Origin of the sequence: Kribbella koreensis (assembly GCF_039525325.1) — a bacterium.
Lineage (GTDB): Bacteria > Actinomycetota > Actinomycetes > Propionibacteriales > Kribbellaceae > Kribbella > Kribbella koreensis.
The window spans coordinates 682,322-737,153 of the sequence record NZ_BAAAHK010000017.1 but is presented as its reverse complement, the minus strand read 5'-3'; the positions used below and the strand labels follow the sequence as shown (position 1 = coordinate 737,153).

Here is a 54,832-nt window from a genome sequence, read left to right as displayed (position 1 = left end):
GACGCCGCCAAGGCCACGGCGCAGGGCGCCGCGGTGCAGGCGGTCGCCACCCGCGCCAAGGTCGACGGCTCGACCCTGACCGCCAAGCTGGTCGGCCCGCGCTGGTTCGACCTGAGCCTGGTCACCCGTCAGCCCGGCTCGGTCGCCATCCCGGTCTACCTGTACGAGGTGACCGGCCAGGGTGACGTCCGCTGGCAGGCGATGGTGCACGCGTCGGCGGGCAAGGCGCTGCTGGCCTGGGACCTGGCCGAGCACATCAACCGCGTCGTCTGCGACGCGAACCACACCAACATCGTCACCGGTAACGAGGACGCCCGCTGCGGTGGCGGCGTCTTCGCGCCGACCCGGGTCGAGGGCGGCCCGGTCTCCTCGGTCGGCGACGTCAACCAGGTCTTCGACTTCTTCGGTGACACCTCGAACCTGTACGCTGGGCTCGGCACCGACCTGACGAACCTGATCGGCGCCGACTACGGCGACGGACTCGGCAAGGCCATCCGTGGCACCGTCCGGGTCTGCGTCAGCGGCTCCTGCCCGTTCGCCAACGCGTTCTGGAACGGCGAGCAGATGGCCTTCGGCGAAGGCGTCAGCACCGACGACATCACCGGTCACGAGCTGACCCACGGTGTCACCCAGCACACGGCCGGCCTGGCCTACCTGTGGGAGTCCGGCGCGATCAACGAGTCGCTGTCCGACATCATGGGCGAGTTCGTCGACCTGACCAACGGGTCCGCCGACGACACCCCGGCCAACCGCTGGCTGATGGGCGAGGGCTCGAGCCTCGGCGCGATCCGCTCGATGAAGAACCCGCCGCAGTTCGGCGACCCGGACAAGATGTCCAGCCCGAACTTCTTCGACGACACGTTCTTCCAGGACAACGGCGGCGTGCACTTCAACTCCGGCGTCGGCAACAAGACCGCGTTCCTGATCGCCGACGGCGGCTCGTTCAACGGTCAGACCCCGGCCGGCATCGGCTTGCCGAAGTCCGAGTCGCTGTGGCACGAGACCCAGAAGGTACTGACCAGCGGAGCTGACTACAGCGACCTGGCCGAGGCCCTTCGCGCCACCTGCAACGTGCTGCAGAAGCACCATGTCGCGAACATGACGAACGCGGACTGCGCCGAGGTCAACAAGGCGATCCTGGCCACCGAGCTGGACCAGGCGCCGGGCATCGGCAAGCCGGCCAAGGCTCCGGTCTGCGACACCGCCGCGGAGAAGGTCAAGAACCTGATCACGACCTCCTTCAAACAAGACCCGGACGGCGTCGTCACGCACAGCCCGGGCTGGGTGCTCGGCAAGCAGCAGGGTGACCCGACCGCCCAGGTCGACACCTCGTACTCCTCCGACGGCGACGACTCGCTGTACGGTCAGATCACCGACCCGGCGTCGTCGATCACCGTGCAGACCAAGAGCGCGATGAAGATCAAGAACGACAAGACGTACCTGCGCTTCACGCACGCGTACAACTTCTACAACGTCTTCTTCATCTTCTGGCTGCCGACCGGCACCGGATCGCTGGACTACTCCGACGACAACGGCGCCACCTGGCACGACACCTCGGCCCTGCCGTGGAAGAACGGTCCGACCGTGGACCCGAACTTCCCGGACCAGCCGGCTTCGTGGCACGCCAACTCGGGCGGCTGGGAGACCAGCCGGCTGGACGTGTCGCAGTTCAGCGGCAAGCTGCTGAAGTTCCGCTGGAACGGCCACGGCGGAGACTTCTCCGACCTGGTCCCCGGCAACTGGTGGCTCGACAACGCCACCATCTACACCTGCAGCTAGTCAGCTGCTGAAGGGGCCCGGCGGATTCGTCCGCCGGGCCCGTTCGCGTTTACACGTCGACGGTTGCCGGCGCACCGACGTACAGGCGGAGGTGTTCTGCGGTCAGCGAGGCGCTGCTTTCGATCAGGTCGGCAGGGATGCCGGTGAAGACGATCTGGCCGCCGTCGTGGCCGGCGCCTGGGCCCAGGTCGATCAGCCAGTCGGCGTGGGCCATGACTGCCTGGTGGTGCTCGATGACGATAACGGTGTTGCCTTCGTCGACCAGTCGGTCGAGGAGCGTCAGGAGTTGATCGACGTCGGCCAGGTGCAGGCCGGTCGTTGGCTCGTCGAGGATGTACGTCGTGCCGTTGCGGCCCATGTGGATCGCCAGCTTGAGGCGCTGGCGTTCGCCACCGGACAGGGTCGTGAGTGGTTGCCCTAGGCCTAGATAGCCGAGGCCGACGGCTACCAGACGGTCGAGGATCGCTCGGGCAGGACCCTTGTCGAAGAAGGAGCGGGCCTCGGTCGCGGACATGTTGAGGACCTGGCTGATGTTCTTGCCACGCAACAGATAGCCGAGTACCTCTGGGGTGAAGCGGGCGCCGTTGCAGTCCTCGCAGAGTGACGCGACCTCGGCCATCATCGCCAGGTCGGTGTAGACGACGCCGAGTCCCTTGCAGGTCGGGCAGGCGCCGACCGAGTTGGCGCTGAACAGCCCCGGCTTCACCTTGTTCGCCTTCGCGAACTCTGCCCGGATGGGATCCAGCAGACCCGTGTACGTCGCCGGGTTGCTCCTTCGCGACCCCCTGATCGGATCCTGCCCGGCGACGATCACCCCATCGCGCCCGGCCAGCGACCCGTGGATCAGCGAGCTCTTCCCCGATCCGGCCACCCCGGTGACAACGGTCAGCACGCCGAGCGGGATGTCGACGCTCACGTTCTGCAGGTTGTGCAGCGATGCGCCCTCGATCCGCAGTTGCCCGGTCGCCTGCCGGACCTGATCGCGCAGGCCGACCCGGTGATCGAGGTACCGCCCGGTCAGCGTCCCGGACTTCTTCAGCCCCTTCAGATCACCGGCGTAGCAAAGCCGCCCACCGGCCTGGCCGGCGCCCGGCCCGAGATCGACCACGTAGTCGGCGATCTGGATCGTCTCCGGCTTGTGCTCGACGACCAGCACCGTGTTGCCCTTGCCGCGCAGCTGGAGCAGCAACTCGTTCATCCGCTGGATGTCATGCGGATGCAGGCCGACCGTCGGCTCGTCGAAGACATAGGTGACATCGGTGAGCGACGACCCGAGATGCCGGACCAGCTTCACCCGCTGCGCCTCGCCACCCGACAGCGTCGACGACTCCCGATCCAGGCTGAGATACCCGAGTCCGATGTCGGCCATCGACTCCAGCGTCCCGCGCAGCCCTTCGAGCATCGGCCCGACCGTCGGGTCCTTGATCCCGCCGACGAACTGCGCCAGCTCGCTGATCTGCATCCGCGAGCAGTCGGCGATCCCGACCCCGTCGATCCGCACCGCGAGGGCTGCCGCGTTCAGCCGCGCACCGTCGCAGGACGGACAGCGGACCAGCTTCACCGCCCGGTCCGCGAACACCCGGACGTGGTTCTGCATCGACTCGCGGTCCTTGGCGAGCAGGTTGCGTTTCACCTTGCTGACCAGGCCTTCGAAGGTCAGATTGCTGGTCCCGATCTTCACCTTCGTGGCCGGCTGGTACAGGAACTGCTCCCACCCCTCGGCCGGATAGTCCTTCAGCGGCAGGTCCGGATCGAACAGCCCGGACTTGGCCATCAGCTGCCAGTACCAGGTGCCGACGCCGTACCCGGGCACCTTCACCGCGCCCTGGTTCAGGCTCAGCGACCGGTCGACGAACTCGTCCAGGTCGATCTCGGACGCCTTGCCGAGTCCTTCGCAGGTCGGGCACATCCCTTCGGCCCGGTTGAAGCTGAACGCCGACGGCGGTCCGGCGTACGGCGTGCCGAGGCGGCTGAACAGGATCCGCAGCATCGTGTGCGCGTCGGTCGCGGTGCCGACCGTCGAGCGGGCGTTGGCGCCGATCCGTTCCTGGTCGACGATGATCGCGGCGCTCAGGTTGCGCAGCGCGTCGACGTCCGGGCGGGCCAGGCTCGGCATGAAGTTCTGCACGAAGGCCGTGTAGGTCTCGTTGATCAGCCGCTGGGACTCGGCGGCGATGGTGTCGAAGACGAGGGAGGACTTGCCGGAGCCGGAGACTCCGGTGAAGACGGTCAGCCGGCGCTTCGGGATGTCGACGGAGACCCCGCCGAGGTTGTTCTCCCGGGCTCCGCGGACCTGGATGACGTCGTGGCTGTCGGCGGCTTCGAGAGCTGAAATGTCAGGCGAAATCGTGGCAGGCATGCATTCCAGTCTCTCATTGAGCCGCCTGTAGAGACTTTTCCCGTACTACGCTCCGCCGCCGAGCGCACGCGTTGCCCGCAAGGTGCTATCGGCGGTTGAAGGTACTAGTGCCGGGTTAGCTCGTCACCGGTGCGGTCCACAGGCCGACCAGGGCGTCGATCAGCCCGGCCGCCGTCTCCTGCCAGGACGCCCGCGCGACCGGCGTACCGGCGTCGAGATCGCGTTCGTACTCGGCCAGCAGGTGCACCATCAGGAGCCGGGCCATGTCGCCGCGCTCACGGCGTACCGGGGGAGGGAGGTCGGGCAGGCCGCCCCGGAGCCCGTCGATGATCTGTTGCAGCGACGGTGAGGTCAGCGACTCCTCGACCATGATCTGGCGCAGCGCGGGATCCGTCATTAGCTGCGCGCTGAACCGCGCGAACCAGGTCGGCGGGCCGATCTCGGCGAGGTGCTCAGCTTGTGGGCGGATCAGCACCCCGAGCCAGTCGCGGACGTCCGGCTCAGGGCCGAGCTCGGCCAGCATCCGCACCCGGAGCTGCTCGATCTGGTCGGTGTGCCGGCGCACGATCGCGCGGACCAGGTCCGTCTTGGTGCCGAAGTGGTAGCCGACCGCGGCGTTGTTGCCCTGCCCGGCCGCCTCGCTGATCTGCCGGTTGGACACCCCGAACACGCCGTGCTCGGCGAACAGCCGCTCGGCGGTCGCCAGGATCACGTCACGGGTGGCGCCGGCCCGGTCGGCCCGCGCGGTCTTCTCGGCCGCCGTCATGGATGCACCTCTCGTCTCGTCCTCCGGTCCAGTCTGTCAGCTCACTTGCTTAAGTCAACTGACTGACTTAACGTCGTCAACGTTGTTCCCGTCGTTTCGCCCAACCGGAGGCCCTCGTGCCCATTGCCCCTGCCGATCCGGCCGAGGTGTCCCGTCCGCCGAAGCCCGCAGCCGTCGTGGCGGTGCTCGCCTTCGGCGGCATCGTGGTCTCGCTCATGCAGACCCTCGTCATTCCGCTGATCCCCGAGCTCCCCAAGCTGCTGCACGCCAAGGCGTCCGGTACGGCGTGGGTCATCACCGCCACGCTGCTCGCCGCCGCAGTCGCAGTACCGGTGGTCGGCCGCTTGGGCGATATGTACGGCAAGCGCCGCATGCTGCTGGTCAGCCTCGGCCTGCTCATCACCGGCTCGGTCATCGCCGCCTTGAGCGACTCGCTCACACCGATGCTCATCGGCCGCGTCATGCAGGGGATGGCCTCCGCGGTGATCCCGCTCGGCATCAGCATCATGCGTGACGAGTTGCCGGCCGACCGGCTCGGCTCAGCGACGGCGCAGATGAGCGCCTCGCTCGGCGTCGGCGGTGCGCTCGGTCTCCCGGCCGCGGCTTTCATTGCCGATCGGGCGGACTGGCATGTGCTCTTCTGGACCTCGGCAGGGCTCGGTGTCATCGTGCTTGCGCTGGTGCTGACGTTCGTACCTGAGTCCGCGGTCCGTACCGGCGGTCGCTTCGACCTGGTGGGCGCGGCCGGGCTCTCAGCCGGACTGATCTGCCTGCTGCTCGCGATCTCCAAGGGTGCCGACTGGGGCTGGGGCTCTGCCTCGACGCTCGGCCTGCTCGGCGCGGCCGTTGTGGTGTTCCTGGTCTGGGGCTGGTTCGAGCTGCGCTCGCCGCAGCCACTCGTCGACCTGCGGACGACCGCCCGGCCGCAAGTGCTGCTGACCAACGTCGCGTCGGCGGTCTTCGGCTTCGCGATGTTCGCCATGTCGCTGGTCCTGCCGACCCTCCTGCAGTTGCCCAAGGCAACCGGCTACGGCCTCGGCCAGTCGATGCTGACCGCCGGCCTGGTGATGGGTCCGTCCGGTCTGGTGATGATGGCGACCGCCCCGATCTCGGCATCGGTCTCGAAGGCCCGTGGACCGAAGGTGACGCTGATGATCGGCGCGCTCATTGTCGCGGCCGGCTACGGACTCGGCATCGTCGCGATGGGCGCCGTCTGGCACCTGATCATCGTCTCGGCCGTGATCGGCGCCGGTATCGGGTTCGCGTACGGCGCGATGCCGGCCCTCATCATGGGCGCCGTCCCGGTCTCGGAGACGGCCGCCGCGAACAGCCTCAACACGCTCAGCCGCTCGATCGGTACGTCGATCTCGAGCGCCGTCGCCGGCGTCATCCTGGCTCACCTCACGATCAGCCTCGGCCCGGTCACCGTCCCCTCCAAGGACGGCTTCCGGGTCATCCTCGCCATCGGTTCGGCCGCGGCTCTGGTCGCCTTCTTCATCGCCGCCCTCATCCCCACCCGCCGTTCCGGTGCCGCCCCCGAAATCGCCCCCACGGAGGCCGCCACCGTCGGCTGACCCTCACTGCGCGGGCAACCGACGCAACCGGATGACCGGTGACAGCAACAGCGCCGGTACCACCGCAGCCGACCCGATCGCGGCAGCGATCAACGCACCCCGAGCACCGATCGCTGCCGCGAGCAACCCAGCAGTCAGCCCGCCGAGTGCCCCGCCACCGAACAAGAGGGTGCGGAAGACAGCCGTCATCCGGCCCATCATCGCCTGCGGGGTCGTGCTCTGCCGGAGGCTGACGATGATGACCCCGGCGACGCCGAGACCGAGATAGCTGACGAAGAACGACAGCACGAACAGGGCCACCTGTGGACCGGGCGTGATCACGATCAGGCCCGGCCCGAGCAGCAACAACGACTGGGCGACCAGATAGACGCGCCCGACCGGGAAGCGGGCGACGATCCGCCGAGCGAGGCTCGCGCCGATCAGTCCACCGGCCGAGGCGGTCGCGAAGATCAGGCCGAGGGTGGTGGATCCGAGTCCCAGGTCGTTCGTCGCGTAGAGCAGGAACATCGTCCAGACGGTGATCATCGAGAAGTTGCAGCACAAGCCGGCGACGGCGAGCGCACGCAGGACCGGCGTACCGAGGACCCAGCGCAATCCGTCGCGGAGTTCGACGCTCAGCCGCCGGCGGGCCGCTGGATCCGGGCGCGGTTCGGGACGGCGGATGAGGAGCAGCGAGACGATGGAGAGTGCGTAGGAGACGGCGTCGACGATCAGGGCGACCGGTGCGGTGAGCCACCCGATCAAGAGGCCGGCGAGTCCCGGACCGGCGACGTCCGACGCGGATGAGCTGATCGCCAGCTTGGAGCTTGCGTCGACGTACTGGCGCGGATCTTCCACCAAGGCTGGGACGTAGGCCATCCAGCTCACGTCGTACAGCACGGACGCGACGCCGATCGCGCACGCCATCGCCAGCAGGGACGGCAGGGTGAGCAGGTCGAGCCAGTGCAGGATCGGGATCAGTGCCAGCAGGACCATCCGGATCAGGTTCGCGCCGAGCATCACGCGCCGGCGCCGGGCGCGATCGACCCAGACGCCGAAGACCAGCGCGAAGCCGAGGTACGGCGCCAACTGGAGGAAGCGGAGTACGCCGACCTGGCTGTCGGTCGCGCCGAAGGCGTGGATTGCCGTCAGCGGGAGGGCCAGCGTGGTGACCTGCGTGCCGAGCAACGAGATGCTCTCGCCGAACCAGAACCGGACGAAGTCCCCGTTGCGCCACAACGTCGGCGGTTCGGCAAGCGTCGTCATCGGCCCGCTCGGAGGTCGGCGACGGCAGCCACCACGCGGGCGACCTCGTCCTCGGTGTTGTAGTAGTGCGGCGACAACCGCAGACACCAGTCGACGTCCTTGTCGCCGAAGTCGAACTGGGCGAGCCGCCGGTAGCTCAGCGCCGAGTTGATGCCCCGGGCATCCATCGCCGCCTTGAACTCCACGGCTTCCCATCCCTCGACCTCGATGGTGACCAAGGCCCCCAGCTGTTCGCCCTGATCAAGCGCCCGTACGCCGGAAAGCTCATCCAACCCATCCCGCAACAACCCGGCCAGGTAAGGCGTCCGTCGTGAGATCAGCTCCAGGCCAACGCCACGGGCGTACCGAACGGCGGCCGCACAACCGAGGACGGTGGCGTAGGGAAACTCCCATTCCTCGAACCGGGACGCGGTCTCACTCGGCCGGTACTCGCCGGCCGCACTCCAGTCGGCTCCGTGCATGTCGATGAACAACGGCTCGTAGCCGGCGCGCAGGACCCGGTCCGAGACGAAGAGGAAACCCGACCCACGCGGACCCCGCAGGAACTTGCGGCAGGTCCCGGTGAGCAGGTCGCAGCCGATCTCCTCGACATCGATCGGGTACTGACCGACCGACTGGCAGGCGTCGACGAGGTAGAGCAGGTCGAGCTCGCGACAGTGTCGCCCGATCTCGGCGACCGGCTGGACCAGCCCTGAGTTGGTCGGGATGTGGGTGGCCGCGACCAACCGGGGCCGGTGTTCCTTCATCAAGCGCGCCATCGCCTCCACGTCGACGCCGCCGGTGGGCAGGTCTGGTGCGTGCATGATCTCGACGCCGAAGCGCCGGCGCAGGGACAGGAACGCGATCTGGTTGGAGACGAAGTCGTTGCGGGTGGTCAGGATGATGTCGCCCGGCCCGAACGGGATCGCCGACAGCGCCGTCGCATAGGCGTGGGTCGCGCTGCCGGAGAACGCGATGTTGTCCGGGCCGGCGCCGATCAGGGCAGCCAGCCCGGTGTAGAACTCGCGGACCTGGACGGACCGGACGGCGGACGCCTCGTAGCCGCCGATCTGCGCCTCGAGGTCGAGGTGGTCGTGCATCGCCTGGAGGACGGGCCGGGGGAGCAGTCCGCAGCCGGCGTTGTTGAAGTGGATCACGTTCCCGGCGCCGGGGGTGTCCGCTCGCAGGGCGGGTAGTGATTCCCAGTTCGGGTCAGTAGCGCTACTCTGTGCCTTCATGAACGACAGTAGCACTTCCGAAGAGCTCGTTGGAGTGCTCCGGACGGTGGTCCAGCAGTTGGCGCCGGGGGACAAGTTGCCGAGCAGCCGCGAGCTGATCGAGCGCCATCACGTCGGCCCGGGGACGGTGTCCCGGGCCATCGCCCAGCTCGCGGCCGAAGGCGTCGTCGTCACCCGCCCCGGCAGCGGAACGTACGTCGCGCCCAGGCCGCAGCAGCCCGAGGTCGCCATCGACACCGGCTGGCAGACCGTCACGCTCGCCGACCGCAGCGTCGACGCCCGAGCGCTTGGCGACTCGTCAGGCCCGATCCCGGACAGCGCGATCCGCCTCGACGGCGGCTACCTGCATCCATCTCTCCAGCCCACCCGCGCGCTGAGTGCCGCCCTGGCTCGAGCGGCCCGCCGCCCGGACGCGTGGGATCGCGCGCCCGCCAACGGGCTGACCCCACTGCGCACGGTCTTCGCCCGGATGGCCGGCGCCGGGGTGACCGCGGACGACGTACTGATCACTGCCGGCGGTCAGAGCGCGCTCTCCATCGCATTCCGCGCGATCGCCGGGCCGGGCAGCCCTGTCCTGGTCGAGTCGCCGAGCTATCCAGGCGCGCTGGCAGCCGCGCGCGCGGCCGGTCTCAGCCCGATGCCGGTACCGATCGACCAGCACGGCCTCCGCCCCGACCTGCTCGAAGAGGCGTTCGCACGGTCGGGCGCCCGGCTGCTGTACTGCCAGCCGACGTACCAGAACCCAACCGGCACAGTGCTCGCCGCAGACCGCCGGCGACGCGTCGTGGAGGTAGCCCGCGCTGCGGGCGCATTCATCCTGGAAGACGACTTCGCCCGGCTGCTGGGTCATGGCGCGTCAACACCGAAGCCGCTGCTGGCCGACGACCGTGACGGCACGGTCGTCTACCTCACCTCCCTGACCAAGCCCGCCGCACCGAGTCTCCGCATCGGCGCGCTGGTTGCCCGCGGCCCTGTCCTCGAACGCCTACGGGCGATCCGCCAGGTCGACGACTTCTTCGTCCCCCGACCTCTGCAGGAGGCAGCCCTCGAACTTGTCGGCTCGCCCGGCTGGGATCGCCATCTGCGCGGCCTGGCCATCGCGCTCCGATTGCGGTCCCGCGCCCTCGTCACGGCGCTCGCCGAGGCACAACCAGAGTGGTCGGTAGTCAGCCCGCCGACTGGCGGGCTCCATCTGTGGGTACGGCTGCCATCGGACCTCGACGAGACGGCCGCCGCGGCAGAGGCCCAGCGGCTCGGGGTCGTGGTCAGCGGCGGTCGCCGTTACTTCGCCACCGAGAAGGCGGGCTCGTGGCTGCGTTTCAACTTCGCCGCGGCCGCGGATGCGGCCGAGCTGTCAACGGCCGCCCGCCGTCTTGCCCGGATCTGACTTCACTCGGCCAGTCACGTCGTCGAGCAGCGACTGGAGTTTGCCGGCCAAGAGGTCTCGTTCGGCTGCGGTGAGGGATGAGATCAGCTCGGACTCGCGGGTGAGAACCTGCTCGACGGTCTGCTCGACGAGGGCGTGACCGGCGGCGGTGAGGGAGACGACGACGGCTCGGGAGCCGTCGGTCGCCGTGCGGCGCTCAACGAGTCCTGAGCGCTCGGCCCGGCCGACGCGCTGGGAGATCGCGCCGGCCGTCACGAGGGTGCGCTCGGTGAGTTGGCGGGTGGTGAGCTCGTACGGCGTACCGGCGCGGCGCAGCACGCTGAGCAGGTCGAGGGTGGCTCCGTCGACCCCGAGGTCGGCGAGCAGCCGGCGCCGGTCGTCGGCGAAGAGCTTGGCCAGCCGCCACAGGGGAGTGACGATGCCGATCGAATCGGTCGGGGTGCCCGGCCGCTCGCGCTGCCAGGCCGCGGCGATGGCGGCCGGCGGGTAAGGGCTCGGCGTATCGAGAGGGTAGGCGTCCACGCACCCATGCTACGTTTAGGTCTAAACATTTAGACCTAAACGATGGAGCGTGGCGTGGCCAGGACGATCGTGGTGACCGGCGGCGGGACCGGAATCGGCAAGGCGGCGGCGGAGCGGTTCCGCGCGGACGGCGATCAGGTGGTGATCACGGGGCGGCGGGCCGGCGTACTGGAGAAGGCCGCGGCGGAGCTCGGCGCGCAGGCGTTCGTCTGCGACGGAACCGATCCGGAGCAGGTACGCCGGCTGGTCCTCGAGCTGCCGGGGGAGGTGGATGTGCTCGTCAACAATGCCGGCGGCAACACCGACTTCGGTGCGCCCGGCGACGAGCAGGATCTCGCGGTCCTGAAGAGCAACTGGATCGCCAACTTCGACGCCAACGTGCTGACCGCCGTCTTGATGACGACTGCGCTCACGCCCCGGCTGGCCGACGGGGGAGCGGTCGTCCACCTCGGCTCGATCGCCGGTACTCGTGGCGCGGGTTCGTACGGCGCGGCGAAGTCGGCGCTGGCAACCTGGAACCAGGACGTCGCCGCCGAGCTGGGTCCGCGCGGAATCACCTCGAACGTGGTCGCGCCGGGCTTCACCGCCGGCACCGAGTTCTTCCAGGACCGGCTCACCCCCCAGCGGCGCGAACGGTTGCTCACGGCAACGATGATGAAGCGGCAGGGTGAGGTCACCGACATCGCGGCCGTGATCCACTTCCTCGCCTCGCCGGCCGCGCGATACATCACCGGCCAGACCCTGCACAGCAACGGCGGCGCGCTCACGACGCGCTGAGCCGCGCCACCCCGGCGTACTGACAACGTAGGCATCGCACGGAATCGCGGGACGTCGGTGACAATGGGGCCATGCGTGCCACGGTCAAGGATGTCGCCAAGCTGGCCGGGGTCTCACCCAAGACGGTGTCGAACGTGATCAACGGTGTCGTGTTCGTCCGGCCGGAGACGCGCGAGCGGGTCGAGCAGGCGCTGGTCGAGCTCGACTACGTGCCCAACATGAGCGCCCGCGGATTGCGGAACGGCCGGTCCGGGATGATCGGGCTGGCACTGCCGGACCTCCTCCGGCCGTACTCCGCGGAAGTCACCCACCTGGTCGTCGAGCTGGCCCACCGGCGCGGCTGGGGTGTGCAGATCGAGGAAACGGCCGCCGAACCGAAGCGCGAGTTCGAACTGCTCTCCAAGGCACGCGCGCATCTGGTCGACGGGCTGATCCTCAACCCGGTCAACCTCGACGACAGCGCGGTGATGACGGCCGGTCCGCTGCCGGCGGTCGTCCTGATCGGTGATGTCGATCAGGACATGGTCAGCCAAGTTGCGATCGACAACGTTGCTGCCGCGCGCGACATGACCCGCCATCTGCTCGACCAGGGCTTCCGGCGGATCGCGGCCGTCGGCACCCCCGAGATCCCCAGCGGTTCCAGTGGTACCGGCCGGATCGGCGGCTCGACCGATGCTCCCGGTACGGCGGCCGCGCGCCTGCGGACCCAGGGCTATCGCGAGATCCTCGCCGAAGCCGGCATCGGGCCGGACCGTGAGCTCGAGATCGGTCTCGACCGCTGGAGCCCGGAGGGTGCTGCCGCGGTCGTCGGGCGCTACATCGACAGTCATGAATTGCCGGACGCATTCTTCTGCTTCACCGACACGATCGCGGTCGGCGCATTGTCGGCACTGTGGACGGCGGGCGTCGCCGTACCGGGTGACTGTGCGGTCGCCGGTTTCGACAACATCGGCGAAAGCCGGTACACGGTTCCACCGCTCACGACGGTCGATTTCGACCGCCGGCTGTTCGTCGAATCGGCGCTGGACCTGCTCGCCGAACGGATGTCGGACAAGGACGCAACCCCTCGGCGGGTGATGATTCCGCACCGGATCATCACCCGCGCGAGTACGGCGCGCTGACCTGCTTTCCCCTTTTTTCCAAGGCGATCGCCGTTGGAATCGTTGTCAGTGGTTTCAGTGGGCCCTGGTTCGCGAGACAACAGTTCCGGCAGGCGGGATTCGCCGCGCCATCCCTTGAAAAGACCGTCACTGTGAGCAAGGCTTCCGGGATCACTTCCGTGCCCCGTCAGGCCCGGAATTGTGGCAACTGCTGCTCCGTCATCAGCGGCAGAAACCGCAGGACTGCAGTTGTCCCGTCAACAACTGTTCCTCGGGGGAACAATGAGAGGGGGATGTGTGTCAGCGTTGAAAGAGCTCGCCGAGCAGTGCCGTGGTGTGAGGAGTCACGGTACTTCGCAACTCGGCCGGGCTGCGGTTCAACCGGCGGTCTGTACCGGCGTCCACGAGGTGAACTCGTCGATCCTGTCCGGGCAACCGCGCCGCGTGGCGGTGCTGAGGCTCAGTAACGGTCTCACCACCACCCTGCGTCTCGACGAGGGTGCTCCGGCGCCCAAGCCGGGCGCGACACTGTTCGTCCGGGGTGGCCGGGGGATGGGTGATCAACCCGCCTCAGGTGGGGTCACCCTCGCGCCGAGCCACCCCAGCTGAACGAGCTGGGCTGACAAGACCGGATGAACCCCAGCCTGCGGCTGGGGACGCCGGCCGCATCAGTGGCTCGCCGGTCTCAGGTCAACGCCGAGCTGAGACCGGCAAGTCGCTGGAACGCCGGCAGCTATTCCTTGATCGGTTCCGTCAGCGCGCGGACCTCGATCGGGGAGTAGCGGGCTTCCGGAAGCCTCGCGGCGAGTTCCGTCGCGCGCTCGAGCGTGCAGTCGAGCAGGTAGTAGCCGGCCAGCACCTCCTTGGCCTCCGTGAACGGCCCGTCGGTGACCGCCGCCATGCCGTCCGTGACCCGGACCACTCGCGCATGGTCACTGGTCAGCCCGTCGGAGGCCAGCAGTTCGCCGCTGGCCCGGGTCTCGGCCAGGATCGCGCGATGTACGTCGTACACCGCCTCGATCCCGTCCGCGTCCAGCGCGTCCCAGGTCTCGGTGTTCCCATAGATCAACAGCATGTACTTCATGAGGACATGATGGCCTCTCGCCAGATCAGCTTGGCCACGTTCGGCTTCACCGCGGTCGTGATGACGGCCATCGCGCGCCCGACGTACGCGTCGCTGTCCACCTGGGCGAGCAGACTCGCCGCGAGATCCTCACGCGCGGTGAACAGCCCGTCGGCCTGGTCTTCCTGTACTTCGTACGCCGTCACCTCACCGTTGCCGAACAACCCGCTCGGCCGCGCGATCGTCCAGTCCAGCCCGCTGTCCCGGATGATCCGCTCCATCCGGCGCATGTCCTCGTGCGTCGTCCGCGCCACCACGCGATTCACCAGCGGGTCGAGAACGTTGTTGAAGAAGAAGGCATTGCTCGGTCGCCACCCCGGTTCGAGCACCACCGAGCTGATCACGAACAGCCGCTTCACACCGGTCTCGTGCATCGCGGCCACGAGGTTCCGCGCCGCCGTCGAGTAGAGCTCCACCGGCTTCCGCGACGGCTTGCCACCGACGACCGAATAGACCGCGTCGGCCCCCGCGATCGCAGTACGAACCGACGCCGCGTCCGTCACATCAGCTCGTACGACTTCGAGCCCAGCCCTGGGTGGGACCGACTCCGGCCGTCTGACCGCGGCGACGACTTCATGACCGGCCGCCAGTGCCTGCCCGACCAGGATCCGGCCGGTCGATCCTGCTGCCCCGAAAACGACGATGCGCATGCTGCTCCCTCACTGTCGCCGGGCGATCCGGTGACGTGCTTGACAGTGCGCCTGACGGGCAGGGATATTCAACGCTGATGAATAAATCGCGTGGGCGGCCGCGGGGCAACCCGGCCACCAAGGACCGGATCAGCTCTGTTGCCTACGACCTGTTCCTCGAGCACGGCTATCGCGGCACGACGGTCCGCAAGGTCGCTGCGGCGGCCGAGGTGGATTCGGCGCTGATCAGCTATCACTTCGGTTCGAAACAAGGCCTGTTCGGCGAGGCGATGCAGTTCCGGTGCGGGAAGTCCGCCGCGATGGTGCGCGCGCTCGAAGGCGACCAGCCGGGCTTTGCCGACCGGTTGCTGGAGGCCGTACTGGAGATGTGGGCCGACGCCGAGCCGCTGGCCGAGCTGACCCGGATGGCGCCGCAGGACGCGGACGTGATGCAGGTCCTGCAGGAATTCCTCGAACGGGAGATCCACGGCCGGATTGCTGAATTTCTCCGCGGCCCCGACGCCACCGATCGCGCCACTGCCGCCGTCGCAGTGATCGGCGGCCTGATCTTCACTCGCTACCTCAACCCGCTGCGCCCGGCGGCAACCATGTCGGACGCGGACGTCCGCCGGATCATCGCCCCCGCCCTGCGGGCCGCACTGCAGCCGACCCGCAGGTCCAGGGCATCGGTGTAGTCGCCAGGCTCAAGGCCCGTGCGGTTCTCAGGCGGCGCCTGGGTGGACGTCAGCTCCAGGTGGCTCCGGCCTGCGCGCGGACGGTGGTGTTGAGCCGGTTGAACAGGTTCGTCAGCCCGATCATCAGTACGATCGCGGCCAACTGCTGCTCGTCGAAGTGGTCGGTCGCGGCGTCCCAGATCTCGTCCGTGACCGCGTCGGGCCGGTCGGCCAGCCGGGTCGCCGCCTCGGTCATCGCCAAGGCGGCGCGCTCAGCGTCGGTGAACAGGTTCGACTCCCTCCAGGCCACCACCTGATGCAACCGCTCATCGGTCTCACCGTGCTTCTTCGCACTGTCGATCCCGCCGAAGATGCAGGCCGAGCACCCGTTGATCTGGCTGGCCCGCAAGTGGACCAGCTCCATCGTCGTGGCGGGGACACCGCCCTTGTACATCGCCTTGTAGATGTTCTGGATCCCGGTCATCGCGTCCGGCAGGATCATCGCCGGGTTCTTCATCCGTTCAGTCATACTCCCCTGACGCAGCGGCCGCGGCAGATGTGACAGCGGTGCGCAGATCGATTCTGAGCCGCTCTTCCACCGGCACGGACGGGTCGGAGTACTGACCGGTGAGGCAGATCGGGCCAGTGAAGTCATGGAGGTTGGCGAAGACGGCTGACCAGTCGGCCAGGCCGTCGCCGGCTTGGCCGAACCACGTCTTCCAGCCTTCGCCGGTCCGGAGGTACTTCGCGTTCTTGAGGTTGACGATGCCGAGGCGGTGCTTGACCAGGGGGAGCGTGATGGCGGGGTCGTCGCCGGCGAGGGCGTCGTGGGCCGCGTCCCACACGACTTTGAACTCGGCGGGCAGGCCGTCCAGCAAGTGCAGGACGCCGAGGGACGAGGTGACGAAGTTGCCGTGGTGTTGCTGCACACCGACCTGTACGCCGTACTGCGTCACGAGGGCCGCCGCGTCCTCGAGTTGTTGGCGGATCCGGCGTACCGAAGCTGCATAACCGTCGGGGCCGACGGGGGCCATGATGCGGATCATGGGGACGCCCGCCTTGGCCGCTGCCGAGAACGCGCCCTCCGAGAGGTCGCTGGCGATGCTGATCGGCTCGACGCCCTCAGCCCGGAGCTGCTCGACGAAGGGTGGCAGGTCGGACTCTGCGGTGGCCGGGGTGACGAAGGCGGTGTCGCGGACGGGGATCTCGGCGCCGGTGAAGCCGAGGCCGGCGACGAGCTTGCCCAGCTCGTCGCCGGGCAGGCCGGACCAGGGTTTGGTGAAGACGGACCAGGTATAGGTCATGGTTTCAGCGGCCTCCAAGCCCGCTCATGGTGATGCCTCGGACGAACCAGCGCTGGGTGAGGAAGAAGAGCACGATCAACGGGACGGTGGTGATGGTTGCGGCCATCAACAGCAGGTTCCACTGCGTGCCGTTGGTGTCCTGGAAGACCTGCAGCCCGACGGCCGCCGTACGGGTGGAGTCGCTGTTGGAGATGACAAGCGGCCACAGGAGGTTGTTCCACTGACCGATGAACTTGAACACCGCGAGCGTCGCGATCGCCGGCACCGCCAGCGGCACGATCACCCGGGTGAACGCCTGCCACCGATTGGCGCCGTCCAGCCGGGCGGCCTCCTCGTAGTCGCGCGGGATGCCGAGGAAGAACTGCCGCAGCAGGAAGACGCCGAGCGCGGTGAACGCGTGCGGCAGGATCATCCCCGGCCAGGTGTCGATGCCGTGCAGCTTCGCGACCAGGATGAACTGCGGGATCAGCGTCACCTGCGACGGGATCATCAGCGTCGCCAGGTAGATCCCGAACAGCCAGTTCCGGCCGGGAAAGTTCAGCCGGGCGAACGCGTACGCCGCCAGCGCGGCCGTCACGGTCTCCAGCAGCGTCGTACCGGCCGCGAAGATGATCGTGTTGAGCAGGTACCGGCCGAGCGGGACCAGCTCGAAGGCCCGCTTCAGGTTCTCCGGATGCCAACTGCTCGGCCAGAACGACGGCTGCGCAGCCATCGACTCCGCATCGGACTGGAACGCGACCAGCACCATCATCACGACCGGTACCAGCGTCAGCGCGGTGACCAGGTAGCAGGCGAACACGACCAGCTTGCGAGTCGCCACCGGGTTCTTGAGCAGCGGGGTCAGGGCGTTAGTTGTCATAGTGGACGAGCCTCCGCTGCAGCACGAACTGTGCCGCGGTGATGACGACGATGAACCCGAACAGGACCAGCGACTGCGCCGCGGCGTACCCCTGGTCGTAGTTCTCGAAGCCGGTCCGGTAGATGTACATGACGAGCGTCGTGGTGCGCGATCCCGGCCCGCCGTTCGTCATGATGAGCGCCTGGTCGAAGACCTGGAACGAGCCGATGATCGAGGTCACGATCACGAAGAACAGCGCCGGCGACAGCATCGGCAGCGTGACGCTGCGGAAGCTCTGCCAGGCCGAACTGCCGTCGACCCTGGCCGCCTCGTAGAGCTGCTGCGGGATCGCCTGCAGGCCGGCCAGGAAGACGACCATGCCGAAGCCGAAGCTCTTCCAGACACTCATCGCGATCAGCGCGGGCATCGCCCAGTGGTCGCTGATCAGCCAGGCCGGCCCGTCGATGCCGAACCATCCCAGCACGGTGTTCACCAGGCCACCGTGGGGGATGTAGAGCCAGATCCAGACGAACGCGACCGCCACCGTGATCGTTGCATACGGCAACAGCAGCAGTGATCGGAAGACGGCGATCCGGCGCAGCCCCTGGTTGAGCAGCAAGGCCAGCCCGAGACTCACCAGGATCGTCAACGGAACGCTCACCAAGGTGAAGTACGCCGTGTTTCCCAGCGCCGACCAGAAGGTCGGGTCAGGGCCGAGCCGGGTGAAGTTCTTCAGGCCGGCCCAGGTCGGGCTGCTGAACAGGTTCCAGTTCAGCAACGAGATCACTCCGGCCGCGACCACCGGCCCGGCGGTGAAGATCAGGAAGCCGATCAGGCTGGGCAGGATGAACAGCCAGGCGGCCAGCGTCTCCTTGTTCCGCCAGCGTGGCGTCGGTCCGGTCGGTGAAGGTTTCGGCTTGCTGGGAAGTCTTGCCGGCAGGGTGTCGACAGCCATCCGGGATCACCCCTTCCGGGCTTCGGCTTGGCGGATGTTGTCCTGGTGCTGCTTCATCAGTACGTCGAGACGCGGCGTCAGCCCGTCGATGGCGTCCGGCACGGACACCTGGCCGAGGAACGTTCGCGGCAGGTCCTGACCGAGCAGCTGCTTGACCTGGTTCCAGTTGGTCGTCACGTCGAACGCGTGCCCGCCGGCCACCTTGCCGGCGAGGATGTCCTGCACGACTCCGAGGTTGTCGGGCGGCGGCTTGAACGCGCTGCCGGCGGACAGCCGGGCTGGGTTGTTGCGGCCGGCCTTCGCGTAGATGTCGAGGGCTCCGGTGCTGGTCAGGGTCTTGAGCAGTCGCCAGGCCAGCTCGAGATCCTTGCCCTTGACACCGGAGGGGATCGCGAAGGACGAGCCGGAGACTCTCGGCGTACTGCCGGCAGCCCCGGCCGGGAACGGGATGACGTCCCAGTCGAACTTCGCCTTGCGGACGTTGACCACCTGCCACGGTCCGTTCTGCATGAAGGCGACGTTGCCCTCCATGAAGTTGGCCAGCGAGCTCTCGGTCACCAGGTTGCTGATCGGCGGCGTCGCCTGGTCCTTGACGAACAGGTCGATCACGAACTGGATCGCCTGCATCGCCTCCGGCCTGTTCAGCGTGCTGACCGACTGGTCGTCGTTCATCACGTTGCCGCCGGCGCAGTAGATCCACGAGACCAGATCGTCGATCGCCGGCGCGCAGGTGAAGCCGTACTGGTCCGGTGGCTTCGTCAGCTCCTTCGCGAGATCGCGGAAGGTCTCCCACGTCATCGGCTCGGTCTTCGACGGCAGCTCGATCCCGGCCTTGGTCAGGATCGACTTGTTGTAGTACATGACCGTCGGCGCGACGTCGAAGCCGATCGCGTAGGTCTTGCCGTTGAAGGACGAGATCTTCCGGCTCAGCGGGTAGAAGTCGTCGGTCTTGAAGTCGGCGTCGGCGGCGATCAGGTCGTCGAGCGGCTGGTGGGCGCCGCGGGAGGCGTACGTCGGGATCAGGGTGCCGTTGAGTGCGGTGACCAGGCTCGCGGTACCGCTGACGAGTTGGAGGTCGAGCTTGGTCGGGTAGGGGCCGGACGGGGTGAGGGTCGGGATCGACTCGACCTTCAGTTGCTGCTCGACGTACTGGCTGAAGGCGTCCCAGACCTTGCGTTCGGCGGGGCTGCTGGACCACATCGACCAGGTGGCCGCGTTCTTGGGCGTTGATGAACAGGCTGTGAGTACTCCGGATGCGGCGACCGCGGCGCCCGTGTATTTCAGGAAGCTGCGGCGGGACAGCTCAGGGGACATTGCTGTACTCCTCTAGGTGAAGAGCAGGGTGATCGACTCGGCGCGGATGCGCTCCTCGTCGACCTGGACGCCCAGACCGGGCGCGGTGGGGACCGTTGCGACGGCCTTGGTGATGGTGAGCCCCTCGACGTACAGGTCCTCCAGCAGCTCGGGACCGTTCAGCTCCGCGGGCAGTGCCAGCTCGAGCTGGCTGAACAGATGCAGGGCGGCCGCGAAGCCGATGCCGCAGTCGGTCAGGCCGCTGGCGAGGATCTCGATGCCGTTGGAGAGCGCGACCTGAGCGGTCTTCAGCGCGTTCCGCAGGCCGCCTGCTTTGCAGATCTTCACGACGACCAGGTCAGCGGCGTCGAGGCGGACCGCCCGGGCCAGGTCCTGCGCGGTGAAGCTGCCCTCGTCGATCGCGATCGGCAGGTCGATCAGCTCGCGCAGCCGATGCATGGCGAGGGTGTCGGTACTCGGTACCGGTTGCTCGACGCAATGAATCGTCCGGACATGGCTGGTCCGGTCGAGGAGTTGTTTGAGCGCACTCGGCCGGTACGACTGGTTGGCATCAAGCCACAGCGGCTTGGCGCCGGCCACTTCCGCGACCGTCTCGATCGCGGCCGCGTCCGAGTCCAGGTCGCCCCCGATCTTCACCTTGTACGCCGAATAGTCCGACGACTGCTGAGCGTGCTCCCGCACGACGTCCGGAGCCCCGACGCCGATCGCCGAGCAGAGCGGAATCTCGTCATGCAGCTTCCCGCCGAGCAACGCATGCACCGGTACGCCGGCCAGCTTCCCCGCGGCATCATGCAGCGCGAGGTCGACCGCTGCCCGCGCGAACGGAAAGCCGTTCGAGACCGCAGGACTCAACCGCTTCGTCACCCGCTGGTGAAACAACTCGACGTCGAACGGCGTCAGCTCCAGCAGAATCGGCTCGAGATGACGCTTGATCACCACCGCGATCGTCTCCGCCGTCTCGTAGCTCCAACTGGGCAGCGCTCTCTGCTCACCCCAACCGACCACCCCGTCCTCGGTCGTGAGCTTCACGAAAACCACTGCCGCCGCCTGGTCCTGCGCCTTGTCGGGGGAACCGACCGCACCGCTGCCCAGCACGAACTGCCGCGCGAACGGCACCGCGACCGGGAAGACCTCGACCGACCTGATCCTGCTCATGCCGCGATCGCCCAGACCGCAGGATCCACGAAACCCGGCCCGCGAACGCCGTCCTCGAGCCACCTGATGACGTCCTCGACGACGTAGCCCGCCAAGGCGAGATGCCCTTCGACCGTGTCGCCCGCGATGTGCGGGGTCAGCAGCAGGTTCGACGCCGCGAGCACATCGGGTCCGAACTTCGGCGGCTCCGGATCGTACACATCGAGCGCTGCGAACAGCCGCCCGTCGAGGCAGTGCTCCAGCAACGCCGGCTGATCGACCGCCGGCCCCCGCGACGAGTTGACGACGATCGCGCCGTCCGGCAGTTGCTCGATCAGGTTCCGCGTCACCAGCCCACGCGTCTCCGGCACATCCGGCACATGGATGGAGACGAACCGGGACTGCAACGCCTCCTCCAGCTCGACCACCCGTACGCCGAGTTGCTGCGCGCGCTCGCTGGTCAGGTACGGGTCGTAGACGACGACGTCGCAACCGAACGGCTTGAGCAGCGTGATCAGCGCGCGGGCGGTCGAGCTGGCGCCGAGGATGCCGACCTGCTGGCCGGCGAGCTCGCCACCTCTGAGCTGCGGTTGTTTCCAGCCGCCGGCGCGGAGTGCCTGGTCGAACTGGGGGAGCCGGCGCGCCAGCGTGAGCATCGAGGCGAGGCAGTACTCGCCGACCGACCAGGCGATCCGGGTGCCGGCCGAGAAGACGGCGACGCCCTGGCCGAGGATCGCCGGGTCGACGAGCTTCTTGACCGAGCCGGCCGCGTGCGCGACCACCTTCGGTCCGTTGCCGTCCGCCCAGAGCGCCTTGTCGAGATGCGGCGTACCCCAGCTGGTCAGGAGCACGTCGCTCCCGGCGGCGAGCTCGGCGACCACCTCGGGGCTCAGGTCGGAACCGGCCCAGCTGACGTCGAACCGCTGGTTGAGCAGCTCCCGGGTCTGTGGGCTGCAGACGTCGTCGGCGCGGTCGGGCGTCATCACCACGGCAAGTGTGGACAAGCTGACTCCTCAGGTCGGGATCTCGTTGACCCGAAGGTAAGGGCTTTCCGTTATGCTCGTCCAAACCCATTTCCGCATCGACCGATACCGTGAGGGCATCGCCATGGATCTGTCCCTGCAGCAGTTGCGTGGATTCGTCGCGGTCGCCGAGGAACAGCATTTCGGTCGCGCCGCCCAGCGGCTCAACCTGACCCAGCCACCGCTGACCCGGCAGATCCAGGGGCTGGAGCGCTCTTTGGGCGTCAGCCTGTTCGACCGGACCGGCAGGGGAGTGCGGCTCACGGCGGCCGGCCAGGTCTTCCTCGAGCACTCTCGGCGGGTGCTCGCGTTGCTCGAGGTCGCGCCCGATGCGGCTCGGCGCGCGGCCGACGGGCAGACCGGGACGCTGCGGGTCGCGTTCACGGCGATCGGGGCGTACGCCGTACTGGCCGACTTCCTGACGATGGTGAGCAAGCGGACCCCGGCGGTGACGGCGGAGCTGACCGAGCTGGTGAGTCCGGATCAGTTCGAGGCGCTGGCGAATCTGGAGATCGATCTGGGCATCGTCCGGCCGCCGATTCCGGCGCAGTTCGACTCGGTGCTGGTGCATTCGGAGGATCTCGTGCTCGCCGTACCGGCCGATCACAAGCTGGCCGACGGACGGAGCGCTGTCTCGCTGGCCGACGTGACGGACGACTACATCGGCTACAGCCCCGAAGGGTCGCAGTACCTGCACGACATCTGCGCCGCGATGATCGGGATGAACCGGTACGCCGTCAGCCAGCTCGCGTCGCAGGTACCGACGATGCTCGCGCTGGTGCGGGCCGGGCTGGGGTGCGCGCTGATCCCGCGGTCGATCATGGCGATGGGCGTGCAGGGGGTGCGGTACCGCGAGCTGGACGCGGCGGACGCGCACTCGGTGACGCTGCATGCGGCGTGGAGTCCGGACAGCCCGAATCCAGCTCTCCAGCGCCTCGCCGAGGCACTGAAGGCAGATCCACATCTGGATGCCTGACAGTCGAGCTTGACCTAGAGTCGGCTCTAGTTCGTACTGTCGGTTCCATGAGCACCCCACAGCACAAGATCGGCTCGGGCTTCGGGCACGGCACCAAGGCGGACGAGGTCCTCGCAGGCATCGACCTCAGCGGCAAACTCGCGCTCGTCACCGGCGGCTACTCCGGCATCGGGATCGAGACGACCCGCGCGCTGGCGAAGGCGGGCGCCCAGGTCGTCGTACCGGCTCGGCGGCCGGACGCGGCTCGCGAAGCGCTCGCTGAGATCTCCGGTGTCGAGGTCGGTGAGCTGGATCTGGCCGACCTGGCCAGTGTGCAGGCCTTCGCCGCGGGCTTTCTCGACTCCGGCCGGTCGATCGACATCCAGATCAACAACGCGGCCGTGATGGCCAACCCGGAGACGCGGGTCGGGCCGGGCTGGGAATCGCAGTTCGCCACCAACCACCTCGGGCACTACGCGCTGACCAACCAGCTGTGGCCGGCACTCGCCGCTGACGGTGGTGCGCGGGTGGTGTCGTTGTCGTCGTCGGGTCATCGGCGGTCGGACATCCGGTGGGACGACCCGCAGTTCACCCAGGGGTACGAGAAGTGGGCGGCGTACGGGCAGGCCAAGACGGCCAACTCGCTCTTCGCGGTGCAGCTCGATGCCTTGGGCAAGGATTCCGGCGTACGGGCCTTCGCGGTGCACCCGGGTGGGATCCTGACGCCGTTGCAGCGGCACCTGCAGCGGGAGGAGATGGTCGGGTTCGGGTGGATCGACGAAGAGGGCAACCTGGCGCGGCCGGATCTGTTCAAGACGCCCGAAGGCGGCGCGTCCACCTCGGTGTGGGCGGCCACTTCGCCGCAGCTCGACGGCCAGGGCGGTGTCTTCTGCGAGGACTGCGAGATCGCCGAGTTGTCGACGGACGACGCGCCCGGCGTCCGGCCTTATGCCGTCGATCCGGCGTCGGCCGCGCGGCTGTGGACGCTGTCCGCCGAGCTCACCGGGGTCAACGCGTTCAAGTAATCTGACCGCATCACTACTTCAACGATCGTCAGCGCCCTCCGCGCCGCCGGCTGCGTCTTCGCCGAGGACGAGGCGGACCTGCTGATCGCGGCAGCCCGCGACGACGCCGAGCTCGCCCACATGGTCGAGCAACGCGTCGCCGGGCTGCCCATCGAACACATCGTCGGCTACGCGGACTTCTGCGGCCTGCGCATCCTGCTCGACCCCGGCGTCTTCGTCCCACGCCGCCGCACCGAACACCTGGTCGCCGAAGCCCTCCAGCTCACCCACCCAGGATCGCTCGTCGTAGACCTCTGCTGCGGCTCGGGCGCCCTCGGCGTCGCCGTCCACGCAGGCCAACCCGACATCGCCCTGTACGCCGCCGACCTGGACCCGGTGGCAGTCGCCTGCGCCCGCCGCAACGTCGAACCCCTCGGCGGCCACGTCACCCAAGGCAACCTGTACGCCGCCCTGCCACCCGCGTTGCGCGGCCGCATCAACGTCCTGCTCTCCAACGTTCCCTACGTCCCCACCAACGAAATCCCCTTCCTTCCCGCCGAAGCCCGCCTCCACGAACCCCGCACCACCCTCGACGGCGGCACCGACGGCCTGGAAATCGTCCGCCAGGTAGCCGCCGGAGCCTTCACCTGGCTGGCCCCCGGAGGCACCATGCTGACTGAAACAACCGAAGCCCAAGCCCCCATCGCAGCCGCCCTCCTCACCGAGTCCGGCCTCACCCCCCGCATCACCACCTCCGAAGAGCTCTACGCCACCGCGGTCATCGGCACCAAGCAGTAGCCCGATGCCACTGGAGTCAACCTCACCGAGAAGTAGCCCGACGCAACCAAGCCAGCCGGCGATGCAGTCGTCGGGCATCTGGTCGGGATGTTCGCCGAGGCGTCGGATATGTGGGTCGGGAGCAAGGCTGAGCTGGTGAGCATGTACGTACGCAGCGACCAACGAGGGCAAGGGGTTGGCGGGCGATTGGTGGATGCGTTTGTCGAGTGGGCCAAGGGGCGTGGAGCCGCGCGGATGCACGTCACGGCGTACTCGGAGAATGCTGCGGCGCTGCGGCTGTACGAGAGCCGGGGGTTCGCGCCGAAGTCGGTGACGCTGGCCGTCGACCTTGATCCGGGTACGTAGTACTGCCTGATCGGGTAAAAGGGTTGGAGGTCGGGGCGTGCGGTGGAGACGATGTGGGTCTAATGGCTAAGCACATCGCGTTCCTGACCATCCCGGCCGCGGGGCACATCAACCCGACTCTTCCCTTGGTCGCCGAGCTTGTCCGGCGCGGGCATCGAGTGACTTATGCGACCGGACCAGCGTTCGGCGACGCGGTCAGAGCGGCCGGGGCCGAGTTGGTGGAGCTGGATTGGGAGCCGAAGGCGATCAAGGTCGCCCGGACCGGGCAGACGACCGAGGACCTCGCCAGGATGCTGTCCAGCTTCGTGAACAGCGCGCGACGAGTGACGCCGGCGGTTGAGAAGTGGCTGGTCGACGATCGGCCGGATCTGTTCGTGTACGACATGATGACGTTCATCGGCCCAGCCCTCGCCGCCAAGCTCGGGCTGCTGGAAGCGTCCACGGTCGCGAACTTCGCCGGGAACGAGCACTTCAACCTCACGCAGGCGCTGGTGCCGGCCGACTTCGACCCGACGCATCCGAAGTTCCAGGAGTTCCTGGCCGCACGAGCGCAGTACGCGAAGGACTTCGACGTACCACTCGAGACGGTCGCCACCGCGGGTGCGATCGCGCCGATGAACCTGGTCTTCATCCCACGCGAGTTCCAGCTGTCGGGGGAGACCTTCGACGGCCGCTTCCACTTCGCCGGACCCGCGATCGGCGCCCGTACCGCCGTCTCCGACTGGACTTCACCCGGCTCACCGCTGCTCTTCATCTCACTCGGTACCGCCGTCAACGACCGCCCCGACTTCTTCACCACCTGCGCCAAAGCCTTCGGCAACACCAACTGGAACGTAGCAATGGCAATCGGCAACGAGGTCAACCTGGCTGACCTGGGCGAGATCCCAGCCAACTTCGACATCCGCCCGTACTTCCCCCAGCCGCTCGTCCTGCAACACGCGGACGTCTTCCTCTCCCACGCCGGAATGAACTCCGTCATGGAGTCCCTCCTCAACCAGGTGCCCTTGGCAACCTACCCCCAGACCGCCGAACAATCCGCCAACGCCAACCGAGTCACCGAGCTAGCCCTAGGCCACCGCCTCCCCAACGACGTCACCCCCGACCTCCTCCGAGCCACCGTCGACAAGATCACCACCGACGAGACCATCCGCAAGAACCTCGCCGAAATGGCCGCCCACATCCACACCGCAGGCGGCGCACCCGGCGCCGCAGACGCCCTTGAGTCCTATCTCGCCAGGAACCGCTGAGCCAACTCCGCCACCAGCAACTCCAGGGCGGCCCGCTGACCTGACTCCACCGCCGGGAGCGGCTGCTGCCTACTACCGACCCCGGAGGGGTGGGGTTGGTAGTTTGCGCCGGTGACCGACTTCTGGGTGCATGGGGTGAACGCACTGGATGACGATGCTGCTGCTCGTCTGGCGGCGGTGCATCCGGAGTGGTGGTTCAGCGATGGCGACGTGCCGCCGGAGGGGGCGGCGTACGACGTGCTGGTGGCGGGGCGGCCCAGTCTTCAGTTGCTGACGGCATCGAAGCGGTTGCGTACGTTGGTGATTCCGTTCGCGGGAGTGCCTGCGACCACCTCCGAGCTGCTGCGTGCTCACCCGGAGATCGCGGTGCGGACTGTTCACCACATGGCCGGGCCGACGGCTGAGCTCGCGCTTGGGTTGGTGCTGGCCGCCGCCCGTGCTCTGGTCCCGGCGGATCAGGCGATGCGTGTCGGTGACTGGACGCCCCGGTTCGTACCTCCGACGCCGACGATGATTCTGGCCGAGCATCCGGCGGTGGTCGTCGGGTACGGCGAGGTCGGCCGGCGGGTGGCGCGGTCGCTGGTTGCGCTCGACATGGAGGTGCATGCGATCCGGGGGAGTACCAGTTCGCCGTACGCCGATGGCGACGTGCTCGTGCACCCGACGGACGAGTTCGCCACTCTCGCCAGCCGCGCGCGGGTCGTCGTACTGGCTGCACCCGCGACACCAAGGACAGCCGGGCTGCTCAGTGCCGAGGTGATCGACGGGTTGCCAACGCCAAGTGTGGTGGTGAACGTCGCACGCGCCACCCTGGTCGATGAGAAAGCGCTCTACAACCGCCTGCTGACCGGCGAGATCGCCGCCGGCCTCGACGTCTGGTGGACCGAGGCGTCCTCGGCCGACGCCGCCACCGGAGTAGCAGCATCGGCCGAGCCTTTCCACGAACTCCCGAACGTCGTCCTCAGCCCCCACCGCGGCGGCGCCTTCAACCTCCGCGAGGTACGAGACCTCCGCCTCGCCGAGGTCGAGAAGGCCTTGGTCACACTCGCCGGAGGACGTGCAGCAGGTAGTCGCGACGGTTGAGCGGATCGTTGTCGGTGCGTGGACGGTTGGGAATCGGACCCGTGACCGGCTGATACCGCTCGAACGACGACTCCAGCACACCCTCGCCACGGGACAGCCCAGGCAACTGCTGCTCCAGCTGATAGACAGCAGCCGCCGGGATCTCCCCTTCCAGCACAGAGGTCTCAGCACCCAGCGCCGGTACCTGCGGAATCGCCCGGAGCCGAGCCAGCGCTGCCAGTACGCCGCGAGCCGTGTCCGTCGGGATCTCCAACCGGAAGTGATGCATCGGCTCGTACACCGTCGTACCGGCCTCCCGCAGCGCCGTCATCAAGACCAGCGGCGTGAGATTGCGGAAGTCGCCGGCCGTGCTCGACATGCTCTTGTCGAAGACCGCATGCGCGTGACTCTGCCGCGCCGAGTAGCCCGAGTGGGTCATCACCACCTGCACGTCCGGGATCTGCCAGCCGTGGATGCCCTGCCGCAGCGTGTCGTGAACGGTCTCCGCGACCGCCTTGATGAACGCGTACGGCATCGAGCCCAACTCGACCTCGAGCCGGAAGCTGACCCCTTCGTTGACCGGCGCCGGCTCGACCCGCAGCCCGACCGTCGCGAGGAACGGGTTCGGATCCTGCTTGTTGAACTCGACCGCGGTCCCGATCCCGTCCAGCCGCTCGATGCAGATCGTCGTCGTCTCCCGGAACGTGACGTCGATCCCGAACTCGCCGGCCAGCGTCGCCTGGATGACCTCCTTCTGTACCTCGCCGTACAGGGACACGAAGGTCTCCTGGCGGATGTCGTCCTGCCGCAGGTTGATCAACGGATCCTGCTCAGCGAGCTGAGACAGCGCCACCTGCAGGTTGCCCTTGTCCGACGGCCGCACCGGCGCGATCACCGTCTCCAGCGTCGGGGGAGCGAAGTAGCCGCTCTCGGCGCTGCTGCCCTCGACCCCGATCACATCACCGATCTGGATCTCGCCGAGTCCCCACAGCTTGCCGATCTGCCCAGCGGTGACCTCCGGCCGGGTCAGCACGGAACCACCGTCGAACACGCTGATCGACGTCACCTTCGACTCCCGGTCGCCGTGGAACCGCAGGCGATCCCGGGTCCGGATCGCACCGGAGAACATCCGCACGAACGCGATCTTCTCCCCGGCCCGTCCACGCTCGACCTTGAACACCGACCCCGACACAGGTCCGTCGACGTCACCCTCGGCCGCGGGCAGCAGTTCGCGGATCGCCGCGAGCAGTTCGTCGATCCCGGCGCCGGTGATCGCCGATCCGAAGTACACCGGATGCACGCGCGCCTGCCGCGTCTGCTCGACCAGCTTGCCGCGCAGGACGTCGTACGACAGCGCATGCTCGTTCTCGACGAAGGTCGTCAACAGTTGATCGTCATTGACGGCAAGTACCTCGATCAACATCTGCAAGAAGTCGGGATCGTCCTGTCCGTACTGCGTGAAGCCGGCGCCCGGGCTGCCCAGACCGGTCGCCGCTCCCATCGCGATGACGCCGGCCGACAACCGTTCCCCGATGCTCTTCAGCAACTCGGGCGCCTGGGCGCCGCGGCGGTCGAGCTTGTTGACGAAGATCAGGGTCGGGATCCGGAGCCGTTGCAGGGTCCGCATCAGGACGCGCGTCTGCGCCTGGACGCCCTCGACCGCCGAGATGACCAGCACCGCGCCGTCCAGCACGCTGAGCGCCCGTTCCACCTCGGCGATGAAATCCGGGTGGCCGGGAGTGTCGATCAGGTTGACCGTGACGTCGTCGATCGCGAACGACACGACCGCGGACTTGATCGTGATCCCGCGCCGGCGTTCCAGCGCGAGCGAGTCGGTCTGGGTGCTGCCGTCGTCGACGCTGCCGACCTCGTCGATGACCCCGGCGGCGTAGAGGAGCCGCTCGGTCAGGCTGGTCTTACCGGCGTCGACATGCGCCAGGATTCCCAAGTTCAGTGTTCGCACGCAGCTTCATGTCCCTTGAAGAGGAGGTATGGCCTTCCTGGGTGAACATGAAGTGAGGTCGCATTCCGTGCGCTCCTTGGTGAGAACTACTTGGCTGAGGTGCCGCAACCCGGAGTACAGCAGAGACCGCTCCGGTGCAGCAATCGGTTTTCCGCGTGCAGGCGGCTGTCAGCTGCGTGGCGTGGGGTGCAACAGCTCGATCAGATGGTCCAACAGGTCTGCCGGCTCGTCCGGCAGCCGGAACTGGGACTGGATCTGCAGGCCGTCGGACAAGGCGATCAGGACGGTGGCGATCTTCTCCGGATCTGCTGCCGTGTTGATCGTTCCGCGCGCCTGCCGGTCCCGAATGCCTTCGGCCAGCGCCTCGCGCAGCCGTTGATAACGCTCCACGAAGTACTCGTGCGCGCCATGCTGCCGATCGCCGGCCTCCGCCGAGAACGTCGAGTACAACTGGACGAGACCCGGAACGTCTGCGTTGTGCCGCACGATGGCGCCGAGTTTGCCGACCGCGTCGGAGTCGTCGCCCAGGCGCGTCGTGTCCGCTTCGTCCCGCGCCCGCAGGACCTCCTCGAAGAGCTTCTCCTTCGACCCGAAGTAGTGCAGCAGGCCCGCCTCGCTCAGCCCGACGGCACCGGCCAGCTCGCGCGTCGACGTCTTGCGATAGCCCTGCCGGGCGATCACCTCGAGCGCCACGGTCAGGATCTCCTCGCGCTTGGCGACACCCTTCGCGTACGGCCCTCTTTGTGCCATGTCCCAAAACCTAGCATCACTCGGTTTTCACGCCTACAGTGACACCCATGAGCCCGACTCCCGCTGACTTCACCGATCTCCTCGGTCGCCTCACACTCGAGCAGAAGGTCCTGCTCCTCACCGGCCAGGACTTCTGGTCGACCCACCCGCTGTCCGGCATCGGGCTGCGGTCGATGGTTCTGTCCGACGGTCCCAGCGGTGTCCGCGGCCCGGTCTGGGACGAGCGCGACCCATCGCTCAACCTCCCGTCCGCGACCGCGCTCTCGTCGTCCTGGGACCTTGCCGTCGCCCACCGGTACGGCGTGGTGTCCGCACTCGAAGCCCGCCGCAAAGGGGTGGACGTCGTCCTCGGTCCGACGATCAACCTGCACCGATCGCCCCTCGGCGGGCGTCACTTCGAGGCGTTCAGCGAGGACCCTGTACTGACCGCCGGCCTGGCCGCGGCCTACGTGGCCGGCGTGCAGGAGCTCGGCGTCGGTGCCACCCCGAAGCACTACGTCGCGAACGACTTCGAGACCGACCGCTTCACCGCGGACGTCGTGGTCAGCCAGCGCGCACTGCACGAGGTGTACCTGCTCGCCTTCGAGCAGGCGGTCACCGAGGCCGAGGCGTGGCTGGTGATGAGCGCCTACAACTCGATCAACGGCGTGACCGCGTCGGAGAACGAACTGCTCGAGACTCCGCTGAACAGCGAGTGGGGCTTCGACGGCGTCGTCGTCAGCGACTGGACCGCCGTACGCAGCGTGGAAAGCGCGAAACACTCGCAGGACCTGGCGATGCCGGGCCCGATCGGGGCCTGGGGGGATGCCTTGGTCGAGGCCGTGCGGTCGGGCGAAGTCGAGGAGAAGGCGATCGACCGGAAGGTGCTGCGGCTGCTCGCGCTGGCGGCCCGGGTCGGCGCCCTCGAAGGGTTCGAGAAGCCGGCTGCGGTTCCGGAGGTCGACACCGTCGCCTTCGCGCGCTCGGCGGCGGCCGAAGGATCGGTTCTGCTGCACAACGCCGGCGAGCTGCCCTGGAACGCGAGCACACTCCAGCGGATCGCGGTCATCGGGCACAACGCGCGGGACGCGCGGACCCAGGGCGGCGGCAGCGCGACCGTCATCCCGGCGTCAGTGGTCTCGCCACTCGACGGACTCCGTGCGGCCCTGCCGGATACCGAGGTGACGTACTCGATCGGCGCAGTGGTCCAAGAAGGTGTCGCGGAGCTGCCGTTGTCGACGATGACCAACCCGGAGACCGGCCGGCCCGGCGCCCGGACCCGCTTCCTGGCCGAGGACGGCTCCGAGCTGTTCGCCGAGGATCGTTTCTCCAGCGCGCTCGTCTATCTCGGCGGGAACGCGCCGGTCGGCGACACGTCGGTCTTCGAGTTCCGTACGACGTACACGCCGGGGGAGTCCGGGGCGGTGCTGCTCGGGTTCGCCTCGGTCGGCCGCGGCCGCATCTATGCCGACGGCAAGCTTCTCCGCGAGGACACCGCCGTACCGGTCGGGGCGGACCTCGGCGCCGCCCTGCTGTCACCGCCATCCATCTCCACCCCGCTCGACGTGATCGCCGGCCGTCCGGTCGACGTCCGCGTGGAACTGGAGTTGCAGCGCTCGGAAGGGGATCTCGGCAACGCCCTGAGCATCACCGTCGGCGTCGAGCCGGACCGCTCGGACCCGCAGGCGCTGATCAACGAGGCCGTCGCGGCCGCCCGGGCCGCGGACGTAGCGGTCGTGGTGGTCGGCACCAACTCCAAGGTCGAGTCCGAAGGCCACGACCGGACCACCCTCGCGCTCCCCGGCCATCAGGACGAGCTGGTACGAGCCGTAGCCGCAGCGAACCCGCGGACTGTCGTGGTCGTCAACGCAGGCTCGCCTGTCCTGATGCCCTGGCGTGACGAAGTCGCCGCACTCCTGGTCACCTACTTCGGCGGCCAGGAGTACGGCAACGCACTGGCCGACGTCCTGCTGGGCGTCGTCGAGCCCGGTGGCAGGCTCCCGACGACATGGCCGCGCGAGGAGGCCGACGTACCGGTCATCGCTGTCACTCCGCGGGACGGCACGGTCAGGTACGACGAAGGCGTCCACATCGGGTACCGCGCCTGGCTCCGCGCCGGGACCGAACCGGCCTTCGCCTTCGGGCACGGCCTCGGCTACACCACCTGGTCGCTGTCCAACCTCCGCGCCTCCGCGACCTCTGTCACCGTGACCGTCCACAACACCGGCCGGCGATCCGGCAAACATGTGATCCAGGTGTACGCCGAACGCCCCGGAAGCACGGTGGATCGGCCGATCCGCTGGCTGGCCGGCTTCGCCGTCGTCCGCCTGGAGGCAGGCGAAACCAGCGAGCTCACCGTCCCCCTGCACGCCCATACCTTCGAGTACTGGGACAACACCTGGACCACCGAGCCCGGCACCTTCACGCTCCGCGTCGGCTCGTCGGTATCGGACCTACCGCTGTCGACGGAGCTCCAGGTCCGTGCTCTTTGAGGTCAATCGATGAGAGTGCCGATGTGGGCGCCGGAGCTGATCGCCGCGGCGGCGCCGTCGTGGTCGATGTCGAAGACGTGCAGGGGGAGTGCGTGGTCGCGGGCGAGGATGAACGCGCTCTGGTCCATCACGCCCAGGCCCTTGTCGATGACCTCTTGGTAGCTGAGGCGGTCGAAACGGCGGGCGGTGGCGACCTGGTTCGGATCGGCGTCGTACACGCCGTCGGTGCCGTTCTTCGCCACCAGCAGCGCGTCCGCGCTCAGCTCGATCGCGCGCTGGACCGACGGATAGTCGGTGGTGTGGAACGGCTGGCCGTTTCCGCAGGCCAGCAAGACGATGCCGCCCTTCTCCAGATGGCGCAGCGCGCGCAGCCGGATGTACGGCTCGGCCAGGTTGTTGATCGGGATCGCGGTCATCAGCCGGACGTTCTTCGCACCGAGCGCCGAGAGCCGGCCGCGCAGCAACACCGCGTTGATGACGGTGCCGAGCATGCCGATGTTGTCGGCCTCGACCCGGTCGATACCCCAGTCCTCGGCCCGGTTGCCGCGGAACACGTTCCCGCCGCCGACGACCACCGCCACCTGGACGCCGGTCTCGTGCACGGCGATCACCTCACGCGCCAGATGCGTCAGGCTGTCGCTGTTGAAGCCGAACTCGGCCGATCCCGCGATCGCCTGGCCGGACAACTTGATGACAAGCCTTCGGTACATCGGAGCTCCTCACAGCACAGATGGACGGCGCGGGTCAGAAGGCGGTGATCGTCCGCGGTGCCCGCTCCGCCCGGGACAGCGTACGCAGTACTGCGCTCGCACCGTGGCGCCGGACGGAGAGTCGCGTCAGCAGACCCACCACCGTCTCCACCGCCCTCGGCGGCAGCTCCGGCGTCGGCAGCCCCACACTGACGGCCAGATCGTCGGAGTGCACGGCCAGCTCCATCAGCCTGGTCAGCAACATGTCGTCGAGCATCAGCGACCACGGCCCCCACAACGAGATCCGGACCGGACGGTCGGCGATCTGCGGCAACTCGGCGGTGAGCTGGTCGAGCGCCGCGTCCAGCCGATCCGCCAGTACTACGGGACCGTCCGCCGCGACGAGATCGCCACCGGACCTGATCCGCAGACTGATCTCGTCGTCCAGGCCGGCGTCGATCCACTCGACCCTGGCGTAGTGGTCGAGCACCGAGATCGTCGGCTCGGTCGGGATCGGTGACGCGACGATCTCCGGGATCGCGAGAACCTGGAAGGCCAGGTGACCCGCCAGACCGCTCACACTGAACTCCTCCAGCGCGCTCGGCTTCGACCATGCCTCGATGACCGCCGGCTCGCGCAGCAGCTGCGCCGCGGACCTACCGACGGCGAGGAAGTCTTGTCTGATCACGCTTCATTCTCACCGATTGCTTGGTCGAGCGAGCGGTAGGTGCGGTTGCTTGCGGCCGCAGCACGTTGCTCTCGGCCGGTGGCTTCGATGTAGTTCTGGCTGGTGGCGAGGCTGGCGTGGCCGAGCAGCCGCATGATCTCGGAGGCGGTCGCGCCGTCCTCGGCGAGCCTGGTGGCGAACGTGTGGCGCAGAGCGTGGAGATTCGCGCCGGCGGGGACCCGATCGTGCAGACCGGCCCAGCGGTAGCAGGACTTCACGAGATACTCGAGGCCGCCACGACCGATCGGCTCGCCGGTACGGTCCAGCAGGAGCTTGGTGGAGCGGCCGAATCGCTTGCGTGGAAAGCGTTGTACGCACGAATCGACGTACGTCTCGATGATCTTGGCCATGATCGGCTCGACCGGGATCGAGCGGTCGCGACTGCCTTTGCCGTGGACGTGCAGGCGCATCTCGCCGGCGCGGCCGGCCAGCGAATCCGCTGTCAGGGTGCGCATCTCGCCGGATCTCAGCCCGGCGACGAGACCGAGCGCGATGACGAGGACGTCACGCTCCGGCCAGGGGTCACGCGATTGTCGGGCACCGTCGGCGACCGAGCGGAGTAGGACTTCCGGGGTGTCCTCGCCGCGGAGAGGCTTGGGGGAGAGGGGAGGGGTTTTGGGTCTGGCCACTGCCCCCATCGGGTTGCCGGCCAGGAGGCTGTCGGACACGCAGAAGGTGAGGAACTGGTTCCAGGTGGACCAGGCGCGGAGCACGGAACTCTTGGCGTGGCTGTCGGCGAACGCACCGAACGCGGCCCGTAGAGCATGGGCGGTGAGGTCGTCGACCTCGAGGTGCTCGGCCTCGACGTCGAGGTGGGTGCAGAGCAGCGTGGTGATGCCGGCCAGGTCGCGGCGGTAGGCGTCGGTGGTGTGGGGGGAGTCCTTGCGAGGACGCCGGGCAGCGAAGAACGCCGACTGAGCTGCGAGAACCTTCATGGGGGAGTTGTACCGGCCGCCACCGACAGTTTGCGATCGATGCCCGACTCCCCTGGTCGTCTTCCTTGCGTCAGGCAACAATCTCGGCTGAAACCTGCTGCATAATGGTGATTATGCATGACGGAACCGGCGCCGGCCGCCGGGCTGTCTTCGGGGGATAAATGCATCGACTTCGATGGTCATCGTCATTTCGACACCCGGCGCCGGATCCCGAGCTCCACCAGACGGCTCGGCTACGACGAACCTGGCGACGGTTCCCACAGCAGGACGCTCTGAGAGCCGCTGACAGAACTCGTCGTACGGGCGGCGAGCTGATCATCAGCGTCGAAGACAGCTCCTGGCCGCTCTCCTGAGCCTTCTCCCTGAATGTCCGATAACTGACATTATGTCAACTAGTACGGAATCGGCCCCTCTCCTAGGATGAGGTTCTGGCGTCGGCCGACGCCCAGCCTCTGTAGATCTGCCCCAGCCGGGTCTTCGAGATGGCGAAGGGGAATCCGCCCTCAAGGCCAACCGTTGGTGTCCAGGCCTGGATCGAATGTCACGTCGCTGGGGGGGCGAAGACATGTCGAGGAGGCTTGTCATGACCAAGCAAGGAAGCTTCAAACGCGCCGTCCGCGACCGCGCCCGCCAGACCGGTCAGCGGTATACGCAAGCACTGGCTGATCTGGAGCAGATCAATCGATCGCCGTTCGCCCGGACCCGCCCGTTCGAGCACGCCGACCTCAAGAACCATCTCGAGACGCGGTACGGCATCCAGATCAGCTCGCTGGCGCCCATCGACGACGACCCGGCCACCAGGCCCAACGGCTCGTGGCCCGGCCACTACCCGTCGACCTTGTTTGTCCGTCGGGAGGACGGTCCGCCATGGATCGCCCGCGTGTTCTCGTCGCCGGCCGATCAGCTCGCTCGGGTCGAAGGCGACGCAGAGATCCTGCGCTTCCTGGCTGCGCACGACTTCCCCGCTGAACGGATCGCTCACGCTGATCCGGTCTCTGTGTTCGAGGACAGCGGCGTGATCGTGACCCAGTTCATCGAAGGCGGGCGCCCGGGCGGCGAGCACGGCAACAGCGAACACGCCGAGATCGCCCAGGAACTGGGCAGTCTGCTCGGCCGACTGCACGCACTCCCCCGGGCCGACGGCGCGATCGCCAGAGACGGCGGTGCCGAGGAAGCCGACGGCGGCTTCTACGTGGGTCGACCGAAACAGGATCTGGCCGCGGCGATGAGCTTTCTCGTGGCTGTCGAGGGCAAAGTGAGCGCGGCCGGCCGGGAGAAGTTCGACTGGCTGCGCGATCAGATCGAGAACGCCGACGACGCCGAAGGACTGCCCGAGGCGCTCACTCACAGTAACTATCATCTCTGGGCCGCCGTCGGCCATCCCGGCGATCTCGCGATCGTAGGCTGGGCCGGCTCCGGGCGAGGACCGCGACTCCCTGCACTCGCCTGGCTCATCCGAACCACCGCTGAAGGCAACCCGGACAACATCGACGCCGTCGTGCGCGGCTACCGCGAGCACGTCCAGCTCACCGACGACGAACTCCAGCGACTCCCCCGGATCCTGACCATGCGACCGCTGTGGCTGGCTTGCCTCGACTACCGAATGACCGTCAACAACGGTGGCACGCCAACCCTCGACGAAGGTTGGCTGCACCCAGGAAGTATCGAACACGCCGAACAACTGGCAGCCCGCGCCGTCACAGCCTTGAGCTGATCACCCCACAGCTATCCCTCTCCTAGGACAGGGAAGGTCGGCCCTTCTTTCTGGAAAGATCTTTGGGGAAGTTCTGAGCCGGTGTCGGATACGGATTCGGGAGTTCGTTGCAGGGGTGAGCGGCTGCCCGGCAGGGACGCCTGGAACCACAGGAGATGAGTTGAGATGCAGTATCTGGTTTCTGTGATCGCCGACGAGGCCACCCACGCCGGTACGCCGGAGGAGCGGGCGGCGATCAGCGTGTTCAACGAGCGGATCATCGCCGACGGCAACTGGGTCTTCGCGGGTGGACTCGCCGGACCGAGCTCGGCGACGGTGATCGACAACCGCGGTGCCGAGGCGGTGTTCACCGACGGGCCGTTCGTGGAGTCGAAGGAGTTCCTCGCCGGGTTCTGGGTGATGGAGGCGGCCGATCTCGACGAGGCGCTCAAGCTGGCCGCCGAGGGGTCGAAGGTCTGCAACCGTCGCGTCGAGGTGCGGCCGTTCCTGTGACCGAGGTCGAGGCGGCGATCACCCGGGTCCACCACGAGGAGTGGGCGCGGGTGGTTGCCTCCCTGGCCAGACGGTTCGGTGATCTCGACATCGCCGAGGAGGCGGCGGCCGAGGCGTTCGCGGTCGCGGTCGAGAAGTGGCCGGTGGACGGCGTACCGCCGAATCCCGGCGCCTGGCTGACGACCACTGCCAATCGCAAGGCGATCGACCGGATCCGCCGGGAGAGCAAGCGCGACGACAAGCACAAGGAGGCTCAGATGTTGTCCGACGACGAACCGCCCGAGTCCCTTGGCGCGATCGACGACGAGCGGCTCCGGCTGATCTTCACGTGTTGCCACCCGGCGCTCGCGATGGAGACCCGGATGGCGCTGACGCTGCGGATGGTCGGTGGGCTGACCGTGCCGGAGATCGCCCGGGCGTTCCTGGTGCAGGAGACCGCGATGGGTCAGCGGATCACTCGCGCGAAGGCGAAGATCAAGGCGGCGCGGATCCCCTATCGGGTGCCGGCCGCGGAGGATCTGCCGGCCCGGGTGTCCGGCGTACTGGCTGTGTTGTTCCTGGTTTTCAACGAGGGGTATCTGGCGACCGGACCGGATACGGATCCTGTACGTCACGAGCTGACCGCTGAGGCGATCCGGCTCACGCGGCTGATCCGGGCGCTGATGCCGGACGACGGTGAGGTGGCCGGGCTGTTGGCGCTGATGCTGCTGACCGAGGCGCGTAGCGCTGCTCGGGTGTCCGCGACTGGGGAGTTGGTCACGCTCGTTGAACAGGATCGCGGAGCTTGGGACGTGGCGATGATCGGCGAGGGGCATCAGTTGGTACGCGAGCGGCTGGCCGCTGGGGTGGCGCCGGGGCGGTATCAGATCCTGGCGGCGATCAACGCTGTGCATACGTCGGCTCGGGCGGTCGGTGATACGGATTGGTCGCAGGTGGTTGCCTTGTACGACCAGTTGATACGCCTCGATTCGTCGGCGATCGTCGCGCTGAACCGGGCGATCGCGGTCGCCGAGCTGGATGGTCCGGAGGTGGCGTTGGCGGCGGTGGATCGTCTCGAGGAGAAGTTGGCGGGATATCACGCCTACCACGCGACTCGGGCTGACTTCTTGCGGCGGTTGGGGCGGAGTCAGGAGTCGCGGGCGGCGTACGACAAGGCCATCGAGCTGGCCGGCAACACCGCCGAGACCGCGTACCTGATCCGCCGCCGCGACCAACTCGGCCGAGCCTGACGGCTGGACGCGGCTTCGATCAGTTCACCGCAGGACGCTGAACTCGTTGCCGTCGGGGTCGGTCAGCTCGATCGAGCCGTCCTCCCCCGGGCCGGTTTCGCTGAGCTTCGCACCGAGGGACACCAGCCGATCGACCTCGGCCTGCTGATCGCCGCCGACGCCCGGGGTGAGGTCCAGGCGCAGCCGGTTCTTCCCGGTCTTCGGGCGTACCGGTGGCCCACCCCAGCTGATCTTCGAGCCGCCTTCGGGTGACTGGATCGCTGTCTCCTCGTCCTGATCCCACACCAGCGGCCACCCGAGTGCCTCACTCCAGAAGTACCCGACCGCCTGGCTCCCGTCTGACGACAGCGCACCGATCACTGCGGTGTCGGCGAGGAAGTTGTTGCCAGGCTCGATCACGCAGAACTCGTTGCCCTCAGGATCGGCCAGCACGACATGACCGTCATCCGGCGTCTGCCCGATATCGATGTGCCGGCCACCCAGCTCCAGCGCCTTCGCCACCTTCTGCTGCTGGCCCTCGAGCGACTCACTCGTCAGATCGAAATGCATCTGGTTGGGCGCCGTCTTCGCCTCGCCGGTCGGCAGGAACCGAATCGCGAACTCGGTCTTCGCACCCGCCAGCAAGGTGACGCCGTCCGCGGCCACCTCACGGCCAAGCACGCCGGCCCAGAACCGGGTGAGCCGGACGGGATCATTCGCATCGAACTCGAGCCCAACCAACCGAGACGTCATACCCACGACGCTAGGTGCTCCAGCAGTCACCGGGCAACACGATTAGATGAGGACCCCTCCCTTGTCGGGTCAGGAGTCGAGGACTTCGGTGAGCATGCGGAGGCCTTGTTGTTCGTAGGGGGCGGCGCCTACCTGGTGGGCCCAGGCTGTGGTGCCGATGGCTTCGCGGACTCGTTGGCGGTGCCAGGAGTCGGGGTCGCGAGGGTCAGGGCCGTAGCCGGACAGGAAGGCTTGTTCCAAGGGTGGGTTGGTGCGGAACTGCTGGGCGGCTAGGCGGCCGAAGTCTGTGTACGCCGGGCGGAGGGCGGCTCGGCCGAAGTCGATCACGCTGACTGTGCCGTCGTGGATCAGCCAGTTGCGGGGTTGCCAGTCGCCGTGGGTCGGGACCAGCTCGGTGGTTGGGGCCGGCCAGGAGGTGATGAGGGTGCGGAGTCGGTCGACGACGTCGGGTGCGATGCGGTGCGGTCTGGAAAGCCAGGCGAGTGCCTTCTCGTTTTCGCCTGCTTCGAAGTCGTCGGTGACGGCGGATTGGCCGTGGAGTTGGGCTAGTAGTTCACCGGCTTGGCGGTAGGTCTCCGGGTTGTGTTCGTGGTCGGTGCCTTCGACCAGGTGTCCTGGCAGGTAGCGGGTCACGAGCAACTTGGCCTGCTCGTCGCTGTGGACGAGTTCCGGTGCGCGGTTGTGCGCTGTCCACGGCTTCAGCCAGGTTCGGTGTGCCTCGATCTCGGTGGCGATGTTGCCGTCGGCGGCGTCGCCGGCCTTGGCGATGTACCGATCGCCGTCCTGCAGCAACTCCAGGACGGTCGTGCCGACCAGGCCCCAACTGAGGTCCTTGACCACCTCGGCCCGGGGCAACCACTCGGCCAGAAGGTCACGCTGCCGTTGATCCAAGGTCATGCGGCAAGTCTGCCCATCACTTGAACTCCTGGGCGGAGCACCCCGAGCTTCCACCAGCCCGCGGACGTGTAGAGCTGGACAGCGGGGTCGTCTGCAGAGTCGCTGGTGCTGAGCAGGCAGCGGGTGGTGACGGATTCGAGCAGCTTGTCGTGGAGGGCGCGGCCGAGACCTCTGCCGCGGTAGGCAGGCAGGACCGCAAGCTCGACCAGTTCGAAGTGTCCGCCGACCCATTCGTCGGTGATGACGGCCGGCAGTGCTTGGCAGACCAGGTCGCTCCAGTACTGGCCTCGCTGACCCGTGTATCCCCAACCGAACCCGACAACACCCGAGCCGTCGACAGCTGAGTCATCGGCGAGCGAGTCATCGACCGCTGTCACGAGGCGGTAGCCGTCGCGGGCGGCATGGTGGTCGTACAGGTCGGTGCGCCACTGATCGAAGGTGTCGAAGTCGCCGAAGACCTCCTGGTAGATCGGCCAGATCTCGTCGGCCAGTCCTGAAGCGTCAGTGTGAAGGTGAATCTCCAAGGCTTACCTCTGCGGTGGTGGCGGTGCCGGCGGTTCGGCCGGGAGCTTGGTGGTTGGACCAGTAGAGGTTGGTGTGGGAGATGACCTTGTCGGGAGTCGGCGCGCCCCACTCGGAGAGGTCTTCGGTGGTGTGGGCGTCGCTGACCAGGAGGGTGTCGTAGCCGCGGACGACCGCGCCGTGCAGGGTCGAGCGGATGCACTCGTCGGTCTGGGCACCGGCGATGACCAGGCGGCCGATCTTGCGGTCGGCGAGGACGGACTCGAGGTCGGTGTCCTCGAAGGAGTCGGGGTAGCGCTTGTGGACGACGGGCTCGGACTCCCCCAGCTTCAGCTCCGGGACGTACTGCCAGCCGTCGCTGTCGATCGGCATGTGCTCGCTGGAGTGCTGCACCCAGATCACCGGTACGTCGTCGGCGCGTGCCTGGTCGACCAGGGTGGCGATGTTCGCGACCACGGCGTCCCGGTCGTGGGCACCCTCCATCACGCCGTTCTGCACGTCGATCACGATCAGCGCGGACTCCGTCCGGCCCTCCAGCGTCGTCATCACGATCCCCTTCCACCCACTCGCCGACTGTTGGGGCCCATGCTAGGAACGGCCGCCGACAAAACCCGGCGAAAGTAGTCACCGGGTGAGCAGTTTGTTTGGGAGGATCGGTCCATGCGGGCTGATCGGTTGGTGGCGACGCTGTTGCTGATGCAGGCGCGCGGTCGGGTGACCGCGGCCGAGCTGGCCGAGGAGCTGGAGATCTCGGTGGCCACGGCGCGACGGGATCTCGAGGCGTTGTCAACCGCGGGGATCCCGGTTTATCCACAGCCCGGGCGCAACGGTGGATGGTCGTTGCTGGGCGGGGCGCGGACCGATCTCAGTGGGCTCAATGCGACCGAGGCGCAGGCGTTGTTCCTGCTCGTCGGGCCGGCTGCGTCGGTTGCTCCGGAGGCGAAGGCCGCGCTGCGGAAGTTGGTGCGGGCGCTGCCCGACACATTCCGCGCGGATGCTGAGGCGGCCGCCGAGGCGGTGGTGATCGACCCGGCGCGCTGGGGTGAGCACGTCAAGGAACGGCCCGAGCTGGTCCGCCGGTTGCAGGACGCCGTCGTCCGGAGGGTCAAGGTCAGACTCCGGTACGCCGGACGCGGCCGCGCCGAGTCGGAACGGCTGGTCGACCCACTCGGGCTGATCGACAAGGACGACATCTGGTACCTGATCGCGGGGACCGAGAAGGGGCAGCGCACCTTTCGGGTCGAGCGGATCACGGAGGCGGAGCTCACCGGCGTACCGGCTGAGCGGCCGGACGACTTCGATCTGTCCGAGGCGTGGAGCCGGGTGGTGGAGGAAATGGAGCAGCAGCGGTCGTTGCTGGCGGCGACGTTGCTGATCGAGGAGCGCTACCTGTGGGTGATGCAGGATCGGCACGGCCGGCATGTCGAGGTGGTCGGTCCGGTCGACGACGGGCGGATCAAGCTGCGGCTGACCGCGCCCACTCCCCTGATGATCGCGCAGCATCTGGCCGGCTGGGGCGCGATGATCGAGGTGCTGGATCCGCCGTCGGTGCAGGCTGAGCTGGCGCGGCTCGGCAAGGAGCTGGCGGCTCGCTACAGCGGAATGGAGTAGATGATGAAGCCGCGGTTCTCGGCGACCTGGTCGTAGAGACGGCGGGCGGTCGCGTTGGACTCGTGGGTCGACCAGTAGACGCGGCCGCAGTTCTGGGTGCGGGCCCAGTCGGTGACGGTGTCGATCAATGCGCGTCCGACGCCGCGGCCGCGGGCTGCCGGAGCGGTGAAAAGGTCTTGCAGGTAACAGGAATCGGCCGCCGTGGTGCTCGCGTGGGTGAGGAAGTGGACGATGCCGACCAGCTCGCCGTCGATTCTGGCGGCCAGCGCGTGCATTCGGGTACCGGTGGTGAATTCCGCCCAGGAATGGTCGAAGAATTCGGCCGGCATGGTGCGTCCGTAGAATTCGTTGTAGCCGGCGAAGAGCTCCTCCCAGGTCTTGCGGTCGGCCGGCTCGAGCGGGCCGATGGTGAGGCCGGCGGGCTTTTCGGGGGCTGTGGGTGGCTCGGTCACCAGGTCACCGTTTCATACCGGAGGGTTCTGGTGAACCAGGCCGGTGAGTAGGGTGCGGTGTCGGTTTTTCCCGAATCGAGTTAACAGGAAACTTTGTGACCACTACGCCGCCGCCCGGCCAGCAGTACCCTCCACACCCGCAGCAACCGGGCCAGCCTCCTCAGCAGTTCCCCCAGTACGGCCCGCCCCAGGGACAGCCGCAAGGACAGCCCCAGTTCCCGCCACCGCAGCAGCCTCACTACGGGCAGCCGGAGCAGGGTGCGCCGCAATACGCGCAGCCGGGTCAGGGTGCTCCGCAGTACGGCCAGCCGGGGCCGGGTGGTCCGCAGCCGCAGTACGGGCAGCAGAACTACGCGCCGCCGCAGCAGCCCCAGCAGCAGCCGGGGCAGTTCCCGCAGGGGCAGCAGTTCGCTCAGGGGCAGCCGGGACAGACGTTGCAGTGCCGGTTCTGTGGTGGGGTGCCGGCTGTTGAGGCTACTGTGCGGGGGCATCAAGGGTTCTTGGTGATGATGCGGTTGCTGAAGTTGCAGGGGCCGTTCTGCAAGACCTGTGGCACCGCGGCGACCCGTGACATGACCGCGAAGAGCATGTGGCAGGGCTGGTGGGGTGTCGGGTCGATGATCATCAACCCGATCACGATGCTGAGGAACCTCGCTACCTCCTCGAAGTTCAAGAACCTGCCCGAGCCCGCCCCGGGTGCGCCCGGCCGTCCGATGGAGCCGGGCAAGCCGCTGTTCCAGCGCCCGGCCGTGATCGGCCTGCTGATCCCGATCGCCGTCATCGCGCTGATCGTCGTCGCCAACCTGAACAAGGACCCCGAGGCCACGATCGGCTCCTGCGTCTACAACAAGGGCACCGCCGACAAGCCGAACGTGAAGGTCGTCGACTGCTCGTCCAGCGACGCCGACTACAAGGTGATCGGCCGGCTCGACAACACCGTGGACGGCGACAAGTGCGCCAAGTTCCAGGACTCGACCGTGTCGTACACGGACCGGAAGGCGAAGTTCACCCTCTGCCTGACCCCCAACTAGTACTGCGCTCTGCCCAGCCCACCGGCTGGGCAGAGCCAGCTCAGTTGTAGTACCCGTCTACAGGCGCCCGCGCCTCGTCGTACAGGGCGGGACCCTCCTGCGGAACCGCAGCGAAGCCGCCGCCAGGCTTGAGCCCGTTGAGCTGCTCACCGGACAGCGCATAGACGACACGGCCCAGCCCGGAGCGCTCGATGGCGCCCGTGCACATCCCGCACGGCTGGCAGCTCGTGTACATCGTGGTGCCGGCGGCCGCGTCGGCGTCCAGCTCCCGCGCGGCCCACTTGGCGAGTTTGAGCTCCGGGTGGGCGCTGATGTCGTTGTCGGTGATGCTGGTGTTGTGGTCCTCGGCGATCACCGTCCCGTCGGGACCGACCAGCAGTGAGCCGAACGGCGGGTTCCCGGACTCCCGGGCCGCCGCGGCCAGGGCGATCGCACGGCGCAGGAAGTCTTCCTTGGCTGACGCTGTTGCTGAGGTCACTGTTGCTCCACTCCATCCAGGGACGCCGCGACGGTCGCGAGGTCCTTCCAGGCGTTCTGCGGCCGCTCGGTCTCGGCCGGATCGCCGCCGAACGGGTCCAGTACTACCTCCGTAGCCCCGAGCTGCCGGAGCTCCTCGAGATCGCCCAGCACCTGCTCGAGCGACCCCTCCCCCGCTACCCGCTCGCCCTCGGGCAACGGCTCAGCAGTGAGCCGAAGAACGATCCGCGGCGCGAAGCCCGGCACCGGTCGGCCTTCCTCGACAGCCAGTTCCTTCAGCCGGTCGAGTCCGGCCCGCATCCAGTCGACGCGTTGGCGCAGCGGATGCCACGCGTCTCCGAGCCGTACTGCGCGGCGCAGGCCGGCGTCGCTTCCACCGCCGACCCAGATCGGGATGTCACCGGCACGGTAGTCCGACTCGTTGGACCAGGCCGCGCGGACCTCGCGGATCAGCTCGTCGGTGAGCTTGCCGCGACGGCTGAAGTCGACGCCGAGCGCCTCGAACTCCTGTCGCGCCCATCCCACCCCGATCCCGAGCACCAGTCGCCCGCCGCTCAATGAGTTGAGGTTGGCCGCCATCCGGGCGACCAGCAGCGGGTGCCGGTACGGCGCGATCAGTACCGTCGTACCGAGCCCGATCGAGGTGAATCCCGCTAACCAGCTCAGCGTGGTGAAGGGCTCGTAGAAGGGCGCCGGGTACTGCGCCGCGACGTCGGGCGTGACCACGACATGGTCGGAGACCAGCAGCCGGTCGTAGCCGAGGCCCTCGACCGTCTGGGCCCAGTCGCGGAGCCGGCCGGGGTCGGCGCCGGGGCCGAAGTTGGGGACGTTCACACCGAGTTTCACCCCCTCAGGCTATCCAGCCGAAAGGCCGTCCCTGAAGAGATTCCTCGCCGAAACCCGGGTTCGCAGCCATGGATTCACCGGTAGATTGGCCCGATGACCGTGACTCTCGATCAGACCGACTGGGCCATCCTGGTCGAGGTGCAGCGCGACGGCCGGATCCCGCTGACGGAGCTGGGCCGCCGGATCAACCTCAGCGCCTCGGCGACGACCGAGCGCTTGAAGCGGCTGGAGTCGACCGGCGTCATCAGCGGCTACCGCGCGGACGTCGATCTGGCGAAGGTCGGGTTCGCCGTGCTGGCCGTCGTACGGCTGAAGTACCCCGGCAACAAGCACGAACCGCTGAGGCAACTCCTCAAGAAGCGCCCTGAGATCCTCGAATGCCTCCGTACCACCGGCGACGACTGCTACACCCTCAAGGTCGCCGCCGGCTCGATGGCCCACCTGGAAGAACTCGTCAACGAACTGACCGAGTTCGGCAGCACCACCACGAACCTCGTCTACAGCCAGACCCAGCCGTACCGGGGCCCGCAGGCCCCGCCGCCAGAGCTGTGATCCAGGGTCAGTCGAACAGGGTCGTGGTGACTGGGGTGCCCAGCTCGACCGTCCGGCTGACCGTGCAGAGGCGGTCGTGGGACATCTTCACCGCTCGCGGCAGCGCCTCACGGGCCTTGTCGCCGTCTTCGCCCTCGGGGAAGTGGATGGTGAACTCGACCGCCAGGTTCTCGAGGCGATTGCCCTGCTCGGTGTCGCGGACCTTGTCGCCGCTGACCGTCGCGCGGAACTCGGTCGGTTCGGCGCGGCGGCTCGTCACGATGTCGACGTCGATCGCCGAGCAGGTGCCGATCGCGGCCAGCAGCAGCTCGACCGGGGTGAAGTCTGTGTCGGCGCCGGAGCCGACGGAGATACTCCCGCCCCGCACGTTGCGGACCTCGTACTTGCTGTTGGCAGTGCGCTCGAACTGCACGTACCGGTGGTTGTCGTCGCCCATATCAATCGCAATCTGTTGCTGTCAGCAACGTCAAAGAGTGGCCAGTGCCTCGGCGGCAGGGGTGTCGCCGCCGATCAGTTCCAGGGTCCGGCCGATCGAGGCCGGGGTGTCGCACAGGCCGGCCAGGACGAGCGCGACGTCGTCACGGGTGACGCTGCCGCGACCGGTCTTGTCCGCGAGCAGCACCAGGCCGGTACCGGGGTCGTTGGTCAGCGAGCCGGGGCGCAGGACGGTCCAGTCCAGCCCGTCGCGGGCGCGCAGGTCGTCCTCGGCCGCCTTCTTGGCCTTCAGGTAGATCGTGAACGTGTCCTCCGGATCCAGCTGGTCGACGCGGTCGGCGCCCATCGAGCTGACCTGGATGTGGCGCCGTACGCCGGCCTGCTCGGCTGCATCGGCGAGAAGCGCGGCCGCGCCACGGTCGACGGTGTCCTTGCGGTCGTTGCCGCTGCCCGGTCCCGCGCCGGCCGAGAAGATCGCGACGTCCGCGCCCTCGAGCACCTTCGCCACCGACTCGACATCGGCGGACTCGAGGTCCAGTACCGCCGCCTCGCCGCCGGCCGCCGCGATATCGGCCTCATGCGCTGGGTTGCGCACCAGCCCGACGACCGAGTGCCCGTCCGCGGCGAGCAGCTTCGTCAGCCGCAGCGCGATCTGTCCATGTCCACCAGCTATGACGACTCGCATACCCCCGAGCGTAGTTCACACGTTTGTCAGGGCTCTTGCCGGAGGATCGGCCGGAGCGCGTCGAGCACCGTCGCGTCCTCGATCGTCGACGGGACCGGTTCGTCGCGGCCGTCGGCGATTCCGCGCATCGTCTTGCGGAGGATCTTGCCCGAGCGGGTCTTCGGCAGCGCGTCGACCACCGAGACATCGCGGAACGCGGCCACCGGGCCGATGTCGCGACGTATGGCCGCCACCAACTCCCCCTGCAGAACCTCAGGCGAGATGGTCGCGCCCGCCTTCAGGACGACCAGCCCACGCGGCAGTTGCCCTTTCAGAGCGTCGTGCACACCGATCACTGCGCACTCGGCGACGGCGGGATGCGAAGCGAGCACCGCTTCCATGCTCCCGGTCGACAGGCGATGCCCGGCCACGTTGATCACGTCGTCGGTCCGGCCCATCACGAAGACGTAGCCGTCGGCATCGACGTACCCGGAGTCGCCAGTGAGGTAGTACCCGTCGAACCGGCTCAGGTAGTTGTCGATGTAGCGCTGGTCGTCACCCCACAGCGTCGGCAACGCCCCCGGCGGCAGCGGCAGCTTGATCGCGATCGAGCCCTCCTCCCCTGCCGGCAGTCGCGACCCATCGGCATCGAGCACCTGTACATCCCAGCCGGGCAGTGGCACGGTCGCCGATCCGGGCTTCACCGGCAGTGGCTCCAGCCCGCGCGGGTTCGCGACGATGGGCCAGCCCGTCTCGGTCTGCCACCAGTGATCGACCACCGGTACGCCGAGCTTCTCGTGCGCCCAGTGGTACGTCTCCGGATCGAGCCGCTCACCGGCCAGGAAGAGCGTGCTGAACCCGTCCAGCCGGTACTTCGCCAGCTCGGCCGCCTCCGGATCGACCTTCTTGATCGCCCGCAACGCTGTCGGCGCGGTGAAGAGCGCCTTCACGCCGTGGTCGGAGATCACTCGCCAGAAGGCGCCCGGGTCCGGCGTACCGACCGGCTTGCCCTCGTAGAGGACAGTCGTGGCGCCGATGAGCAGTGGCGCGTAGACGATGTACGAATGCCCGACGACCCAGCCGACGTCGGAGGCGGTCCACCAGACGTCGCCGGGCTTGATGTCGTAGACGGCGCCCATCGTCCAGGCGAGCGCGACGGCGTGCCCGCCGTTGTCGCGGACGACGCCCTTCGGTTTCCCGGTCGTACCGGACGTGTAGAGCACGTACAGCGGGTCGGTCGCCGCGACCGGCACCGGATCGGCCGGGGTGGCGTTCGCGACCGCGTCGGACCAGGCGATGTCGCCTTCGCCGAGCCGGCCGGGCAGGAACTCGCGTTGCAGCAGGATGGTCCGGTCTGGCCGGTGCCGGGCGAGCTCGAGCGCGGCGTCGACGATCGGCTTGTACTCGACCAGCCGGGACGGCTCGATCCCGCACGAGGCGGCGACGATCACCTTCGGGCGCGCGTCGTCGATCCGGGCGGCCAGTTCCTTCGGGGCGAACCCGCCGAACACCACCGAATGGATCGCGCCGAGCCGGGCGCAGGCGAGCATCGTGATGACGGCCTCGGGGATCATCGGAAGGTACACGATGACCCGATCGCCCTTCCCGACACCCTGGTCGCGCAGCGCGCCCGCGAAGAGGGCGACCTCGTCGCGCAGTTCGGCGTAGGTATAGCTGCGCGTGTAGTCGGTGACGGGTGAGTCGTAGATCAAGGCGGTGCGGTCACCGAGCCCGGCCTCGATATGGCGATCGAGCGCGTTGTACGACGTGTTGAGCTCGCCATCGGGGAACCAGCGATAGATCGGTGCCGCCGAGTCATCCAGCGCTCGCGTGGGCGGCCGGGTCCAGGTGATCGCGCCGGCCGCCTCGAGCCAGAACCCCTCCGGGTCCGCCAGGCTGCGGCGATAGCTGTCCTCGTATGCGCCCATCGAGTCGCCTCCAACTCAGTAGAGAAGCTCGAACCACGGTAGTCCCGATCGGCGTGGCAGGGTGGGATACATGACCGTGACTCCTGCCGACATCCAGCTCGCCGCCGACCGGATCGCCGGGCGCGTCCGCCGTACGCCGGTACTGCGCGTATCCCCGACGCTGACCTTCAAGCTGGAGCTCGTCCAGCACGTCGGCTCCTTCAAGCCGCGCGGCGCGTTCAACCGGCTGCTCGTCGCGAAGGAGCAAGGCGCTCTCACCGGCCAGGGCATCGTCACCGCGTCCGGTGGCAACGCGGGCCTGGCCGGCGCGTACGCCGCTCGCGAGCTCGGCGTACCGGCTCGTATCTTCGTCCCCACCACGGCGCCGGCCGCCAAGGTCGCGCGGCTGCGGACTCTCGACGCGGATGTCGTGCAGGTCGGCAACGAGTACGCCGAGGCGTACGAAGCCGCCGTCGCCGAGGCAGGCAAGTCGGGTGCGCTGCTGTTGCATGCGTACGACCAGCCGGAGGTCGTGGCCGGTCAGGGGACGATCGGGCTGGAGTTGCTGGAGGACCTCGAAGACTTCGACACCGTGCTCGTCGCCGTCGGCGGTGGCGGGCTGATCGGAGGCATCGCGACCGCGCTCGGAGACCGCGCCCAGGTCGTCGGCATCGAGCCCGAACTGGCCCCGACCCTGGCGAAGACGCTCGACGCGGGTGAGCTGATCGACGTTGCGGTCGGTGGTGTGGCGGCCGATTCACTCGGCGCCCGCCGCTTCGGAGCCCTCGCCTTAGAGGCTGTCCAGGCGAACAAGGTCAAGTCGGTGCTGGTCACCGAGGAGTCGATCGTTGCCGCTCGCAATGAGCTCTGGCGCGAGTACCAGCTCGCCGTCGAGCACGGTGCCGCCGTCACGTACGCGGCCTTGCAGACCGGTGCCTACCAGCCGGCCGAGGGAGAGCACGTAGTAGCAGTCATCTGCGGCGCCAACACCGACCTCTCAACGATCAGTTGAGCGCAGGGTGATGAAGGGGATCGTGTCACCTGGCAGCAGGTAACGCTCGATCTCGACGAAGCCGTGGGAGAGGGCGAAGCGCAGGCCGTCCTGGTTGGACTCGAGGACGATCGTCTCCACCGAGTCGGACAGGGCCAGGGCGTGGGGCAGTTCAGCCCGGTAGAACTGGTCGCCGAAGCCTTGGCGGCGGTGGGCGGGCAATACCCGGACGATCAGGGTGGCGGCCGGGGTGTCGTCCTCTGGTGGGCGCACGGTCGCGCAGCCAACCGGTACGTCGCCGTCGTAGGCGACCGTCAGGCGCCGACGCTGCGCCCGCTCACGGATGACGTCCAGCGGGAGCGGATCCGTCGGGATGATCTCGTTGTGCACCAACTGCCAGTCCGACAGCCCTGGGCCGTCCATGACGTGCTCGATCCGGAGACTCACCGCCGCAGCCAACCGCAACCCGACTCCGACCGTCAAACCAGTTGGCTCGGGCCGGCGCCGGAGCCGGGTTAGATCACCGGGCGTTGGGTGATGGCTTTCGGGCGGTCGTCCGACAGGACCCAGGCGGCGAAGATGCCGGCCAGGCCGCCGCAGAGGTGGCCCTGCCAGGAGATGCCGTCTTGTGGCAGGAGGCTGGACAGCAGGGCGCTGCCCCAGACGACGATGACGATCACGCCGACCGCGACCTGGCCGAGGCGGCGGTTGAAGATGCCGCGGGCGATCAAATACGCCGCGTACCCGAAGACCACCCCGCTCGCGCCGATCGTGATCGTGTGCGGTGGTGAGATCAGCCAGGTGCCGAACCCGCTGAGCACCGCCACGATCGCGGTGACGTAGAACAACTGTTTCGCGCCGCTGACCGCGATCAGAGCGCCGAGCGTGACGAGCGGCAGCGTGTTCGAGATCAGGTGCCCGAACCCCAGGTGCAGGAACGGCGCGGTCAGGATGCCGAACAGTCCGTCGGGGTCGCGGGCGATGATCCCGTACTGATCGAGCCGGCCGTTCAGGGCGGTGTCGACGGTCTCACTGACCCACATCAGCCCGACGAACAGGACCAGCAGCTTGAGCCCGCTGCTGATCTTGGCGCCGTCGACGACGCCGCGGGTGCGTCGCGCTGGAGTCGGGTAGCTCATGTCTCAACTCTGCCCGATCCGGCCAAACGAAAGCGGCGTGGCGCGCGTCACGAAACAGCGGACCCGCCGGGCCGTACCGGTTGCAGGAAGCTGCAACAACTGTCCGGGGTCTGGGCGTGGCGCTGCGTGATCGGAGCGGCTCGGTCACACTGGATGCCACGGTCCCGATACTCGCCGTCACCAGCGGTGACAGCGGTGACCGTTTCTGAGCCGCCCTGCACGACCCAGAATCCGGAGGGAACACCGCGCGATGCCGATCGCTGTCTACATCCTGGGCCTGGCCATCTTCGCCCAGGGCACGTCCGAGCTGATGCTGGCCGGCCTGCTGCCGGAGCTGGCGACCGACCTCGGCGTGTCCATCCCGGATGCGGGCCTGCTGATCTCGGCGTTCGCGGTCGGCATGCTGATCGGCGCCCCGGTCCTCGCGGTCGTCACGCTGCGCTGGTCCCGGCGGACGGCGTTGCTGGTCTTCCTCGCGCTCTTCGCGCTCAGCCACGTCGCCGGCGCGCTCACCCCGAACTACGAGTTCCTGCTCGTCACCCGCGTGATCGGCGCCTTCGTGTACGCCGGGTTCTGGGCCGTCGCCGCGGTGACCGCCGTCGGGCTGGTACCGGTGACGTCGCGTGCCCGGGCGATGAGCGTCGTCACCGGCGGCCTCACGATCGCGACCATCGTCGGGCTGCCGGCCGGCACGATCATCGGCCAGCACTTCGGCTGGCGGGCCGCGTTCTGGACCGTCGCGATCATGTCGGTCTGCGCGATGGCAGGCATCCTGGCCACCATCCCGCTCGGCCGCCCCGACACCAGCCAGACCCCGCGGATCTCGACCGAGCTGCGCGCGATGGTCAACCCCCGGCTCTGGCTCTCGTACGCCACCACCGCGCTGGTCACCGCCGCGATCCTGGTGGTCTTCAGCTACCTCGCGCCCCTGCTCACCGACACGGCCGGCCTGCACCCGAGCGCCGTACCGGCCGTGCTCGCCCTGTACGGCGTTGGCTCGCTGATCGGCATCACGATCGGCGGCCGGTACTCCGATGCGCTGCCCTTCCGCACCCTGGCGGTCGGGATCACCGGACTGTGCGCGATGTCGGCCACGCTCGCGGTCTGGGCCGGCACCCCGGTGGTCGCGATCGGGTCGATCTTCCTGCTCGGCGGCTTCGGCTTCGCGGTGAACCCGGCGCTGAACGCGCGGGTGTTCAGCCTGGCCGGTGACGCGCCGACCCTGGCGACGGCGGTCAACTTCTCGTCGTTCAACGTCGGCATCACGATCGGCCCGTGGATCGGTGGGCTGGCCATCGACGCCGGTGCCGGCTACCAGGCGCTCGGCTGGCTCGCCGTCGGGCTCGGCCTGGCCGCGCTCGGCACGGTCGTCCTCGCCGCGCTGCTACCGCTCCACCCGGTCGCCCGGCCGCGTGCGGTGGACACCCCGAGGATGACCACCGCACAGAGCACCGAGGGTTAGTTCACCGGACCGCTCGGGTCGAGGTGGCTCGGGTCGAAGTCGGCCTTGCGCTTGAACACGTACTTGTTCAGCAGCCAGGTGATCGCCCACAGGCCGACGCCGACGATCATCAGGTAGCCGGCGATCTTGTAGTCGTCGCCGGCGCGGCCGGACAGCGGGCTGGCCAGATAGACGCACAGGATGAAGCCGAGCACCGGCAACGCCGTCGGCGCGTGGAAGTGCCTGTGCTCGACCCGGTCGCGACGCAGTACCAGGACGGCGACGTTGACGACTGCGAACACGCACAGCAAGAGGAACGCGGTCGTGCCGCCGAGCGCGGCCAGGTCGGCGTACCCGATCAGGAAGAACGCGAGCAGGGTGGTGAACAGGATCGCCACCCACGGCGTGCGGCGCTTGTGCAGGACGCGGCCGAGCGGGCCGGGCAGGACCTTCTCGTGGGACATGCCGTAGAGCAGGCGGCTGGCCATCAGCATGTTGATCAGCGCCGAGTTCGCCACGGCGAACATCGTGATCCAGGCGAAGATCTGGAGCGGGAATCCCGGAGCGCCGGCCTGGATCACCTTCAGCAGCGGGGTGGCGCCCTTGTTCAGCTCATCCGGAGAGACCAGCGCAACCGCAGAGATCGCGACCAGAACGTAGATCACGCCGGTGATGCTGAGCCCGATCAGCATGATCTTGGGGAAGATCCTGACCGGGTCCTTGGTCTCCTCGGCCATGTTCACCGAGTCCTCGAAGCCGACCATCGCGAAGAACGCCAGTGCCGTCGCCGCGGTGACCGCGCTGAACGGCGACTCACCCGACGGCGTGTTGAAGTCGGTCAGCCGGGAGGTGTCGCCGTCGCCGTTGGCCAGTGCCCAGGCGCCGATCGCGATCACCATCAGCAGACCGGACAGCTCGACCAGGGTCAGTACGACGTTCGCCTTGACGCTCTCGCCGACGCCGCGCAGGTTGACCAGGGCGATCAGTGCCATGAACGACAGCGCGGTGATCATCAGGATCGAGCCGTGCGAGGAGTCGATCTTGACGGCTTTGAAGAAGTTCTCCGAGAACGCCTTCGACGCGCTCGAGGCCGAGGTCAGCCCCGAGCACATCACCGCGAAGGTGAGCAGGAAGGTGAGGAAGTGGATGCCGAACGCCTTGTGCGTGTAGACCGCGGCGCCACCGGCCTTCGGGTACTTCGTGACGAGCTCGAGGTAGCTCGTCGCCGTCAGCATCGCGACGACGAACGCGCACAGGAACGGCAGCCAGACCGCGCCGCCCACCTCGCCCGCCACCTTGCCGGTCAGGGCGTACACGCCGGTGCCGAGGATGTCGCCGACCACGAACAGCAGAAGCAGTCCGGGGCCCATCACGCGTTTCAGTTCGGGACGATCCTCGGTCGCGGTGGGTGCACTAGCGGTGTCACTCATGCTGCCTCCCAGGGTCTGTCACGCTGTGGTCCCACAGGGTAGACCGGGAGTAGCCGAATAATCAGCAGGCCGCGAGCATCTGTTGCAGCGCGGTCTTCTCGGCCGACTGCAGCGACAGGCCGTAGGTGTACTTCACCCAGATCCACTCGCGGGCGTAGATGCAGTGCACCGAGGCGTTGGCCGGCTGCCAGGACGCCGGGTCACTGTCGCCCTTGGAGCGGTTGCTCGACGCCGAGACCGCGATCAGCTGCGCGATGGTCAGGTTGTTGGCGAACTCTTCGCGCTTGGCGGTGGTCCAGGTGCTCGCCCCGGACTTCCAGGCCTCGGCCAGCGGCACGATGTGGTCGATGTCGACCCCCGAGGAGGTGGTGACGTAGGTGGCGTCGTACACGCTGTACCACTTGCCGGCGGTCGGTTGGCAGTTGCTGTCGACGGTGACGCCGGTGCCGTCGCGTTTGAGCACCATCTCGCGGGTGTCGCAGGTCCCCGAGACCGTGTGCCAGTGCGGGAACTTGTCGCGGCTGTAGCCGGTCGTGCTGCCTTCCGCCTTCACCGTCAAGGAGTTCAGCTGGGTCTGTGCGGTGCTGGCGGACGGCGGGGTCGGTGGGTAGGCGAGAGCTGGTTGGGTACCGACGATCCAGGCTGTCGTCGCTGCGGCAACGCTGATCGAGCAGGCAAGTAGGCGACGCATCTTCAGGCCTCCGAGGTTGGGCGGTGACTTCTTCGGCCCCCCTGACGAACTGCGCTGCCTAACCCTTCCCCGGCCGCATGACCAGAGAAACCACCTGCGCGTTAATGCCGGATGAAAGCTAGTCGTGCTCTACGACGGTGAGAGTCCATGCAGCGCCAGTCCGGTCGAGCTCGGCGTTCCAGCGCTCGGCGATCAGCTTGTGCAGGGCCTTCGGCGTACCGGGGTCCTTGCCCGACTCCAGCAGATGGCGTGCGACCAGGCCCCGCGTGTGCTTCGCGTTGTGCGAGACGACCGAGCGGACTCCCCCGCGCTCGCGCACGACGGACACCGCCACCCACTTGGCCGCCTGCTCACCCACCGGCTTCCACGCGGCGGCGTAGGTCGACGAGCGGCAGTCGACGATCACCGAGTTCCCAGCGACCGCCTCGAGCGTCGCGGCCAGCGGGTCTCGCCACACAGTCGCCAGCGGGCCGAGCCCCGGCAGCGTCGTACCCATCGACAGCCGGTACGCCGGTACGCGGTCCGCCATCCGCAACGCACCCCACGCCGCCGACATCACCAGCAGCCGGGTGTTGGCCCGGCGCTTGGTGCCCGGCGACAGCGTCGAGTAGCCCAGCGCGTCGTACAGGACTCCCGAGTACAACTCCGAGACCGGCACCGACGGCTCGGACCGCCACCGGGTGTTCCGCTCGACCTCGCTCGCCAGCGAGGCGCCGACGTTCAGTACGCCGTACGCGTCCTCCGTCGAACTCACCTTGGCCAGGGACTCCAGCACGGTCTCGCGGACGTCGTTGAGCTCGGGGAACGACAGCGAGGGCAAGTGCACCGCGTTGCCGCGCGCGCGGCCCGACTTGCCCTCGGACGGTGGTAGCAGGATGAGCATCAGGTCAGCTCGTCCAGGGTCGCCAGGTCCT

At 68.0% G+C, this 54,832-nt stretch carries 58 protein-coding genes (1 of these 58 only partly in view); 23 read left to right on the top strand and 35 right to left on the bottom strand.

Translation table 11 applies throughout. From position 1 onward, the window contains the following. Positions 1-1,779, top strand: the 3' portion of a protein-coding gene (locus ABD116_RS32925) for a M4 family metallopeptidase (RefSeq protein ID WP_343979394.1). It extends 537 nt beyond the left edge of the window; only the last 1,779 of its 2,316 coding nucleotides appear in the window; its start codon lies beyond the left edge, outside the window; its stop codon occupies positions 1,777-1,779. 49 nt (positions 1,780-1,828) lie between these two features. On the opposite strand, the gene ABD116_RS32920 is transcribed toward ABD116_RS32925, so the two are convergent. Together ABD116_RS32920 and ABD116_RS32915 are read right to left on the bottom strand one after the other, a co-directional pair. Further along, the gene (locus ABD116_RS32920) at positions 1,829-4,138 is read right to left on the bottom strand and encodes an excinuclease ABC subunit UvrA (RefSeq protein WP_343979390.1); all 2,310 of its coding nucleotides are present in this window, start codon (positions 4,136-4,138) and stop codon (positions 1,829-1,831) included. A gap of 115 nt (positions 4,139-4,253) precedes the next feature. Then, positions 4,254-4,904 (bottom strand): TetR/AcrR family transcriptional regulator, encoded by a 651-nt coding sequence (locus ABD116_RS32915; protein ID WP_343979387.1) that lies wholly within the window; start codon positions 4,902-4,904, stop codon positions 4,254-4,256. 116 nt (positions 4,905-5,020) lie between these two features. Here ABD116_RS32915 and ABD116_RS32910 point away from each other — a divergent pair, with 116 nt between their 5' ends. Then, a complete protein-coding gene (locus ABD116_RS32910; protein ID WP_343979384.1) occupies positions 5,021-6,478 on the top strand; it encodes an MFS transporter in 1,458 nt (485 codons plus the stop codon). Positions 6,479-6,481: 3 nt separating this feature from the next. On the opposite strand, the gene ABD116_RS32905 is transcribed toward ABD116_RS32910, so the two are convergent. Further along, positions 6,482-7,723 (bottom strand): MFS transporter, encoded by a 1,242-nt coding sequence (locus tag ABD116_RS32905; RefSeq protein WP_343979381.1) that lies wholly within the window; start codon positions 7,721-7,723, stop codon positions 6,482-6,484. Continuing rightward, the gene (locus ABD116_RS32900) at positions 7,720-8,940 is read right to left on the bottom strand and encodes an aminotransferase class V-fold PLP-dependent enzyme (RefSeq protein ID WP_343979378.1); all 1,221 of its coding nucleotides are present in this window, start codon (positions 8,938-8,940) and stop codon (positions 7,720-7,722) included. Before ABD116_RS32900 ends, ABD116_RS32905 begins: the two co-directional genes overlap by 4 nt. On the opposite strand from ABD116_RS32900, the gene ABD116_RS32895 reads away from it, so the two are divergent. Beyond that, positions 8,939-10,327 carry an aminotransferase-like domain-containing protein gene (locus ABD116_RS32895; RefSeq protein ID WP_343979376.1) on the top strand — a complete coding sequence of 463 codons (1,389 nt, stop codon included), beginning with the start codon at positions 8,939-8,941 and terminating at the stop codon, positions 10,325-10,327. The genes ABD116_RS32900 and ABD116_RS32895 overlap by 2 nt on opposite strands. Here the strand turns inward: ABD116_RS32895 and ABD116_RS32890 are convergent. Continuing rightward, complete coding sequence (locus tag ABD116_RS32890; RefSeq protein ID WP_343979373.1) at positions 10,295-10,849, bottom strand: MarR family winged helix-turn-helix transcriptional regulator; 555 nt, start codon at positions 10,847-10,849, stop codon at positions 10,295-10,297. The genes ABD116_RS32895 and ABD116_RS32890 overlap by 33 nt on opposite strands. Positions 10,850-10,903: 54 nt before the next feature. Here ABD116_RS32890 and ABD116_RS32885 point away from each other — a divergent pair, with 54 nt between their 5' ends. From ABD116_RS32885 to ABD116_RS32875, 3 genes are all read left to right on the top strand, one after another. Next, positions 10,904-11,626: an SDR family NAD(P)-dependent oxidoreductase gene (locus ABD116_RS32885; RefSeq protein ID WP_343979371.1), complete on the top strand. Its 723-nt coding sequence runs from the start codon at positions 10,904-10,906 to the stop codon at positions 11,624-11,626. A gap of 71 nt (positions 11,627-11,697) precedes the next feature. Next, on the top strand, positions 11,698-12,747 hold the full coding sequence (locus ABD116_RS32880; RefSeq protein ID WP_343979368.1) for a LacI family DNA-binding transcriptional regulator: 1,050 nt from the start codon (positions 11,698-11,700) through the stop codon (positions 12,745-12,747). Between the two features lie 276 nt (positions 12,748-13,023). Continuing rightward, positions 13,024-13,335, top strand: coding sequence for a hypothetical protein (locus tag ABD116_RS32875; protein ID WP_343979364.1), 312 nt, complete (start codon positions 13,024-13,026; stop codon positions 13,333-13,335). A gap of 124 nt (positions 13,336-13,459) precedes the next feature. Here ABD116_RS32875 and ABD116_RS32870 read toward each other — a convergent pair whose 3' ends face one another. Next, entirely contained in the window at positions 13,460-13,810 is a 351-nt protein-coding gene (locus ABD116_RS32870; RefSeq protein ID WP_343979361.1) for a YciI family protein, read from the bottom strand. Beyond that, the gene (locus ABD116_RS32865; protein ID WP_343979358.1) at positions 13,807-14,499 is read right to left on the bottom strand and encodes an NAD(P)-dependent oxidoreductase; all 693 of its coding nucleotides are present in this window, start codon (positions 14,497-14,499) and stop codon (positions 13,807-13,809) included. The genes ABD116_RS32870 and ABD116_RS32865 overlap by 4 nt, the downstream gene beginning before the upstream one ends. Positions 14,500-14,576: 77 nt before the next feature. Here ABD116_RS32865 and ABD116_RS32860 point away from each other — a divergent pair, with 77 nt between their 5' ends. Further along, positions 14,577-15,173 (top strand): TetR/AcrR family transcriptional regulator, encoded by a 597-nt coding sequence (locus ABD116_RS32860; protein ID WP_343979356.1) that lies wholly within the window; start codon positions 14,577-14,579, stop codon positions 15,171-15,173. Positions 15,174-15,222: 49 nt separating this feature from the next. Here ABD116_RS32860 and ABD116_RS32855 read toward each other — a convergent pair whose 3' ends face one another. The 7 genes from ABD116_RS32855 to ABD116_RS32825 are packed head-to-tail and all read right to left on the bottom strand — an operon-like array spanning position 15,223 to position 21,701. Beyond that, a complete protein-coding gene (locus ABD116_RS32855) occupies positions 15,223-15,681 on the bottom strand; it encodes a carboxymuconolactone decarboxylase family protein (protein WP_343979353.1) in 459 nt (152 codons plus the stop codon). Continuing rightward, a complete protein-coding gene (locus ABD116_RS32850) occupies positions 15,674-16,456 on the bottom strand; it encodes a sugar phosphate isomerase/epimerase family protein (RefSeq protein ID WP_343979350.1) in 783 nt (260 codons plus the stop codon). Before ABD116_RS32850 ends, ABD116_RS32855 begins: the two co-directional genes overlap by 8 nt. Before the next feature lie 4 nt (positions 16,457-16,460). Further along, positions 16,461-17,315 carry a carbohydrate ABC transporter permease gene (locus tag ABD116_RS32845; protein ID WP_343979346.1) on the bottom strand — a complete coding sequence of 285 codons (855 nt, stop codon included), beginning with the start codon at positions 17,313-17,315 and terminating at the stop codon, positions 16,461-16,463. After that, the gene (locus ABD116_RS32840) at positions 17,305-18,249 is read right to left on the bottom strand and encodes a carbohydrate ABC transporter permease (RefSeq protein ID WP_343979343.1); all 945 of its coding nucleotides are present in this window, start codon (positions 18,247-18,249) and stop codon (positions 17,305-17,307) included. The genes ABD116_RS32845 and ABD116_RS32840 overlap by 11 nt, the downstream gene beginning before the upstream one ends. A gap of 6 nt (positions 18,250-18,255) precedes the next feature. Beyond that, entirely contained in the window at positions 18,256-19,563 is a 1,308-nt protein-coding gene (locus tag ABD116_RS32835; protein WP_343979340.1) for an extracellular solute-binding protein, read from the bottom strand. 12 nt (positions 19,564-19,575) lie between these two features. Beyond that, positions 19,576-20,718, bottom strand: coding sequence for a mandelate racemase/muconate lactonizing enzyme family protein (locus ABD116_RS32830; protein ID WP_343979338.1), 1,143 nt, complete (start codon positions 20,716-20,718; stop codon positions 19,576-19,578). Next, complete coding sequence (locus ABD116_RS32825) at positions 20,715-21,701, bottom strand: hydroxyacid dehydrogenase (RefSeq protein WP_343979335.1); 987 nt, start codon at positions 21,699-21,701, stop codon at positions 20,715-20,717. The genes ABD116_RS32830 and ABD116_RS32825 overlap by 4 nt, the downstream gene beginning before the upstream one ends. Positions 21,702-21,804: 103 nt before the next feature. Here ABD116_RS32825 and ABD116_RS32820 point away from each other — a divergent pair, with 103 nt between their 5' ends. From ABD116_RS32820 to ABD116_RS32795, 6 genes are all read left to right on the top strand, one after another. Continuing rightward, positions 21,805-22,695 (top strand): LysR family transcriptional regulator, encoded by an 891-nt coding sequence (locus tag ABD116_RS32820; RefSeq protein ID WP_343979333.1) that lies wholly within the window; start codon positions 21,805-21,807, stop codon positions 22,693-22,695. 47 nt (positions 22,696-22,742) lie between these two features. Then, on the top strand, positions 22,743-23,699 hold the full coding sequence (locus tag ABD116_RS32815) for an SDR family NAD(P)-dependent oxidoreductase (protein WP_343979330.1): 957 nt from the start codon (positions 22,743-22,745) through the stop codon (positions 23,697-23,699). A gap of 9 nt (positions 23,700-23,708) precedes the next feature. After that, positions 23,709-24,476: a putative protein N(5)-glutamine methyltransferase gene (locus tag ABD116_RS32810; protein ID WP_343979504.1), complete on the top strand. Its 768-nt coding sequence runs from the start codon at positions 23,709-23,711 to the stop codon at positions 24,474-24,476. Positions 24,477-24,554: 78 nt separating this feature from the next. Continuing rightward, positions 24,555-24,821, top strand: coding sequence for a GNAT family N-acetyltransferase (locus ABD116_RS32805; protein WP_343979501.1), 267 nt, complete (start codon positions 24,555-24,557; stop codon positions 24,819-24,821). A 62-nt stretch (positions 24,822-24,883) separates the two neighbouring features. Continuing rightward, positions 24,884-26,068 (top strand): macrolide family glycosyltransferase, encoded by a 1,185-nt coding sequence (locus tag ABD116_RS32800; protein WP_343979326.1) that lies wholly within the window; start codon positions 24,884-24,886, stop codon positions 26,066-26,068. A 111-nt stretch (positions 26,069-26,179) separates the two neighbouring features. Beyond that, a complete protein-coding gene (locus tag ABD116_RS32795; protein WP_343979322.1) occupies positions 26,180-27,151 on the top strand; it encodes an NAD(P)-dependent oxidoreductase in 972 nt (323 codons plus the stop codon). Here ABD116_RS32795 and ABD116_RS32790 read toward each other — a convergent pair. Together ABD116_RS32790 and ABD116_RS32785 are read right to left on the bottom strand one after the other, a co-directional pair. Next, positions 27,108-29,093 carry a GTP-binding protein gene (locus ABD116_RS32790; protein ID WP_343979319.1) on the bottom strand — a complete coding sequence of 662 codons (1,986 nt, stop codon included), beginning with the start codon at positions 29,091-29,093 and terminating at the stop codon, positions 27,108-27,110. The genes ABD116_RS32795 and ABD116_RS32790 overlap by 44 nt on opposite strands. A gap of 168 nt (positions 29,094-29,261) precedes the next feature. Continuing rightward, positions 29,262-29,843 (bottom strand): TetR/AcrR family transcriptional regulator, encoded by a 582-nt coding sequence (locus ABD116_RS32785; RefSeq protein WP_343979315.1) that lies wholly within the window; start codon positions 29,841-29,843, stop codon positions 29,262-29,264. Between the two features lie 47 nt (positions 29,844-29,890). Between ABD116_RS32785 and ABD116_RS32780 the strand changes: the two genes are divergently transcribed. Next, the gene (locus ABD116_RS32780) at positions 29,891-32,314 is read left to right on the top strand and encodes a glycoside hydrolase family 3 protein (protein WP_343979312.1); all 2,424 of its coding nucleotides are present in this window, start codon (positions 29,891-29,893) and stop codon (positions 32,312-32,314) included. Positions 32,315-32,316: 2 nt separating this feature from the next. Here the strand turns inward: ABD116_RS32780 and pyrH are convergent, their stop codons facing one another. The 3 genes from pyrH to ABD116_RS32765 are packed head-to-tail and all read right to left on the bottom strand — an operon-like array spanning position 32,317 to position 34,665. Continuing rightward, positions 32,317-33,024, bottom strand: a complete 708-nt coding sequence (gene pyrH / locus ABD116_RS32775) for a UMP kinase (RefSeq protein WP_343979309.1) — start codon at positions 33,022-33,024, stop codon at positions 32,317-32,319. 34 nt (positions 33,025-33,058) lie between these two features. After that, on the bottom strand, positions 33,059-33,691 hold the full coding sequence (locus ABD116_RS32770) for a maleylpyruvate isomerase N-terminal domain-containing protein (protein WP_343979306.1): 633 nt from the start codon (positions 33,689-33,691) through the stop codon (positions 33,059-33,061). Continuing rightward, on the bottom strand, positions 33,688-34,665 hold the full coding sequence (locus ABD116_RS32765) for a tyrosine-type recombinase/integrase (protein ID WP_343979303.1): 978 nt from the start codon (positions 34,663-34,665) through the stop codon (positions 33,688-33,690). Before ABD116_RS32765 ends, ABD116_RS32770 begins: the two co-directional genes overlap by 4 nt. A gap of 117 nt (positions 34,666-34,782) precedes the next feature. Between ABD116_RS32765 and ABD116_RS32760 the strand changes: the two genes are divergently transcribed. From ABD116_RS32760 to ABD116_RS32745, 4 genes are all read left to right on the top strand, one after another. Further along, positions 34,783-34,941, top strand: coding sequence for a hypothetical protein (locus ABD116_RS32760; protein ID WP_343979299.1), 159 nt, complete (start codon positions 34,783-34,785; stop codon positions 34,939-34,941). Positions 34,942-35,248: 307 nt separating this feature from the next. Continuing rightward, positions 35,249-36,379 (top strand): phosphotransferase enzyme family protein, encoded by a 1,131-nt coding sequence (locus tag ABD116_RS32755; RefSeq protein WP_343979296.1) that lies wholly within the window; start codon positions 35,249-35,251, stop codon positions 36,377-36,379. A gap of 165 nt (positions 36,380-36,544) precedes the next feature. After that, on the top strand, positions 36,545-36,871 hold the full coding sequence (locus ABD116_RS32750) for a YciI family protein (RefSeq protein ID WP_343979293.1): 327 nt from the start codon (positions 36,545-36,547) through the stop codon (positions 36,869-36,871). After that, on the top strand, positions 36,868-38,100 hold the full coding sequence (locus tag ABD116_RS32745; RefSeq protein WP_343979290.1) for an RNA polymerase sigma factor: 1,233 nt from the start codon (positions 36,868-36,870) through the stop codon (positions 38,098-38,100). The genes ABD116_RS32750 and ABD116_RS32745 overlap by 4 nt, the downstream gene beginning before the upstream one ends. A 24-nt stretch (positions 38,101-38,124) precedes the next feature. Here ABD116_RS32745 and ABD116_RS32740 read toward each other — a convergent pair whose 3' ends face one another. The 4 genes from ABD116_RS32740 to ABD116_RS32725 all read right to left on the bottom strand — a co-directional run bounded on the left by ABD116_RS32740 (position 38,125) and on the right by ABD116_RS32725 (position 40,797). Continuing rightward, positions 38,125-38,832 carry a VOC family protein gene (locus ABD116_RS32740; protein WP_343979286.1) on the bottom strand — a complete coding sequence of 236 codons (708 nt, stop codon included), beginning with the start codon at positions 38,830-38,832 and terminating at the stop codon, positions 38,125-38,127. Positions 38,833-38,901: 69 nt separating this feature from the next. Continuing rightward, the gene (locus tag ABD116_RS32735) at positions 38,902-39,729 is read right to left on the bottom strand and encodes a phosphotransferase (RefSeq protein WP_343979283.1); all 828 of its coding nucleotides are present in this window, start codon (positions 39,727-39,729) and stop codon (positions 38,902-38,904) included. Next, the gene (locus tag ABD116_RS32730; RefSeq protein WP_343979280.1) at positions 39,726-40,253 is read right to left on the bottom strand and encodes a GNAT family N-acetyltransferase; all 528 of its coding nucleotides are present in this window, start codon (positions 40,251-40,253) and stop codon (positions 39,726-39,728) included. Before ABD116_RS32730 ends, ABD116_RS32735 begins: the two co-directional genes overlap by 4 nt. Continuing rightward, positions 40,231-40,797, bottom strand: coding sequence for a cysteine hydrolase family protein (locus ABD116_RS32725; protein ID WP_343979277.1), 567 nt, complete (start codon positions 40,795-40,797; stop codon positions 40,231-40,233). The genes ABD116_RS32730 and ABD116_RS32725 overlap by 23 nt, the downstream gene beginning before the upstream one ends. Positions 40,798-40,911: 114 nt before the next feature. On the opposite strand from ABD116_RS32725, the gene ABD116_RS32720 reads away from it, so the two are divergent. Continuing rightward, positions 40,912-41,862, top strand: a complete 951-nt coding sequence (locus ABD116_RS32720) for a helix-turn-helix transcriptional regulator (RefSeq protein ID WP_343979274.1) — start codon at positions 40,912-40,914, stop codon at positions 41,860-41,862. Here the strand turns inward: ABD116_RS32720 and ABD116_RS32715 are convergent. Together ABD116_RS32715 and ABD116_RS32710 are read right to left on the bottom strand one after the other, a co-directional pair. Beyond that, positions 41,844-42,314, bottom strand: a complete 471-nt coding sequence (locus ABD116_RS32715; protein WP_343979270.1) for a GNAT family N-acetyltransferase — start codon at positions 42,312-42,314, stop codon at positions 41,844-41,846. The two genes, ABD116_RS32720 and ABD116_RS32715, sit on opposite strands and share 19 nt — an antisense overlap. Positions 42,315-42,394: 80 nt before the next feature. Further along, a complete protein-coding gene (locus ABD116_RS32710; protein ID WP_343979266.1) occupies positions 42,395-42,805 on the bottom strand; it encodes a hypothetical protein in 411 nt (136 codons plus the stop codon). Positions 42,806-42,820: 15 nt separating this feature from the next. On the opposite strand from ABD116_RS32710, the gene ABD116_RS32705 reads away from it, so the two are divergent. Further along, the gene (locus tag ABD116_RS32705; protein WP_343979264.1) at positions 42,821-43,345 is read left to right on the top strand and encodes an LppU/SCO3897 family protein; all 525 of its coding nucleotides are present in this window, start codon (positions 42,821-42,823) and stop codon (positions 43,343-43,345) included. Positions 43,346-43,385: 40 nt separating this feature from the next. Here ABD116_RS32705 and ABD116_RS32700 read toward each other — a convergent pair whose 3' ends face one another. Together ABD116_RS32700 and ABD116_RS32695 are read right to left on the bottom strand one after the other, a co-directional pair. Further along, positions 43,386-43,823: a nucleoside deaminase gene (locus ABD116_RS32700; RefSeq protein WP_343979262.1), complete on the bottom strand. Its 438-nt coding sequence runs from the start codon at positions 43,821-43,823 to the stop codon at positions 43,386-43,388. Beyond that, positions 43,820-44,668: an LLM class flavin-dependent oxidoreductase gene (locus tag ABD116_RS32695; protein ID WP_343979259.1), complete on the bottom strand. Its 849-nt coding sequence runs from the start codon at positions 44,666-44,668 to the stop codon at positions 43,820-43,822. The genes ABD116_RS32700 and ABD116_RS32695 overlap by 4 nt, the downstream gene beginning before the upstream one ends. Positions 44,669-44,761: 93 nt before the next feature. Between ABD116_RS32695 and ABD116_RS32690 the strand changes: the two genes are divergently transcribed. Then, positions 44,762-45,220: an Lrp/AsnC family transcriptional regulator gene (locus ABD116_RS32690; RefSeq protein WP_343979256.1), complete on the top strand. Its 459-nt coding sequence runs from the start codon at positions 44,762-44,764 to the stop codon at positions 45,218-45,220. Between the two features lie 7 nt (positions 45,221-45,227). Here the strand turns inward: ABD116_RS32690 and ABD116_RS32685 are convergent, their stop codons facing one another. Genes ABD116_RS32685 through ABD116_RS32675 form a run of 3 tightly spaced genes read right to left on the bottom strand, consistent with a single transcriptional unit; the run spans position 45,228 to position 48,247 of the window. Beyond that, entirely contained in the window at positions 45,228-45,656 is a 429-nt protein-coding gene (locus ABD116_RS32685) for an OsmC family protein (RefSeq protein ID WP_343979253.1), read from the bottom strand. 30 nt (positions 45,657-45,686) lie between these two features. After that, the gene (locus tag ABD116_RS32680) at positions 45,687-46,340 is read right to left on the bottom strand and encodes an SDR family oxidoreductase (protein WP_343979250.1); all 654 of its coding nucleotides are present in this window, start codon (positions 46,338-46,340) and stop codon (positions 45,687-45,689) included. A gap of 26 nt (positions 46,341-46,366) precedes the next feature. Next, positions 46,367-48,247, bottom strand: a complete 1,881-nt coding sequence (locus ABD116_RS32675) for a propionyl-CoA synthetase (protein ID WP_343979248.1) — start codon at positions 48,245-48,247, stop codon at positions 46,367-46,369. Positions 48,248-48,317: 70 nt separating this feature from the next. Here ABD116_RS32675 and ABD116_RS32670 point away from each other — a divergent pair, with 70 nt between their 5' ends. After that, entirely contained in the window at positions 48,318-49,238 is a 921-nt protein-coding gene (locus ABD116_RS32670) for a threonine/serine dehydratase (protein ID WP_343979245.1), read from the top strand. Here the strand turns inward: ABD116_RS32670 and ABD116_RS32665 are convergent. Then, positions 49,224-49,664 (bottom strand): GNAT family N-acetyltransferase, encoded by a 441-nt coding sequence (locus ABD116_RS32665; protein WP_343979242.1) that lies wholly within the window; start codon positions 49,662-49,664, stop codon positions 49,224-49,226. The two genes, ABD116_RS32670 and ABD116_RS32665, sit on opposite strands and share 15 nt — an antisense overlap. A gap of 68 nt (positions 49,665-49,732) precedes the next feature. Next, positions 49,733-50,356: a rhomboid family intramembrane serine protease gene (locus ABD116_RS32660; protein WP_343979239.1), complete on the bottom strand. Its 624-nt coding sequence runs from the start codon at positions 50,354-50,356 to the stop codon at positions 49,733-49,735. A gap of 250 nt (positions 50,357-50,606) precedes the next feature. Between ABD116_RS32660 and ABD116_RS32655 the strand changes: the two genes are divergently transcribed. Next, positions 50,607-51,818, top strand: coding sequence for a Cmx/CmrA family chloramphenicol efflux MFS transporter (locus ABD116_RS32655; RefSeq protein WP_343979236.1), 1,212 nt, complete (start codon positions 50,607-50,609; stop codon positions 51,816-51,818). On the opposite strand, the gene ABD116_RS32650 is transcribed toward ABD116_RS32655, so the two are convergent. The 3 genes from ABD116_RS32650 to ABD116_RS32640 all read right to left on the bottom strand — a co-directional run. Continuing rightward, positions 51,815-53,227: an APC family permease gene (locus ABD116_RS32650; RefSeq protein ID WP_343979233.1), complete on the bottom strand. Its 1,413-nt coding sequence runs from the start codon at positions 53,225-53,227 to the stop codon at positions 51,815-51,817. The two genes, ABD116_RS32655 and ABD116_RS32650, sit on opposite strands and share 4 nt — an antisense overlap. Before the next feature lie 61 nt (positions 53,228-53,288). Further along, positions 53,289-53,918: an HNH endonuclease family protein gene (locus tag ABD116_RS32645; protein WP_343979230.1), complete on the bottom strand. Its 630-nt coding sequence runs from the start codon at positions 53,916-53,918 to the stop codon at positions 53,289-53,291. Positions 53,919-54,036: 118 nt separating this feature from the next. Continuing rightward, positions 54,037-54,832: YaaA family protein (locus tag ABD116_RS32640; protein WP_343979227.1), on the bottom strand; the 796-nt coding region annotated here is incomplete at its 5' end.

Excerpts from the sequence above, each read along its gene's own strand:
- ABD116_RS32920 (WP_343979390.1), bottom strand. The coding sequence starts at position 4,138 with ATGCCTGCCACGATTTCGCCTGACATTTCAGCTCTCGAAGCCGCCGAC.
- ABD116_RS32915 (WP_343979387.1), bottom strand. The coding sequence starts at position 4,904 with ATGACGGCGGCCGAGAAGACCGCGCGGGCCGACCGGGCCGGCGCCACC.
- ABD116_RS32905 (WP_343979381.1), bottom strand. The coding sequence starts at position 7,723 with ATGACGACGCTTGCCGAACCGCCGACGTTGTGGCGCAACGGGGACTTC.
- ABD116_RS32895 (WP_343979376.1), top strand. The coding sequence starts at position 8,939 with ATGAACGACAGTAGCACTTCCGAAGAGCTCGTTGGAGTGCTCCGGACG.
- ABD116_RS32900 (WP_343979378.1), bottom strand. The coding sequence starts at position 8,940 with ATGAAGGCACAGAGTAGCGCTACTGACCCGAACTGGGAATCACTACCC.
- ABD116_RS32880 (WP_343979368.1), top strand. The coding sequence starts at position 11,698 with ATGCGTGCCACGGTCAAGGATGTCGCCAAGCTGGCCGGGGTCTCACCC.
- ABD116_RS32870 (WP_343979361.1), bottom strand. The coding sequence starts at position 13,810 with ATGAAGTACATGCTGTTGATCTATGGGAACACCGAGACCTGGGACGCG.
- ABD116_RS32865 (WP_343979358.1), bottom strand. The coding sequence starts at position 14,499 with ATGCGCATCGTCGTTTTCGGGGCAGCAGGATCGACCGGCCGGATCCTG.
- ABD116_RS32860 (WP_343979356.1), top strand. The coding sequence starts at position 14,577 with ATGAATAAATCGCGTGGGCGGCCGCGGGGCAACCCGGCCACCAAGGAC.
- ABD116_RS32855 (WP_343979353.1), bottom strand. The coding sequence starts at position 15,681 with ATGACTGAACGGATGAAGAACCCGGCGATGATCCTGCCGGACGCGATG.
- ABD116_RS32850 (WP_343979350.1), bottom strand. The coding sequence starts at position 16,456 with ATGACCTATACCTGGTCCGTCTTCACCAAACCCTGGTCCGGCCTGCCC.
- ABD116_RS32845 (WP_343979346.1), bottom strand. The coding sequence starts at position 17,315 with ATGACAACTAACGCCCTGACCCCGCTGCTCAAGAACCCGGTGGCGACT.
- ABD116_RS32840 (WP_343979343.1), bottom strand. The coding sequence starts at position 18,249 with ATGGCTGTCGACACCCTGCCGGCAAGACTTCCCAGCAAGCCGAAACCT.
- ABD116_RS32835 (WP_343979340.1), bottom strand. The coding sequence starts at position 19,563 with ATGTCCCCTGAGCTGTCCCGCCGCAGCTTCCTGAAATACACGGGCGCC.
- ABD116_RS32830 (WP_343979338.1), bottom strand. The coding sequence starts at position 20,718 with ATGAGCAGGATCAGGTCGGTCGAGGTCTTCCCGGTCGCGGTGCCGTTC.
- ABD116_RS32820 (WP_343979333.1), top strand. The coding sequence starts at position 21,805 with ATGGATCTGTCCCTGCAGCAGTTGCGTGGATTCGTCGCGGTCGCCGAG.
- ABD116_RS32815 (WP_343979330.1), top strand. The coding sequence starts at position 22,743 with ATGAGCACCCCACAGCACAAGATCGGCTCGGGCTTCGGGCACGGCACC.
- ABD116_RS32800 (WP_343979326.1), top strand. The coding sequence starts at position 24,884 with ATGGCTAAGCACATCGCGTTCCTGACCATCCCGGCCGCGGGGCACATC.
- ABD116_RS32785 (WP_343979315.1), bottom strand. The coding sequence starts at position 29,843 with ATGGCACAAAGAGGGCCGTACGCGAAGGGTGTCGCCAAGCGCGAGGAG.
- ABD116_RS32780 (WP_343979312.1), top strand. The coding sequence starts at position 29,891 with ATGAGCCCGACTCCCGCTGACTTCACCGATCTCCTCGGTCGCCTCACA.
- pyrH (WP_343979309.1), bottom strand. The coding sequence starts at position 33,024 with ATGTACCGAAGGCTTGTCATCAAGTTGTCCGGCCAGGCGATCGCGGGA.
- ABD116_RS32765 (WP_343979303.1), bottom strand. The coding sequence starts at position 34,665 with ATGAAGGTTCTCGCAGCTCAGTCGGCGTTCTTCGCTGCCCGGCGTCCT.
- ABD116_RS32760 (WP_343979299.1), top strand. The coding sequence starts at position 34,783 with ATGACGGAACCGGCGCCGGCCGCCGGGCTGTCTTCGGGGGATAAATGC.
- ABD116_RS32755 (WP_343979296.1), top strand. The coding sequence starts at position 35,249 with ATGACCAAGCAAGGAAGCTTCAAACGCGCCGTCCGCGACCGCGCCCGC.
- ABD116_RS32750 (WP_343979293.1), top strand. The coding sequence starts at position 36,545 with ATGCAGTATCTGGTTTCTGTGATCGCCGACGAGGCCACCCACGCCGGT.
- ABD116_RS32740 (WP_343979286.1), bottom strand. The coding sequence starts at position 38,832 with ATGACGTCTCGGTTGGTTGGGCTCGAGTTCGATGCGAATGATCCCGTC.
- ABD116_RS32735 (WP_343979283.1), bottom strand. The coding sequence starts at position 39,729 with ATGACCTTGGATCAACGGCAGCGTGACCTTCTGGCCGAGTGGTTGCCC.
- ABD116_RS32725 (WP_343979277.1), bottom strand. The coding sequence starts at position 40,797 with ATGACGACGCTGGAGGGCCGGACGGAGTCCGCGCTGATCGTGATCGAC.
- ABD116_RS32720 (WP_343979274.1), top strand. The coding sequence starts at position 40,912 with ATGCGGGCTGATCGGTTGGTGGCGACGCTGTTGCTGATGCAGGCGCGC.
- ABD116_RS32710 (WP_343979266.1), bottom strand. The coding sequence starts at position 42,805 with ATGCCCCCGCACAGTAGCCTCAACAGCCGGCACCCCACCACAGAACCG.
- ABD116_RS32705 (WP_343979264.1), top strand. The coding sequence starts at position 42,821 with ATGATGCGGTTGCTGAAGTTGCAGGGGCCGTTCTGCAAGACCTGTGGC.
- ABD116_RS32690 (WP_343979256.1), top strand. The coding sequence starts at position 44,762 with ATGACCGTGACTCTCGATCAGACCGACTGGGCCATCCTGGTCGAGGTG.
- ABD116_RS32685 (WP_343979253.1), bottom strand. The coding sequence starts at position 45,656 with ATGGGCGACGACAACCACCGGTACGTGCAGTTCGAGCGCACTGCCAAC.
- ABD116_RS32680 (WP_343979250.1), bottom strand. The coding sequence starts at position 46,340 with ATGCGAGTCGTCATAGCTGGTGGACATGGACAGATCGCGCTGCGGCTG.
- ABD116_RS32675 (WP_343979248.1), bottom strand. The coding sequence starts at position 48,247 with ATGGGCGCATACGAGGACAGCTATCGCCGCAGCCTGGCGGACCCGGAG.
- ABD116_RS32670 (WP_343979245.1), top strand. The coding sequence starts at position 48,318 with ATGACCGTGACTCCTGCCGACATCCAGCTCGCCGCCGACCGGATCGCC.
- ABD116_RS32660 (WP_343979239.1), bottom strand. The coding sequence starts at position 50,356 with ATGAGCTACCCGACTCCAGCGCGACGCACCCGCGGCGTCGTCGACGGC.
- ABD116_RS32655 (WP_343979236.1), top strand. The coding sequence starts at position 50,607 with ATGCCGATCGCTGTCTACATCCTGGGCCTGGCCATCTTCGCCCAGGGC.
- ABD116_RS32650 (WP_343979233.1), bottom strand. The coding sequence starts at position 53,227 with ATGAGTGACACCGCTAGTGCACCCACCGCGACCGAGGATCGTCCCGAA.
- ABD116_RS32645 (WP_343979230.1), bottom strand. The coding sequence starts at position 53,918 with ATGCGTCGCCTACTTGCCTGCTCGATCAGCGTTGCCGCAGCGACGACA.